Origin of the sequence: Halomonas elongata DSM 2581 (assembly GCF_000196875.2) — a bacterium.
Lineage (GTDB): Bacteria > Pseudomonadota > Gammaproteobacteria > Pseudomonadales > Halomonadaceae > Halomonas > Halomonas elongata.
Genome location: NC_014532.2, coordinates 286,804 through 341,329 on the forward strand (window position 1 = coordinate 286,804; position 54,526 = coordinate 341,329).

The 54,526-nt window shown below is 64.0% G+C and carries 58 protein-coding genes (2 of these 58 running past the window's edge); 35 read left to right on the plus strand and 23 right to left on the minus strand.

The window, feature by feature from the left end:
- The 24 genes from rplB to rplQ all read left to right on the plus strand — a co-directional run.
- Positions 1 to 336, plus strand: partial view of a 50S ribosomal protein L2 gene (gene rplB / locus HELO_RS01260; RefSeq protein ID WP_013330995.1) — the end only. It extends 495 nt beyond the left edge of the window; 336 of the gene's 831 nt are visible here — the last part of the coding sequence; its start codon lies off the left edge, out of view; the stop codon is at positions 334 to 336.
- Positions 337 to 369: 33 nt separating this feature from the next.
- The gene (gene rpsS / locus HELO_RS01265) at positions 370 to 645 is read left to right on the plus strand and encodes a 30S ribosomal protein S19 (protein WP_013330996.1); all 276 of its coding nucleotides are present in this window, start codon (positions 370 to 372) and stop codon (positions 643 to 645) included.
- Between the two features lie 18 nt (positions 646 to 663).
- Entirely contained in the window at positions 664 to 996 is a 333-nt protein-coding gene (rplV, locus tag HELO_RS01270) for a 50S ribosomal protein L22 (RefSeq protein ID WP_013330997.1), read from the plus strand.
- Between the two features lie 11 nt (positions 997 to 1,007).
- On the plus strand, positions 1,008 to 1,706 hold the full coding sequence (gene rpsC, locus HELO_RS01275) for a 30S ribosomal protein S3 (protein WP_013330998.1): 699 nt from the start codon (positions 1,008 to 1,010) through the stop codon (positions 1,704 to 1,706).
- A 15-nt stretch (positions 1,707 to 1,721) separates the two neighbouring features.
- The gene (gene rplP, locus HELO_RS01280; RefSeq protein WP_013330999.1) at positions 1,722 to 2,135 is read left to right on the plus strand and encodes a 50S ribosomal protein L16; all 414 of its coding nucleotides are present in this window, start codon (positions 1,722 to 1,724) and stop codon (positions 2,133 to 2,135) included.
- The gene (gene rpmC, locus HELO_RS01285; RefSeq protein WP_013331000.1) at positions 2,135 to 2,326 is read left to right on the plus strand and encodes a 50S ribosomal protein L29; all 192 of its coding nucleotides are present in this window, start codon (positions 2,135 to 2,137) and stop codon (positions 2,324 to 2,326) included. Before rplP ends, rpmC begins: the two co-directional genes overlap by 1 nt.
- 1 nt (position 2,327) lies before the next feature.
- Complete coding sequence (rpsQ, locus tag HELO_RS01290) at positions 2,328 to 2,588, plus strand: 30S ribosomal protein S17 (protein ID WP_013331001.1); 261 nt, start codon at positions 2,328 to 2,330, stop codon at positions 2,586 to 2,588.
- A gap of 52 nt (positions 2,589 to 2,640) precedes the next feature.
- Positions 2,641 to 3,012, plus strand: a complete 372-nt coding sequence (gene rplN, locus HELO_RS01295; protein ID WP_013331002.1) for a 50S ribosomal protein L14 — start codon at positions 2,641 to 2,643, stop codon at positions 3,010 to 3,012.
- 14 nt (positions 3,013 to 3,026) lie between these two features.
- A complete protein-coding gene (rplX, locus tag HELO_RS01300; protein ID WP_013331003.1) occupies positions 3,027 to 3,344 on the plus strand; it encodes a 50S ribosomal protein L24 in 318 nt (105 codons plus the stop codon).
- Between the two features lie 18 nt (positions 3,345 to 3,362).
- Complete coding sequence (gene rplE, locus HELO_RS01305) at positions 3,363 to 3,902, plus strand: 50S ribosomal protein L5 (protein ID WP_013331004.1); 540 nt, start codon at positions 3,363 to 3,365, stop codon at positions 3,900 to 3,902.
- Between the two features lie 10 nt (positions 3,903 to 3,912).
- The gene (rpsN, locus tag HELO_RS01310) at positions 3,913 to 4,218 is read left to right on the plus strand and encodes a 30S ribosomal protein S14 (protein WP_013331005.1); all 306 of its coding nucleotides are present in this window, start codon (positions 3,913 to 3,915) and stop codon (positions 4,216 to 4,218) included.
- A 32-nt stretch (positions 4,219 to 4,250) separates the two neighbouring features.
- Complete coding sequence (rpsH, locus tag HELO_RS01315) at positions 4,251 to 4,643, plus strand: 30S ribosomal protein S8 (protein WP_013331006.1); 393 nt, start codon at positions 4,251 to 4,253, stop codon at positions 4,641 to 4,643.
- Between the two features lie 9 nt (positions 4,644 to 4,652).
- A complete protein-coding gene (rplF, locus tag HELO_RS01320) occupies positions 4,653 to 5,183 on the plus strand; it encodes a 50S ribosomal protein L6 (RefSeq protein ID WP_013331007.1) in 531 nt (176 codons plus the stop codon).
- 9 nt (positions 5,184 to 5,192) lie between these two features.
- Positions 5,193 to 5,543 carry a 50S ribosomal protein L18 gene (gene rplR / locus HELO_RS01325; RefSeq protein WP_013331008.1) on the plus strand — a complete coding sequence of 117 codons (351 nt, stop codon included), beginning with the start codon at positions 5,193 to 5,195 and terminating at the stop codon, positions 5,541 to 5,543.
- Positions 5,544 to 5,554: 11 nt separating this feature from the next.
- The gene (rpsE, locus tag HELO_RS01330; protein WP_013331009.1) at positions 5,555 to 6,055 is read left to right on the plus strand and encodes a 30S ribosomal protein S5; all 501 of its coding nucleotides are present in this window, start codon (positions 5,555 to 5,557) and stop codon (positions 6,053 to 6,055) included.
- Positions 6,056 to 6,060: 5 nt separating this feature from the next.
- Positions 6,061 to 6,243 (plus strand): 50S ribosomal protein L30, encoded by a 183-nt coding sequence (gene rpmD, locus HELO_RS01335; protein WP_013331010.1) that lies wholly within the window; start codon positions 6,061 to 6,063, stop codon positions 6,241 to 6,243.
- A 3-nt stretch (positions 6,244 to 6,246) separates the two neighbouring features.
- Positions 6,247 to 6,681, plus strand: a complete 435-nt coding sequence (gene rplO, locus HELO_RS01340; RefSeq protein WP_013331011.1) for a 50S ribosomal protein L15 — start codon at positions 6,247 to 6,249, stop codon at positions 6,679 to 6,681.
- Complete coding sequence (gene secY / locus HELO_RS01345) at positions 6,682 to 8,013, plus strand: preprotein translocase subunit SecY (protein WP_013331012.1); 1,332 nt, start codon at positions 6,682 to 6,684, stop codon at positions 8,011 to 8,013.
- A 52-nt stretch (positions 8,014 to 8,065) separates the two neighbouring features.
- A complete protein-coding gene (gene rpmJ, locus HELO_RS01350; RefSeq protein WP_008959154.1) occupies positions 8,066 to 8,179 on the plus strand; it encodes a 50S ribosomal protein L36 in 114 nt (37 codons plus the stop codon).
- Positions 8,180 to 8,384: 205 nt separating this feature from the next.
- Positions 8,385 to 8,741 carry a 30S ribosomal protein S13 gene (gene rpsM / locus HELO_RS01355; RefSeq protein ID WP_013331013.1) on the plus strand — a complete coding sequence of 119 codons (357 nt, stop codon included), beginning with the start codon at positions 8,385 to 8,387 and terminating at the stop codon, positions 8,739 to 8,741.
- Positions 8,742 to 8,780: 39 nt separating this feature from the next.
- Entirely contained in the window at positions 8,781 to 9,167 is a 387-nt protein-coding gene (gene rpsK / locus HELO_RS01360; RefSeq protein ID WP_013331014.1) for a 30S ribosomal protein S11, read from the plus strand.
- A gap of 12 nt (positions 9,168 to 9,179) precedes the next feature.
- Entirely contained in the window at positions 9,180 to 9,800 is a 621-nt protein-coding gene (rpsD, locus tag HELO_RS01365) for a 30S ribosomal protein S4 (protein WP_013331015.1), read from the plus strand.
- 82 nt (positions 9,801 to 9,882) lie between these two features.
- Positions 9,883 to 10,881, plus strand: a complete 999-nt coding sequence (locus HELO_RS01370; protein WP_013331016.1) for a DNA-directed RNA polymerase subunit alpha — start codon at positions 9,883 to 9,885, stop codon at positions 10,879 to 10,881.
- A 39-nt stretch (positions 10,882 to 10,920) separates the two neighbouring features.
- Complete coding sequence (rplQ, locus tag HELO_RS01375; RefSeq protein ID WP_013331017.1) at positions 10,921 to 11,304, plus strand: 50S ribosomal protein L17; 384 nt, start codon at positions 10,921 to 10,923, stop codon at positions 11,302 to 11,304.
- Between the two features lie 147 nt (positions 11,305 to 11,451).
- On the opposite strand, the gene uvrA is transcribed toward rplQ, so the two are convergent.
- On the minus strand, positions 11,452 to 14,313 hold the full coding sequence (uvrA, locus tag HELO_RS01380; protein WP_013331018.1) for an excinuclease ABC subunit UvrA: 2,862 nt from the start codon (positions 14,311 to 14,313) through the stop codon (positions 11,452 to 11,454).
- Positions 14,314 to 14,470: 157 nt separating this feature from the next.
- Between uvrA and HELO_RS01385 the strand changes: the two genes are divergently transcribed.
- Entirely contained in the window at positions 14,471 to 15,865 is a 1,395-nt protein-coding gene (locus tag HELO_RS01385) for an MFS transporter (RefSeq protein ID WP_013331019.1), read from the plus strand.
- Between the two features lie 93 nt (positions 15,866 to 15,958).
- Entirely contained in the window at positions 15,959 to 16,576 is a 618-nt protein-coding gene (gene ssb / locus HELO_RS01390) for a single-stranded DNA-binding protein (protein ID WP_013331020.1), read from the plus strand.
- An 84-nt stretch (positions 16,577 to 16,660) separates the two neighbouring features.
- Here the strand turns inward: ssb and HELO_RS19310 are convergent, their stop codons facing one another.
- Positions 16,661 to 17,827 (minus strand): arylamine N-acetyltransferase family protein, encoded by a 1,167-nt coding sequence (locus HELO_RS19310; protein ID WP_013331021.1) that lies wholly within the window; start codon positions 17,825 to 17,827, stop codon positions 16,661 to 16,663.
- 243 nt (positions 17,828 to 18,070) lie between these two features.
- Between HELO_RS19310 and HELO_RS01400 the strand changes: the two genes are divergently transcribed.
- Positions 18,071 to 18,964, plus strand: coding sequence for a sugar nucleotide-binding protein (locus HELO_RS01400; RefSeq protein ID WP_041601836.1), 894 nt, complete (start codon positions 18,071 to 18,073; stop codon positions 18,962 to 18,964).
- Positions 18,961 to 19,725: a lysophospholipid acyltransferase family protein gene (locus HELO_RS01405; protein ID WP_013331023.1), complete on the plus strand. Its 765-nt coding sequence runs from the start codon at positions 18,961 to 18,963 to the stop codon at positions 19,723 to 19,725. Before HELO_RS01400 ends, HELO_RS01405 begins: the two co-directional genes overlap by 4 nt.
- Before the next feature lie 82 nt (positions 19,726 to 19,807).
- Here the strand turns inward: HELO_RS01405 and fabB are convergent, their stop codons facing one another.
- From fabB to HELO_RS01430, 5 genes are all read right to left on the minus strand, one after another.
- Positions 19,808 to 21,022 (minus strand): beta-ketoacyl-ACP synthase I, encoded by a 1,215-nt coding sequence (gene fabB / locus HELO_RS01410; RefSeq protein ID WP_013331024.1) that lies wholly within the window; start codon positions 21,020 to 21,022, stop codon positions 19,808 to 19,810.
- A gap of 13 nt (positions 21,023 to 21,035) precedes the next feature.
- A complete protein-coding gene (gene fabA, locus HELO_RS01415) occupies positions 21,036 to 21,551 on the minus strand; it encodes a 3-hydroxyacyl-[acyl-carrier-protein] dehydratase FabA (RefSeq protein ID WP_013331025.1) in 516 nt (171 codons plus the stop codon).
- Positions 21,552 to 21,618: 67 nt separating this feature from the next.
- Positions 21,619 to 23,127, minus strand: coding sequence for a deoxyribodipyrimidine photo-lyase (phrB, locus tag HELO_RS01420; RefSeq protein WP_013331026.1), 1,509 nt, complete (start codon positions 23,125 to 23,127; stop codon positions 21,619 to 21,621).
- 53 nt (positions 23,128 to 23,180) lie between these two features.
- Complete coding sequence (locus HELO_RS01425; RefSeq protein WP_013331027.1) at positions 23,181 to 24,110, minus strand: MerR family transcriptional regulator; 930 nt, start codon at positions 24,108 to 24,110, stop codon at positions 23,181 to 23,183.
- Between the two features lie 83 nt (positions 24,111 to 24,193).
- On the minus strand, positions 24,194 to 24,562 hold the full coding sequence (locus tag HELO_RS01430) for a sirohydrochlorin chelatase (RefSeq protein WP_013331028.1): 369 nt from the start codon (positions 24,560 to 24,562) through the stop codon (positions 24,194 to 24,196).
- Between the two features lie 138 nt (positions 24,563 to 24,700).
- Between HELO_RS01430 and HELO_RS01435 the strand changes: the two genes are divergently transcribed.
- The gene (locus HELO_RS01435; protein ID WP_013331029.1) at positions 24,701 to 25,609 is read left to right on the plus strand and encodes a TIGR01777 family oxidoreductase; all 909 of its coding nucleotides are present in this window, start codon (positions 24,701 to 24,703) and stop codon (positions 25,607 to 25,609) included.
- A 47-nt stretch (positions 25,610 to 25,656) separates the two neighbouring features.
- On the opposite strand, the gene HELO_RS01440 is transcribed toward HELO_RS01435, so the two are convergent.
- The gene (locus tag HELO_RS01440) at positions 25,657 to 26,130 is read right to left on the minus strand and encodes a nucleoside deaminase (RefSeq protein ID WP_013331030.1); all 474 of its coding nucleotides are present in this window, start codon (positions 26,128 to 26,130) and stop codon (positions 25,657 to 25,659) included.
- Positions 26,131 to 26,339: 209 nt separating this feature from the next.
- Here HELO_RS01440 and HELO_RS01445 point away from each other — a divergent pair, with 209 nt between their 5' ends.
- Positions 26,340 to 26,972 (plus strand): LysE family translocator, encoded by a 633-nt coding sequence (locus HELO_RS01445; RefSeq protein ID WP_013331031.1) that lies wholly within the window; start codon positions 26,340 to 26,342, stop codon positions 26,970 to 26,972.
- Positions 26,973 to 27,083: 111 nt separating this feature from the next.
- Here the strand turns inward: HELO_RS01445 and rapA are convergent, their stop codons facing one another.
- Complete coding sequence (rapA, locus tag HELO_RS01450; protein ID WP_013331032.1) at positions 27,084 to 30,017, minus strand: RNA polymerase-associated protein RapA; 2,934 nt, start codon at positions 30,015 to 30,017, stop codon at positions 27,084 to 27,086.
- 122 nt (positions 30,018 to 30,139) lie between these two features.
- On the minus strand, positions 30,140 to 30,940 hold the full coding sequence (locus HELO_RS01455) for a TlpA disulfide reductase family protein (RefSeq protein WP_013331033.1): 801 nt from the start codon (positions 30,938 to 30,940) through the stop codon (positions 30,140 to 30,142).
- 121 nt (positions 30,941 to 31,061) lie between these two features.
- Between HELO_RS01455 and HELO_RS01460 the strand changes: the two genes are divergently transcribed.
- Entirely contained in the window at positions 31,062 to 31,277 is a 216-nt protein-coding gene (locus HELO_RS01460; RefSeq protein ID WP_041601837.1) for a hypothetical protein, read from the plus strand.
- A gap of 15 nt (positions 31,278 to 31,292) precedes the next feature.
- Here HELO_RS01460 and HELO_RS01465 read toward each other — a convergent pair whose 3' ends face one another.
- The 9 genes from HELO_RS01465 to HELO_RS01505 form a co-directional block, all read right to left on the minus strand.
- Positions 31,293 to 31,895 carry a LysE family translocator gene (locus HELO_RS01465; protein ID WP_013331035.1) on the minus strand — a complete coding sequence of 201 codons (603 nt, stop codon included), beginning with the start codon at positions 31,893 to 31,895 and terminating at the stop codon, positions 31,293 to 31,295.
- A 13-nt stretch (positions 31,896 to 31,908) separates the two neighbouring features.
- Positions 31,909 to 32,739 carry an AraC family transcriptional regulator gene (locus tag HELO_RS01470; RefSeq protein WP_013331036.1) on the minus strand — a complete coding sequence of 277 codons (831 nt, stop codon included), beginning with the start codon at positions 32,737 to 32,739 and terminating at the stop codon, positions 31,909 to 31,911.
- Positions 32,740 to 32,872: 133 nt separating this feature from the next.
- Positions 32,873 to 33,478, minus strand: coding sequence for a nucleotidyltransferase family protein (locus HELO_RS01475; RefSeq protein WP_013331037.1), 606 nt, complete (start codon positions 33,476 to 33,478; stop codon positions 32,873 to 32,875).
- Positions 33,475 to 34,428 (minus strand): XdhC family protein, encoded by a 954-nt coding sequence (locus HELO_RS01480; RefSeq protein WP_013331038.1) that lies wholly within the window; start codon positions 34,426 to 34,428, stop codon positions 33,475 to 33,477. Before HELO_RS01480 ends, HELO_RS01475 begins: the two co-directional genes overlap by 4 nt.
- The gene (locus HELO_RS01485; RefSeq protein WP_013331039.1) at positions 34,415 to 35,635 is read right to left on the minus strand and encodes a cytochrome c; all 1,221 of its coding nucleotides are present in this window, start codon (positions 35,633 to 35,635) and stop codon (positions 34,415 to 34,417) included. The genes HELO_RS01480 and HELO_RS01485 overlap by 14 nt, the downstream gene beginning before the upstream one ends.
- Positions 35,636 to 36,184: a (2Fe-2S)-binding protein gene (locus HELO_RS01490; RefSeq protein ID WP_013331040.1), complete on the minus strand. Its 549-nt coding sequence runs from the start codon at positions 36,182 to 36,184 to the stop codon at positions 35,636 to 35,638.
- On the minus strand, positions 36,177 to 38,966 hold the full coding sequence (locus tag HELO_RS01495) for a xanthine dehydrogenase family protein molybdopterin-binding subunit (RefSeq protein ID WP_013331041.1): 2,790 nt from the start codon (positions 38,964 to 38,966) through the stop codon (positions 36,177 to 36,179). Before HELO_RS01495 ends, HELO_RS01490 begins: the two co-directional genes overlap by 8 nt.
- A 321-nt stretch (positions 38,967 to 39,287) precedes the next feature.
- Positions 39,288 to 40,103: a 2,5-didehydrogluconate reductase DkgB gene (gene dkgB, locus HELO_RS01500; protein WP_013331042.1), complete on the minus strand. Its 816-nt coding sequence runs from the start codon at positions 40,101 to 40,103 to the stop codon at positions 39,288 to 39,290.
- 85 nt (positions 40,104 to 40,188) lie between these two features.
- Positions 40,189 to 41,436 (minus strand): MFS transporter, encoded by a 1,248-nt coding sequence (locus HELO_RS01505; protein ID WP_013331043.1) that lies wholly within the window; start codon positions 41,434 to 41,436, stop codon positions 40,189 to 40,191.
- Positions 41,437 to 41,579: 143 nt separating this feature from the next.
- On the opposite strand from HELO_RS01505, the gene HELO_RS01510 reads away from it, so the two are divergent.
- Entirely contained in the window at positions 41,580 to 42,467 is an 888-nt protein-coding gene (locus tag HELO_RS01510) for a LysR family transcriptional regulator (protein WP_013331044.1), read from the plus strand.
- On the opposite strand, the gene HELO_RS01515 is transcribed toward HELO_RS01510, so the two are convergent.
- Positions 42,442 to 43,389, minus strand: a complete 948-nt coding sequence (locus HELO_RS01515; protein ID WP_013331045.1) for a LysR family transcriptional regulator — start codon at positions 43,387 to 43,389, stop codon at positions 42,442 to 42,444. The genes HELO_RS01510 and HELO_RS01515 overlap by 26 nt on opposite strands.
- 169 nt (positions 43,390 to 43,558) lie before the next feature.
- Here HELO_RS01515 and HELO_RS01520 point away from each other — a divergent pair, with 169 nt between their 5' ends.
- From HELO_RS01520 to HELO_RS01530, 3 genes are all read left to right on the plus strand, one after another.
- The gene (locus tag HELO_RS01520) at positions 43,559 to 44,902 is read left to right on the plus strand and encodes an aspartate aminotransferase family protein (RefSeq protein ID WP_013331046.1); all 1,344 of its coding nucleotides are present in this window, start codon (positions 43,559 to 43,561) and stop codon (positions 44,900 to 44,902) included.
- A 189-nt stretch (positions 44,903 to 45,091) separates the two neighbouring features.
- Positions 45,092 to 46,582, plus strand: a complete 1,491-nt coding sequence (locus HELO_RS01525) for a CoA-acylating methylmalonate-semialdehyde dehydrogenase (protein WP_013331047.1) — start codon at positions 45,092 to 45,094, stop codon at positions 46,580 to 46,582.
- Between the two features lie 344 nt (positions 46,583 to 46,926).
- Positions 46,927 to 50,154, plus strand: coding sequence for a DEAD/DEAH box helicase (locus HELO_RS01530; protein ID WP_013331048.1), 3,228 nt, complete (start codon positions 46,927 to 46,929; stop codon positions 50,152 to 50,154).
- 315 nt (positions 50,155 to 50,469) lie between these two features.
- On the opposite strand, the gene HELO_RS01535 is transcribed toward HELO_RS01530, so the two are convergent.
- The 3 genes from HELO_RS01535 to HELO_RS01545 all read right to left on the minus strand — a co-directional run.
- On the minus strand, positions 50,470 to 51,921 hold the full coding sequence (locus HELO_RS01535; protein WP_013331049.1) for an aldehyde dehydrogenase family protein: 1,452 nt from the start codon (positions 51,919 to 51,921) through the stop codon (positions 50,470 to 50,472).
- Between the two features lie 132 nt (positions 51,922 to 52,053).
- Positions 52,054 to 53,370, minus strand: a complete 1,317-nt coding sequence (locus HELO_RS01540; RefSeq protein ID WP_198410717.1) for a purine-cytosine permease family protein — start codon at positions 53,368 to 53,370, stop codon at positions 52,054 to 52,056.
- Positions 53,371 to 53,460: 90 nt separating this feature from the next.
- Positions 53,461 to 54,526, minus strand: the 3' portion of a protein-coding gene (locus HELO_RS01545) for a 5-guanidino-2-oxopentanoate decarboxylase (protein ID WP_013331051.1). It continues 566 nt past the right edge of the window; 1,066 of the gene's 1,632 nt are visible here — the last part of the coding sequence; the start codon falls outside the window, past its right edge; its stop codon occupies positions 53,461 to 53,463.

The following is a 54,526-nucleotide window of genomic DNA, read 5'->3' on the forward strand; positions in this document are numbered from 1 at the left end:
GCTCGCGAAGGCAATTACGCCACCCTGCGTCTGCGCTCCGGCGAGATGCGCAAGGTGCTGGCCGAATGCCGTGCGACCCTGGGTGAAGTCAGTAACACCGAGCACAGCCTGCGTCAGCTTGGCAAAGCCGGTGCGAAGCGCTGGAGAGGTGTGCGCCCGACGGTTCGCGGCGTGGCCATGAACCCGGTGGATCACCCGCATGGTGGTGGTGAAGGCCGCACCAGCGGTGGTCGTCATCCGGTGTCTCCGTGGGGTATTCCCACCAAGGGCCACAAGACCCGCAAGAACAAGCGCACCGATAAGCTGATCGTCCGTCGCCGCAAGGCCCGGAAGTAAGATCCAACGCCAAGACATCAAGAGGTAACGGCTGTGCCACGTTCACTGAAGAAAGGTCCCTTTATTGACCTTCACCTGTTGAAGAAGGTTGAGGTTGCAGTGGAAAAGAACGACCGCAAACCGATCAAGACCTGGTCGCGTCGTTCGATGATCCTGCCCAACATGGTCGGGCTCACCATTGCAGTCCATAACGGTCGCCAACACGTCCCGGTGCACGTCTCCGAGGAAATGGTTGGCCACAAGCTGGGCGAATTCGCTGCCACCCGCACCTATCGCGGTCATGCGGCGGACAAGAAAGCCAAACGGTAAGCCGAGAGAGGATTAGAGATGGAAGTCACAGCAAAGCTGCGTGGCGCTCGTTTATCCGCCCAGAAGGCCCGTTTGGTGGCTGACCAGGTGCGCGGTAAACCGGTCGCCGAGGCACTCGACCTGCTGACCTTCTCCCCGAAGAAGGCCTCCAAGCTGGTCAAGAAAGTGCTGCAGTCCGCCATCGCGAATGCGGAAGAAAACAACGGCATGGATATCGACGAGCTGCGTGTCTCGACCATCTGCGTCGATGAGGGCATGACGCTCAAGCGCATCCGGCCGCGGGCCAAGGGCCGTGCGGACCGTATCCTGAAGCGCACCTGCCACATCACCGTCAAGGTAGCCGAGAAGTAGGAGTCGACCAGATGGGTCAGAAAGTCAATCCGACAGGCATCCGCCTGGGTATCGTCAAGGACCATACCTCGGTCTGGTATGCCGAGCGCGGCGCCTATGCCGACAAGCTGAACAATGACCTCGAAGTGCGTAGCTTCCTCGAGGAACGGCTGAAGAACGCTTCGGTGAGCAACATCATCATCGAGCGTCCGGCCAACAACGCCCGTATCACCATCCATACCGCACGTCCGGGGATTGTGATCGGCAAGAAGGGCGAGGACGTCGACAAGCTTCGTCGTGACCTTTCCCAGATGATGGGCGTGCCGGTGCACGTCAACATCGAGGAAGTCCGCAAGCCGGAACTCGATGCCAAGCTCGTCGCGCAGAACATTGCCGGCCAGCTCGAGCGTCGCGTGATGTTCCGTCGTGCCATGAAGCGCTCCGTCCAGAACGCCATGCGCCTGGGCGCCGGCGGTATCAAGGTGCAGCTCTCCGGCCGTCTCGGCGGTGCGGAAATCGCCCGTACCGAGTGGTACCGCGAGGGTCGTGTGCCGCTGCATACCCTGCGTGCGGACATCGACTTCGCCACCTACGAAGCCAAGACCACCTACGGCATCATCGGTGTCAAGGTCTGGATCTTCAAAGGTGAAATCCTCGGGGGCATCGAGGAGGTCCGCGCCAAGGCCAAGCAGTCGCAAGGCGCGCCCTCTAAGAAGAAAGGTTCCAAGTAAGGGGAGAGCGAACCGATGTTACAACCCAAGCGTCTCAAGTTCCGCAAGGTGCAGAAGGGCCGTAACCGCGGCCTCGCGCATCGCGGTAACAAGGTAAGCTTCGGCGAGTATGGCCTCAAGGCCACTGGTCGTGGCCGCGTCACCGCCCGTCAGATCGAGGCCGGTCGTCGTGCCATCACGCGTCACGTCAAGCGTGGCGGCAAGATCTGGATCCGGGTCTTCCCCGACAAGCCGATTTCCAAGAAGCCGTTGGAAGTCCGCATGGGTAAGGGTAAGGGCTCCGTCGAGTACTGGGTCGCACAGATCCAGCCCGGCCGTGTCCTGTACGAGATCGAAGGCGTATCCGAGGAGCTGGCTCGCGAGGCATTCAGCCTGGCCGCACAGAAGTTCCCGGTCTCCACCACCTTTGTGAAACGGACGGTGATGTGATGAAAGCCCAGGAAATTCGCGAGAAGTCAGCAGAACAGCTCCAGGAGCAGCTCTTCGAACTCCTCCGTGAGCAGTTCAACCTGCGCATGCAGAAGGCCACCGGCCAGCTGAGCCAGACTCATCTGCTCAAGCAGGTTCGTCGGGATATTGCCCGTGTGAAGACTGTGCTCAACGAGAAGGCAGGTGTCTGAGATGGCCGAAGCAAAGAAAGCCCGTACGCTCACCGGTAAGGTGGTGAGCGACAAGATGGACAAGTCCATCGTCGTCATGATCGAGCGTCGTGAGCGCCACCCGATCTATGGCAAGTATGTCAAGCGCTCCACCAAGCTGCACGCCCACGACGCGACCAACCAGGCCAAGGCCGGTGACACGGTGTCCATCGAGGAGTGCCGTCCGCTGTCCAAGAACAAGTCTTGGACGCTGGTCGAAGTCGTCGAACAGGCCAAGGGTTGATCGGCTAACGCCAGTCAAGCCTGCGCAGTCAGATTAGGTTTGGAGAAAACCGATGATTCAGACTCAGACAATGCTGGATGTCGCCGACAACAGCGGGGCGCGCCGGGTGCAGTGCATCAAGGTGCTCGGTGGTTCACACCGCCGTTACGCCCGTGTCGGCGATATCATCAAGGTCACGGTGAAAGAAGCTATCCCGCGTGGCAGGGTCAAGAAAGGCCAGGTCCTCAAGGCGGTGGTGGTTCGCACCCGTAGTGGCGTCCGTCGTAACGACGGTTCGCTGATTCGCTTCGATGGAAATGCGGCGGTTTTGTTGAACAACATCAACGAACAGCCGGTTGGTACCCGGATCTTTGGGCCGGTGACCCGTGAACTTCGTACCGAGAAGTTCATGAAGATCATTTCCTTGGCGCCTGAAGTGCTGTAAGGAGCGAGGCGGATATGCAAAAGATCAAACGTGACGACCAAGTGATCGTCATCGCCGGCAAGGACAAGGGCAAGCGTGGCACGGTCAAGCGCGTCCTCAAGGACGACCGCTATGTCGTGTCCGGTGTGAACATGATCAAGCGTCACACCAAGCCCAATCCCATGGCGGGAAATCAGGGCGGTATCGTCGAGCGCGAGGCTCCGATTCACGCGTCCAACGTGGCCATCTTCAACCAGGAGACCGGTAAAGCGGATCGCGTCGGCTTCCAGGTTCAGGAAGACGGTACCAAGGTACGTATCTACAAGTCGACGCAAGCGCAGATCGACGCTTAACGCGAGTCGGGTAGCAAAATGGCGAACTTGAAAGAACGTTATCAAAACGAGGTGGCGGCTCAGCTGCAAGAGCAGTTCAGCTACGCCAACGTGATGCAGGTGCCCCGGATCACCAAGGTGACTCTGAACATGGGCATCGGCGACGCGATCAGCGACAAAAAGCTGATCGACAACGCCATCGGCGACCTGGAGAAGCTGTCCGGTCAGAAGCCGCTGGTAACCAAGGCACGCAAGTCCATCGCGGGCTTCAAGGTGCGTGAAGGCTGGCCGATCGGGATCAAGGTGACCCTGCGCCGTGAGCGCATGTGGGACTTTCTCGATCGCCTGGTGAATATCGCGATCCCCCGCGTTCGTGACTTCCGTGGTCTCAACCCGAAGTCCTTCGACGGTCGTGGCAATTACTCCATGGGGGTGCGTGAGCAGATCATCTTCCCGGAGATCGAATATGATAAGATCGATCGGATCCGTGGTCTGGATGTCACCATCACCACCACTGCCAACACCGATGAAGAAGGTCGTGCGCTGCTTGGCGCGCTGAACTTCCCGTTCAAGAAATAAGGGTGGGATCATGGCAAAGAAAAGCATGGTAGAGCGTGAAGCGAAGCGCGCAAAGCTGGTGGAGAAGTTCTCCGCCAAGCGCGCTGAGCTCAAGGCGATTATCCAGGACGTGAACGCTTCCGACGAAGAGCGCTTCGACGCACAGCTCAAGTTGCAGCAGCTGCCGCGTGACTCCAGCCCGGTTCGCCAGCGCAATCGCTGCCGCGTCACCGGTCGTCCGCACGGCTACTACAACAAGTTCGGTCTTGGCCGTAACAAGCTGCGTGAAGCCGCCATGCGTGGCGACGTGCCCGGACTCAAGAAGTCCAGCTGGTAACGCCACGTAGAATCATCAGGAGCGCAACGTAAATGAGCATGCAAGACACTCTGGCGGATATGTGCACTCGTATCCGCAATGCGCAGATGGCCACCAAGGAGACGGTTTCCATGCCGTCCTCCAAGCTCAAGGTCGAGGTGGCCCGCGTGCTGAAGGAAGAAGGTTACGTCACTGACTATAGCGTCAGCGACTCGGTCAAGCCCGAGCTGAGCGTGACCCTCAAGTACTTCGAAGGCAAGCCGGTCATCGAGCATCTGCAGCGGGTCTCCAAGCCGTCTCTGCGCAACTACAAGGGCAAGGACTCCCTGCCCAAGGTTGCCGATGGCCTGGGTATCGCGATCGTCACCACCTCTCAAGGGGTGATGACCGACCGCGCGGCTCGTCAGGCTGGTGTCGGTGGTGAAGTCATCTGCACCGTATTCTAGGAGTTTGGAATGTCCCGCGTAGCCAAATATCCGGTTAAACTGCCCAGCGGCGTCGAGATCAAGCTCGATGGCGACCAGCTGTCCGTCAAGGGAGGCCAGGGCTCGCTGTCCATGGCCGTGCATCCCGACGTGGCGATCGGCCAGGAAGACGGTCAGCTGACTTTCCAGCCGAGCGAATCCGCCAAGAGCTGGGCGATGGTCGGCACTACCCGTGCTCTGGTTCAGAACCTGGTCACTGGTGTGTCAGAGGGCTTTACCCGGACCCTCGAAATTAACGGCGTCGGTTATCGTGCCCAAGCTAAGGGCCAGACGCTCAACCTGACACTGGGCTTCTCACACCCGGTCGATTATGAACTGCCTGAGGGTGTCACGGCCGAAACGCCGAAGAACACCACGATCGTGCTGAAGAGCGCGGACAAGCAGAAACTCGGCCAGGTTGCCGCGGAAATCCGCGCCTTCCGTCCGCCCGAGCCCTACAAGGGCAAGGGTATCCGGTACGGCGACGAGCAGGTCCGCCGCAAAGAAGCCAAGAAGAAGTAAGGCAGGGTTATGAACGCGAAGAAAGAATCTCGTCTCCGTCGTGCCCGCCGCGCTCGTGCCAAGATCCGCGAGCTGGGCGTGCATCGCCTGTGCGTCAATCGTACCCCGCGCCACATCTATGCGCAGATCATCTCGCCGGATGGTGGCAAGGTCCTGGCCAGCGCGTCCACGCTGGACAAGACCCTGCGCGAGGGAGCGACCGGCAATGTCGACGCCGCCACCAAGGTCGGCGCCATGATTGCCGAGCGCGCCAAGCAGGCTGGCATCACCCAAGTGGCTTTCGATCGCGCCGGTTTCAAGTACCACGGCCGCGTCAAGGCCCTGGCCGACGCCGCTCGTGAAGGCGGCCTGGAATTCTAAAGGGTTTTACGATGGCGAAGAACGAACAGCAAAACGGCGATCTGCAGGAAAAGCTCGTGCAGGTCAACCGTGTCGCCAAGGTGGTCAAGGGTGGCCGAATCTTCGGTTTCACCGCCCTGACCGTCGTGGGCGACGGTAACGGTCGTGTCGGCTTCGGTCGCGGCAAGGCTCGTGAGGTTCCGGTGGCGATCCAGAAGGCCATGGACCAAGCTCGTCGCAACATGGTCAAGGTCAACCTGGCCGGCAACACTCTGCAGTACTCCGTCAAGGCCCGTCACGGTGCCTCCAAGGTGTACATGCAGCCGGCTTCCGAAGGTACCGGGATCATCGCCGGTGGCGCCATGCGCTCTGTGCTCGAGCTGGCCGGTGTTCACGACGTCCTGGCCAAGTGCTACGGCTCCACCAACCCGGTGAACGTGGTGCGGGCGACCGTCAACGGTCTGACCGCCCAGCGATCGCCGGAAGACGTGGCCGCCAAGCGCGGTCTGTCAGTCGAAGCGATCACGGGGTAAGGACCATGTCAGCAACGATCAAGGTTACCCAGACCCGCAGTACCATCGGCGTGTTGGCCAAGCACAAGGCCACCATGAAAGGCCTCGGCCTGCGTCGCATCGGTCATACGGTCGAACTGGAAGACACCCCTGCCGTCCGCGGCATGATCCACAAGGTCAACTACCTTGTGCGTGTTGAGGGAGAGTAATCCATGAAACTCAATAGCCTGAGCCCGGCACCGGGCTCCAAGCACGCCGAAAAGCGCGTCGGTCGTGGCATGGGTTCCGGTCTGGGCAAGACCGGTGGCCGTGGCCACAAGGGCCTCAAGTCGCGCAGCGGCGGTAGCGTGAAGCCCGGTTTCGAGGGCGGCCAGATGCCGCTGCAGCGTCGTCTGCCGAAGTTCGGTTTCACCTCCGCCAAGGCGCTGGCTTCCCAGGAAGTCCGTCTGGCCGAGCTGGCCCGGGTCGAAGGTGGCGAAGTCACCCTCGAGACCCTCAAGCAGGCCAACGTGCTCAAGGATGCCACGCGCTATGCCAAGGTTATCCTTTCCGGCGAACTGAACAAGGCGGTTACCGTCCGCGGCCTCAAGGTCACCAAGGGTGCCCGTGCCGCGATCGAAGCCGCCGGCGGCAAGGTAGAGGACTAAATGGCCAAGTCAGGAAACATGCCGGCGATGGGCAGCGGTCTGAGTGAACTGTGGGCGCGTCTGCGCTTCGTGCTCCTCGCCATCGTGGTCTACCGTATCGGTGCCCACATCCCCGTTCCCGGTATCAATCCTGACCAGCTTGCTGCCTTGTTCAGGGAGCAGCAGGGCACCATCCTGGGCATGTTCAACATGTTCTCGGGCGGTGCCCTGGAACGCATGAGTATCCTCGCCCTGGGCATCATGCCCTACATCTCGGCGTCGATCATCATGCAGCTGCTGACCGCCGTCTCGCCTCAGCTCGAGCAGTTGAAGAAGGAGGGCGAGGCCGGCCGTCGCAAGATCAGCCAGTACACGCGCTACGGCACCGTGCTCCTGGCACTCGTTCAGGCCACCGGCATGTCGGTGGGTCTGGCGAGTCAAGGGATCGCCTATACGGCCGATTTCAGCTTCTATTTCACCGCCATCGTGACGTTCGTCTGCGGGGCGGTGTTCCTGATGTGGCTGGGTGAGCAGATTACCGAGAAGGGCATCGGCAACGGCATTTCGCTGCTGATCTTTTCCGGGATCGTCGCCGGGTTGCCGGGTGCCGTGGGTCAGGCTTTCGAGCTTGCCCGCAACGATGGTGCCTGGAACGTGCTGCCGCTGTTGGCCCTGTCCGCGCTGGGCATCGCCACCGTGGCCTTCGTGGTGTTCATCGAGCGCGGCCAGCGCCGCCTCACAGTGAATTATCCGCGTCGTCAGGTCGGCAACAAGATGTATGCCGGCCAGAGCAGCTATCTGCCGCTGAAGGTGAACATGGCAGGCGTGATTCCGGCGATCTTCGCCTCGAGCATCCTGCTGTTCCCGGCCTCGCTGGGGCAGTGGATCGGTGCCGGGGATGGCATGGAGTGGCTGCAACGGGCATCCCAGGCTCTGGGTCCCGGCCAGCCGCTTTACATCTTGCTTTTCGCGGCGGCGGTGGTATTCTTCTGCTTCTTTTACACAGCGCTGGTCTTCAACCCCAAGGATGTCGCCGACAATCTCAAGAAGTCGGGGGCCTTCCTGCCGGGGATCCGTCCCGGTGAGCAGACCGCTCGCTACGTCGACAAGGTCATGACTCGTCTGACCTTGTTCGGTGCTCTCTACATCACTGCGGTTTCCCTGATGCCCCAGTTCCTGATCGTGGCCTGGAACGTGCCGTTCTTCTTCGGCGGTACCTCGCTGTTGATCGTGGTCGTGGTCATCATGGACTTCATGGCCCAGGTGCAGTCGCACCTCATGTCGCATCAGTATGAATCGGTGATGAAGAAGTCGAACCTGAAAGGCTACGGCAGCGGCGGCATGATGCGCTGAAGGCGCCGCCGCTCGATTTGGCGCGCCGCGAGCCGAATTTGGAGAAAGAACGATGAAAGTTCGAGCTTCCGTGAAGAAAATGTGCCGTAACTGCAAGATCATTCGTCGCAATGGCGCCGTGCGCGTCATCTGCAGCGAGCCGCGGCACAAGCAGCGTCAGGGCTGAAGCCCTGGGCTGTAATGAACCGGGTGCCGGCATGCCCCTTGCCCTTCAAGAGGGAAAGGGGTATGCTGTTGCGCCTTTTATAGATGATTAACGAGCAAGCCGCTCAAGAAAACGCCGAGTGAATCGGCGAGCGGCGCGGAACGCAACCAAGCGATTCGCCCGTGTCGCCATTCAAGCGGCTTTTCGCAAACTTCGGAGTAAGCTGATGGCCCGTATAGCAGGCGTCAATATCCCGGACAACAAGCATGCGGCGATCTCGCTGACCTATATCTTCGGGATTGGCCGTACGCGCGCTCAGGAAATCTGTGTCGCGGCCGGCATCGCACCGACCACCAAGGTTCAGGAGCTGTCCTCGGAAGAAGTGGACACTCTGCGGACCGAGGTCGGCAAGTATACCGTTGAAGGCGATCTTCGTCGTGATGTGACGCTGAACATCAAGCGTCTCATGGACCTGGGTTGCTATCGTGGTCTGCGTCATCGTCGTGGTCTTCCGCTGAACGGTCAGCGTACCAAGACCAATGCGCGTACCCGTAAGGGCCCGCGCAAGCCGATCCGCAAATAACACGCACGTTCTGGCGTAACGACAGGAATAGACATCAACATGGCTAACCCGCGTAGCAACCGTAAAAAGGTTAAAAAGCAGGTAGTGGATGCGGTTGCGCATATCCACGCCTCTTTTAACAACACGATCATTACGATCACAGACCGCCAGGGCAATGCGCTCTCCTGGGCGACTGCCGGTGGTTCGGGTTTTCGTGGTTCTCGCAAGAGCACCCCGTTCGCTGCTCAAGTGGCAAGCGAACGTGCAGCGACCGCTGCAGCCGAGTATGGTGTGAAAAACGTCGACGTGCTGGTCAAAGGCCCCGGTCCGGGTCGTGAATCCGCCGTGCGTGCACTCAATGCCGCCGGCTTCCGCGTGCAAAGCATCACCGACGCGACGCCCATTCCCCACAATGGCTGCCGTCCGCCGAAGAAACGCCGCGTTTAAGGAGACAGATTCATGGCTCGTTACATTGGACCGAAGTGCAAGCTGTCTCGTCGTGAAGGCACCGACCTCTTTCTGAAGAGTGGCGTGACTCCCTTCGAGAAGAAGTGCAAATCCGAGCAGATCCCGGGTGTGCACGGCCAGCGTCGTCAGCGTATTTCCGAATACGGCTTGCAGCTTCGCGAGAAGCAGAAAGTACGTCGTATGTACGGCGTACTCGAAAAGCAGTTCCGCAACTACTACAAGGAAGCGGCCCGTCTGAAGGGCGCGACCGGCGAGTTGTTGCTGCAGCTGCTCGAATCCCGACTGGACAACGTCGTCTACCGCATGGGCTTTGGCTCCACGCGTTCCGAGGCACGTCAGCTGGTCAGCCACAAGGCGATCGCCGTCAACGGCAGGACCGTCAACGTGGCCTCTTACCAGGTCAAGCCGGGGGATGTGGTCTCCGTCCGTGAGAAGGCCAAGAACCAGGCCCGCATCCAGAATGCCCTCGGTATCGCCGCCAACCGTGGCGACGTGGCCTGGGTCGAGACCGATGCCAAGAAGATGGAAGGCACTTTCAAGGCTCTGCCTGAACGCGGTGACCTGTCTGCCGACATCAACGAAAACCTGATCGTCGAGCTGTACTCGAAGTAAGCGGCCTGGCCGCGCCGCTTCCCGATGACGGGGAGCGGCTCCCAGAACCGAGTATCCGTTTGGCAGCCTGAAAGGTGTTCATATGCAGCGTTCAGTGACAGAGTTTCTCCGTCCTCGCGATATCAAGGTCGAAGAGATCAGCGCACACCACGCGAAGATCGTGCTCGAACCCTTCGAGCGTGGTTTCGGCCACACGCTGGGGAATGCACTGCGTCGTATCCTGCTCTCGTCCATGCCCGGCTGTGCCGTGGTGGAAGCCGAGATCGCCGGGGTCGACCATGAGTACAGCGCGATCGAGGGTATCCAGGAAGATGTCATCGAAATCCTCCTGAACCTCAAGGACGTGGCGATCAAGATGCATAGCCGCGACGAGGCGGTGCTCTCGCTGAACAAGCAGGGCCCGGCCGTCGTGACCGCGGGTGACATCGCTCTCGACCATGATGTCGAGGTCGTCAATCCCGAGCATGTCATCGCCCACGTCAACGAGGGTGCAGAGCTGAAGATGCAGCTCAAGATTGCGCGCGGCCGTGGCTACGAGCCGGCCGACGTGCGTGGCGATGCCGACGACGAGTCTCGCGCCATCGGCCGCCTGCAGCTGGATGCGACCTTCAGCCCCGTGCGTCGTGTTTCCTATTCCGTCGAGGCTGCGCGTGTCGAACAGCGCACCGACCTCGACAAGCTGATCATCGATCTGGAAACCGACGGTACCCTGGATCCGGAAGAGGCGATCCGTCGCAGCGCCACCATCCTGCAAGAGCAGCTGGCCGCGTTCGTCGACCTGGAAGCCGACAAGGAACAGGAAGTCGAGGAGGAAGAGGATCACATCGATCCGATCCTGCTGCGCCCCGTAGACGATCTCGAGTTGACCGTTCGCAGTGCCAACTGTCTGAAGGCCGAGAATATCTACTACATCGGGGACCTGATCCAGCGCACCGAAGTGGAGCTGCTCAAGACCCCGAACCTCGGCAAGAAGTCGTTGAACGAGATCAAGGACGTGTTGGCCGCCCGCGGCCTGTCCCTCGGCATGCGGCTGGAAAACTGGCCGCCCGCTAGCCTGAAGGACGACAAGGCCTCCGCGTGAGCGTCGACTCGAGTCCCAGTTTGGTAAGGAATCACAACCATGCGTCATCGTAAGAGTGGTCGTCATCTGAATCGCACCAGCTCACATCGTCAGGCCATGTTCAAGAACATGTGCGTGTCGCTGGTCGAGCACGAGGTGATCAAGACAACCCTGCCCAAGGCCAAGGAACTGCGTCGTCATATCGAGCCGCTGATTACCCTGGCCAAGCAGGACAGCGTCGCCAACCGGCGCCTGGCCTTCAGCCGCACCCGCTCCAAGGAAACGGTCGGCAAGCTCTTCAACGAGCTGGGTCCGCGTTACGCCGAGCGCCCGGGCGGTTACGTCCGTGTGCTGAAGTGCGGCTACCGCACCGGCGACAACGCCCCCATGGCCTACGTCGAATTGGTCGACCGTCCGGTCGTCGAGGAAGCCGCCGAGGACTGATCCTCGCCGCGCGACCGAGACCGATACGAAAACCGGCTCCCCCAGGGGAGCCGGTTTTTTTTAGCCGTAAGCTTTGATCCGTAAGCCATAAGAAAACCCCGCCAAGCCTGTGCCTGCGGGGTTTCATGCGGTGCTTACAGCTGGTTGTTAGGCCGTTGCTTCCGGCTCGCTTTTGGTTGCCTTGGCGCGTTCCAGCATCGGCTTGAGGAAGCGGCCGGTGTGCGAGGCTTCCTGCTGGGCGACCTGCTCGGGGGTGCCTTCGGCGATGATGCGCCCGCCCCCGGAGCCACCTTCGGGGCCCAGGTCGATGAGCCAGTCGGCGGTCTTGATTACGTCCAGGTTGTGCTCGATGACCACGATGGTGTTGCCGTGATCGCGCAGGCGGTGCAGCACCGTGAGCAACTGGCGGATATCCTCGAAGTGCAGGCCGGTGGTCGGCTCGTCGAGAATGTAGAGCGTCTTGCCGGTATCGCGCTTGGCCAGCTCGCGGGCGAGCTTGACGCGTTGTGCCTCGCCGCCGGACAGGGTCGTCGCGCTCTGGCCGAGACGGATGTAGGACAGGCCAACATCCATCAGCGTCTGCAGGCGCCGGGCGATGGCCGGCACCGGGGAGAAGAACTCCAGGGCCTCCTCGACGGTCATCTCGAGCACTTCGTGGATGCTCTTGCCCTTGTAGGCGATCTCGAGGGTCTCGCGGTTGTAACGCTTGCCCTTGCAGACATCGCAGGGCACGTAGATGTCCGGCAGGAAGTGCATCTCCACCTTGATCATGCCCTCGCCCTGACAGGCCTCGCAGCGCCCGCCCTTGACGTTGAAGGAGAAACGCCCCGGCTTGTAGCCGCGTGCCCGGGCTTCCTGGGTGCCGGCGAACAATTCGCGGATCGGCGTGAAGATGCCGGTGTAGGTGGCCGGGTTGGAGCGCGGTGTGCGACCGATGGGGCTCTGGTCGATGTCGATGACCTTGTCCAGTTCCTCGAGCCCTTCGATGCTCTCGTAGGCGGCGGGGCTCAGCGCGGTCGCGCGGTTGAGCTCGCGGGCGGCAATGGGCATCAGCGTCGAGTTGATCAGCGTCGACTTGCCGGATCCCGAGACGCCGGTCACGCAGACGAAGAGCCCCAGCGGCAGCGTCAGGGTGACATCCTGCAGGTTGTTGCCGGAGGCGCCGGACAGCACGAGCTGTTTCTCGGGGTTGCCGGGGATGCGCCAGGGCGGTATCTCGATGCGTCGTTGCCTGGCCAGATACTGGCCGGTCAGCGAGTCCGGCGTCGCCATGATGTCGTCGGGCGTGCCCTGGGCGACGATGCGACCGCCATGCACGCCGGCTCCCGGACCGATGTCGAGCACGTGATCGGCGGCCCGAATGGCGTCCTCGTCGTGCTCGACCACGATGACGGTATTGCCCAGGTCGCGCAGGCGCTCCAGGGTCTGGAGCAGGCGGTCGTTATCGCGCTGGTGCAGGCCGATGGAGGGCTCGTCGAGGATGTACATGACGCCCACCAGGCCGGCGCCGATCTGGCTGGCCAGGCGGATGCGCTGGGCTTCGCCGCCGGAAAGCGTCTCGGCGCTGCGCTCCAGGTTGAGATAGTCGAGCCCCACGTTGACGAGGAATTCCAGCCGTGCGCGAATCTCGTTGAGGATTTTCTCGGCGATCTCGCCGCGGCGGCCGGGCAGCGAGAGTCCCTGGAAATAGTCCAGTGCCTCGCCGATAGGCAGGCACACCACATCCGGCAGGGTGCGCTCATCGATGTAGACGTGGCGGGCTTCCTTGCGTAGCCGGCTGCCATGACAGGCCGGGCAGGCCTGGGTCGAGATGTAGCGGGCGAGCTCCTCGCGCACCGCGCTGGACTCGGTTTCCCGGTAGCGGCGCTGCATGTTGGGCAGCACGCCTTCGAAGGGGTGCTCCCGAGTCACCTTGCGGCCACGGTCGTTGACGTAGCTGAAGGCAATGTCGTCGCTGCCGCTGCCGTGGAGGATGAGCTCGCGTTCGTGGCGAGCCAGGTCCTGCCAGGGCGTTTCCAGGGTGAAGCGATAGTGATTGGCCACCGCCTGGAGCTGGTTGAAGTAGTAGACGCTGCGCCGGTCCCAGCCCTTGATCACGCCCTCGGCCAGCGACAGTTCCGGGTGGCTGATCAGCTTGTCCGGCGCGAAGAACTGCTGGACGCCCAGGCCATCGCAGGTGGAGCAGGCGCCGGCCGGGTTGTTGAAGGAGAACATCCGCGGCTCGAGCTCGGCGATGGAGTATCCGCACACCGGGCAGGCGAAGCGTGACGAGAAGGCGATATCCTCGGCCTCGCCGTCCATGAAATGCACCACGGCGGTGCCATCGGCCAGCCCCAGCGCCGTCTCGAAGGACTCGGCCAGGCGCTGCGACAGGCCTTCGCGAACCTTGATGCGGTCGACCACCACACTGATGTCATGCTTCTTGTTCTTGTCCAGCGGAGCGATGTCGTCGAGCTCGAGCACCTGGCCATCGACCATGGCGCGCACGAAGCCCTGGGCGCGCAGCTCGGCGAGCAGTTGCAGGTGCTCGCCCTTGCGACCACTGACCACGGGCGCCAGCAGCATCAGCTTGCTGCCCTCGGGCAGGGCCGTGACCTGATCGACCATCTGCGAGATGGTCTGGGCCTCGAGATCCTCGCCATGCTCCGGGCAGCGCGGCGTACCGGCGCGGGCATACAGCAGGCGCAGGTAGTCGTAGATCTCGGTGATGGTGCCGACCGTGGAGCGAGGGTTGTGGGACGTGGACTTCTGCTCGATGGAGATCGCCGGCGACAACCCCTCGATGTGATCGACGTCCGGCTTTTCCATCATCGACAGGAACTGGCGGGCATAGGTGGAGAGCGATTCCACATAGCGGCGCTGACCCTCCGCATAGAGGGTGTCGAAGGCCAGTGACGACTTGCCCGAACCGGACAGGCCGGTGACCACGATCAGCTTGTCCCGCGGCAACTCGACGTCGATCTGCTGGAGGTTGTGGGTGCGCGCACCCCTGACCAGAATCTTGTCCATTCCCACCTCGCGAGACGCGGCAAAAGTTCGATTATACGTGGCTGCTCGTGGCCCCGGCAAAGCCTTGCCTCGCTTCGGCTTTCCCCGGGTGGTGGCGAACCGCTAGAATATGCGGTCCATTCAAGGGCGCCAGCCCGTTCACGGAAACGCGATTCCTATGCGAAAGGTCTCTGGACTGCTGTTGGCTTCCGAGCGACGTGCCATTGCCGGCCTGGCCGGGCTATACGCCTCGAGGATGCTGGGGTTGTTCATGGTGCTGCCGGTGCTGGCATTGCATGCCGACAACCTGAGCGGTGCGACGCCGCTGCTGGTCGGCCTGGCACTCGGCATCTACGGCCTGACCCAGGCCATTCTGCAGATCCCGTTCGGTCTGGTCTCCGACCGTATCGGGCGCAAGCCGGTCATCGCCTTCGGGCTTTGCCTGTTCATGATCGGCAGCATGGTGGCGGCCCAGGCCGACAGCATCGCCGGCATCATCATCGGCCGCTGCCTGCAAGGCAGTGGCGCGGTGGCGGCGGCGATCATGGCATTGCTTGCCGACCAGACCCGCGAGCAGGTGCGCACCGCCGCCATGGCCACCATCGGCCTGTCGATCGGTGTAGCCTTCGCCGTGGCGATGGTCCTGGGGCCGCTGGTCTCGACCCATTTCGGCCTGACCGGCGTGTTCTGGTTCACCGCCGGCCTCTCCGCCGTGGGGCTGGCCGTGTTGTGGAAGCTGGTGCCTCCGGCGCCCCGGCGCAGCCGCCATCGCGATGTGGGGCTGGACCGCGGCCAGCTCGCCAGCATCCTCGGACGGGTCGACCTGTGGCGTATGGATGTCTCGATCTTTTCCCTGCATCTTATCCTGATGGCGATCTTCGTCGCCGTGCCGTTCCGTCTGGTCGATGCCGGGATCGAGAGCGCGCAGCATGGCTGGGTGTATCTCGGCGTCATGGCGGTGGCCTTCGTCGCCATGGTGCCCCTGGTGATCGTGGCCGAGAAACAGCGCCGGATGAAGACCGTGTGCCTGGGGGCCATCGTGGCGATCACCCTGAGTCTGATCGGCCTGGCCGGTTTTGCCGAGGGACTGCGTGGCCTGCTGGTGTGGTTGCTGGTGTTCTTCACGGCCTTCAACCTGCTCGAAGCGACCCTGCCGTCGATGCTCAGCAAGCTGGCACCGGCCGGCGCCAAGGGGACGGCCATGGGGCTCTACTCCACCAGCCAGTTCCTGGGGGCCTTCCTGGGCGGAGTGCTGGGGGGCTGGTTGTCCCAGCAGTGGGGACTCTCCGCAGTGTTCGCGGGATGTGCCATGCTGGGAGGCGTCTGGCTGGTGTTGATGGTCGGCATGGCGCCGCCACGGCATCTTTCCAGCGAAGTGGTCGCACTGGACGAGCGATATCGCGACGATGCCCTGGACACCCTGATGGCGAAGTTCGCCGATGTGGCCGGGGTCGAGGACGTGCTGGTGGTACCCGAGGAACGGCTGGCCTACCTCAAGGTCGACCGTCAGCATCTCGATGAGCAGGCCCTGGCGGAACTGGTCGCCCGGGGCGAGAAGCAGGACGGTGTTTGAACCCACCGGGTCGTGAGACCCTGACATGATGGTGGTGCCGGTGTACCGGCGCCAAGGAATCCGCAGCACTACGTATTCGATAAGGAGTCAACCATGGCCCGTGGCGTCAACAAGGTCATACTCATCGGCAACCTCGGGCAGGACCCGGAAGTGCGCTTCACGCCCTCCGGTACCGCGGTGGCCAACCTCAACCTGGCAACCACCGATACCTGGACCGACCGTCAGAGCGGTCAGCGTCAGGAACGTACCGAATGGCACCGGGTGGTGATGTTCAACAAGCTGGCCGAGATTTCCCAGCAGTACCTGCGCAAGGGCTCCAAGGTGTATATCGAGGGGCGCCTGCAGACTCGCAAGTGGCAGGACCAGAACGGTCAGGACCGATACAGCACCGAGATCGTCGCCAACGACATGCAGATGCTCGACTCGCGCGGCGGCGAGATGGGCGGCGCCCCGCAGGGTGGCTTCGGTGGCGGCCAGCCGCAGCAGCAACAGCAGGGCGGCTTTGGTGGCCAGCCCCAGCAGCAGCCGCAAGGTGGTTTCGGCGGCCAGCCGCAGCAACCGCCGCAGCAGCAAGGTGGCAACTACGGCGGTGGTCAGCCGCAGCGTCCGCCGCAGCAGCCGGCCCCCAACCAGGGTGGCCAGCAGGGCGGCAACTATGGTGCCCCCGACCCGGGCAGCTTCGACGACTTCGACGACGAGATCCCGTTCTAAGGCATTCCCTTCGCGGGGGATTCGCCATGACCCAGAAAACGCCCCGCTTCGACGGGGCGTTTCGCTGTCCGGTGCCAGCGCTCTTCAGCTCTCGGCAATGCGCTCGAGCAGTGGTCGCCAGTCGGGACCGACGTCCAGGCCGAAGGTCTCGTGGAGGGTGCGCTCCAGGCCGTCGGCGTCCAGCAGGGTACGAGTCTGCTGTCCGTCGGTCGTGCGTACCGTGAGGCGCTGATCCGCCAGGCTGTAGCGTGCCTCCGGGGTGCTGAGTGCCACCGTCAGGCGATGTCGGAAGTGCGAGTCGGGATGCGTGGCGGTGTACCAGTTGGGCAGTTCGTAGTCGATGTCGAGCTGCGGGGTCGGTGCCAGCTCATAGAGAGAACGCCAGCGATCCTCGATCCATACCTGTAGCCGCCAGCCATCGCCGAAGGGGAGCACTCGGTAGAGTCCGTGAGGCGTCGGTTGTGGCGCGCTGGTGGTCATGTCGAGCGGCGTCGTGGGCATGTTGCCGCCGAAGCCGACGTCGACCAGCCAGGGCGTATCGTCCAGCCAGACGCGCAGTGCCATGTGGGTCGGCAGGTTGGGTGCGCTGCCCGCCGGGGCCTGCCAGAGTACGCGCGCGATCAAGCCGTCCACCTGGAAGCCCATGGCCGTGAGGGCGCGCTTGAAGAGCGCGTTGTGCTCGAAACAGTAGCCGCCGCGCCGAGCGTCGATCAGCTTGGCATCGATGCGCTCGGGCGCCAGGTCGATGCCCTTGTCCATCAGGACATCGAGGTTCTCGAAGGCGATGGCGGCGGGGTGCTGTTCCTGCAAGGTCGCCAGGGTGTGGAAGGTTGCTTCCCGGGGCCCCCGATAGCCGATTCGTGCGCAGTAGGCGTCCAGGTCGATGGCGGGCGGTGCTTCGCCTTCGAGGGCCGAGGCGGCCCGGGAAACGGCGAGTGCTGCCGGGGCCTCGATGAGCGACGCGTGTGATCCGAGGAGTTCGCGGGCCTGGCGGCGTTCGGCCGAGGAGGTGCCGGGGGCATGAATGGCGACGTCGAACTCGGGACTCTCGAGATGGACGAGCGATGCCGTACCGCCCGTTGCGACGCCGAGCTCGGTCAGCTCATCGCGCAGCGCCTCCAGCGTCTGGGGCGCGTAACCCAGCAGCAAGGCCCGTTTCGTCGTGTTGGCCTCGCTCGGGTTGGCATGCGGGTTCGGGGCCGGTGCATGGTGTGATCGGTTGCCGTCAATGGAATCGATGGGCTGTGACATCTGGCGTGTCTCCTGGGGATGGGGCGAGTGATACGCCAGTTTATAGAGCCTCAAGCCTGGTTGAGGTCAAGGCTCTCTTCAGGGGCGAACATCCTCTCTGCGGCGGATGGAGGACGAGCGTCGATGAAGTGGCCGCGTGTCTCCGGGAGATCGTGTAAAATGCGGGGCCTTGGACCGCCAATGCGCCATTCGCCAGGGCGCGTGATGTGACGCGGTCATCCCATGATCGAGCAAGGAGCCGCCGTGAAGTTACTGATACTGGACGCCGGTCACTGTCTTAGCCTGGCGCTGGCCCGCGAGAGTAACCGGCGCAGCGATGTCGAGCTGGTCATCGAGCCCGGGCTGGACCTGGCGCCCGAACGTCTTGATGAAGTCGCCCCCGACGCTCTGATCATCCCTCCACTATCGCATCCGATCAGTGCCGATCCGTCCGCGGTGACGGCGCATGCCGAAGCCGTGGAAGCCTGCATGCGGGCCTGTCGTGAACGCGATGTGCCCTTGGTCTGGTGCGTTTCCGATCAGCTCTACGAGGAGGGCTTCGAAGGGGTCATCGATGAGCATGTGGTGCCCCAGCCCCGGGACGAAGGCCTGCGACGCCTGGTGAGTACGGGAGAGCGTATTCGTGCCGAGCTGCCTCGTCACCTGATCGTGCGAGTCGGGCCGCTTTTCGCCCTGGAGGGCAGCCATGCTTGGCTCGGCGAATTGCTCGACAGCCTGGCGAATGGTGAGGAAGTGCGTGCCGCCTCGGACGTCATCTTCTGCCCCACGTCGTCCGATGCCGTGGCCATGGCGCTGATCGGCATGCTGCAGCAGCAACATTGCGGCGCCGATGCCTGGGGCAGCTATCACCTGGCCGGCACGGAGCCGGTCAGCGCCTATACCTTCGTCTCCATGGTTCGCACTCAACTGGCCACGCGTCTCGAAGGGCGCGGCGAGTCGGTCGAACTGGGCAGCGTCAAGGCGCTGAGTCACCACCATGATCAGCCGTTGCGCCGGGTGCTCAACTGCCGTCGCGTGCTGGAGGTTTTCGGCGTCCACCAGAAACCCTGGCGACTCGAGGTGGGCCGCATGCTGGACCTGTGGTGTCTGGCGAGGGATGAAGATGCTGGCACGGAAGAGGAGCCCGGGAAGGCATGAATGTGATTCGCAGCACGGTTTTCTATATCGGCTATTTTCTGGCCATGCTCATCTGCGGCGTGCTGTTCCTGCCGCCCGCTCCCTTCCTGCCGCTGGCGAGCCGCTATCGCCTGCTCAACCTCTACAACCACTTCATCATCGCCTGGTTCCGGCTGGTCTGTGGCGTACGCTACGACGTGCGTGGCCGCGAGCGCCTGCCCGACGGCCCCTGTGTCCTGCTGGCCAATCATCAGTGCGAGTGGGAGACGGTCTACCTGCAGTTGCTCAAGCCGCCGGTATGCACGGTGCTCAAGAAGGAGCTGCTCAATATCCCGATCTTTGGGTGGGGGCTGCGCCTGCTGCATCCCATCGCGCTGGATCGCTCCAAGCCCGCTCGCGCCATGAAACAGGTACTGACCCAGGGCAAGCAGCGTCTCGAGGAAGGGCTTTCGGTGTTGATCTTCCCGGAGGGCACCCGGGTCGAGCCGGGCCAGCGGCGACGTTACAACAAGAGCGGGGCGGTGATCGCCTGCCGGGCCGGCATGCCGGTGGTGCCGGTGGCCCACAATGCCGGCGAGCGCTGGCCGGGGCGTCACTGGGTCAAGCGCCCGGGGCGCTTGACGCTGGTGGTCGGCGAGCCCATCGAGACCGTCGGGCGTAGTGCGGAAGAGGTGCTGGCCGAGACCGAGGCCTGGATCGAGGCGCAGCTCGCCGAGATCTCCGAGGTGCCGCGCCCGCGCGACGAACGCCCGGCCCCCGACGGCGAAACCCTGCCGGGCTGAGGTCAGGCGAGAGCTGGAAAACGAAGAGGACGCCCTGGGGCGTCCTCTTCGTCGTGTCACGCGGCTTTCGGCGTCGTGAGCGTCAGTCGCGATATCGCTGCAGCACCAGACAGGCGTTGGTGCCACCGAAACCGAAGCTGTTGGAGAGCACGCGCTCCAGCGAGGCGTCGCGCCGCTCGGTGACGATGTCGAAACCGGCGGCCTGCTCGTCGAGGTTCTCCACGTTGGCCGAGGCGGCGATGAAGTCGTGCTCCATCATCAGCAGCGAGTAGATGGTCTCCTGAACCCCGGTGGCGCCCAGCGAGTGGCCGGTCAACGACTTGGTTGAACTCATCGCCGGCGTGGTGTCGCCGAAGACTTCGCGAACCGCCTTGAGTTCGGCCACATCGCCCACCGGCGTGGAGGTGCCATGGGTGTTGATGTAGTCGATATCGCCATCCACGGTGGCCAATGCCTGGCGCATGCAGCGCACCGCGCCCTCCCCGGAGGGAGCGACCATGTCGTGACCGTCGGAGGTCGCGCCGTAACCGACCAGCTCGGCATAGATCTTGGCGCCGCGGGCCTTGGCGTGCTCCAGCTCCTCGAGTACCAGCATGCCGCCGCCACCGGCGATGACGAAGCCGTCGCGGCTCTGGTCATAGGGGCGGGACGCCTGCTCGGGGGACTCGTTGTAATGGGTCGACAACGCGCCCATGGCGTCGAACAGGCAGGACAGGGTCCAGTGCTCTTCCTCGCCGCCACCGGCGAAGACCACATCCTGCTTGCCGAGCTGGATCTGCTCCATGGCGTTGCCGATGCAGTGGGCCGAGGTGGCGCAGGCCGAAGAAATCGAGTAGTTGACGCCCTTGATCTCGAAAGGCGTGGCCAGGCAGGCCGAGACGGTACTGCCCATGGTGCGGGTGACGCGATAGGGCCCGACGCGGCGCAGGCCCTTCTCGCGCATGACATCGGCGGCCTCCACTTGGTTGGCGCTGGAGGCGCCGCCGGAACCGGCGATCAGGCCGGTACGCTCGTTGGAGACTTGATCCGGTGCCAGGCCCGAATCCTCGATGGCCTGGGCCATGGAGACATAGGCATAGGCGGCTGCGTCGCCCATGAAGCGGCGCAGCTTGCGGTCGACCAATGCTTCCAGGTCAATATCGACGACGCCGGCGATCTGACTGCGGAAGCCACGCTCGGCGTAGTCGTCCTTGAAGCGAATGCCTGACCGTCCCAGGCGTAGCGCCTCGAGAACCTGTTGTGCGTCGTTGCCCAGGCAGGACACGATGCCCAGGCCGGTGACTACCACTCGTCGCATGGGAGCCTCCTGATCAGAAATTCGCGGTGGAGGTGAACAGGCCGACCCGCAGGTCGTTGGCCTGATAGATGTCGCGGCCGTCGACAGCCAGAGTGCCGTCGGCCATACCCAGAATCAGGCGCCGGGTGATGATGCGCTTGATGTTGATACGATAGGTCACCCTCTCGGCATCGGGGTGTATCTGACCACTGAACTTGACCTCGCCACAGCCCAGCGCGCGGCCACGTCCCGGATGCCCCAGCCAGCCCAGGTAGAAGCCGACCAGCTGCCACATGGCGTCGAGGCCCAGGCAGCCCGGCATCACCGGGTCGCCGGGAAAGTGGCAGTCGAAGAACCATAGATCCGGGTGGATATCCAGCTCGGCGATCACTTCGCCCTTGCCGTATTCGCCACCCTCTTCATGGATGTGTGCGATGCGATCGAGCATCAGCATGTTGGGTGCCGGCAGTTGGGCGTTGCCGGGGCCAAACAGCTCGCCACGGCTGCATGCCAGCAGTGCTTCGCGATCAAAGGAATGTTGCTTGGTCACTGAATCGTTCCGAGAGTCGAGATTACTGTATGCCGTTTCACGGCATGCGACCGCCAGGCGGCATCGCCTAGTCTACTGTTCGCGTTCGTCGAATGCACGCCGCGCGGGCCGGTTGCCTCGTTTCAGGGTGTGCGGGTGGCGACTCATGCCCCTGACGGGCCTCTTCCGGGCCCAGCCCCTTGAAGGCTTCGAGCGCTCTGGCGCGTGCGGCACGGTGCTCGACGATCGGCATGGGATAGCGTCTGGCCGCGCGTTGTTCGGGGGATGGATCATGGCGCTCCTTGGCGGGCAGGTCGGCCAGTTCGGGTAGCCACTCGGCGATGAAGCGCCCGTCGGGGTCGAAGCGACGCGACTGGGTGATGGGATTGAAGATGCGAAAATAGGGCACGGCATCGGTGCCGGTGGAGGCGGCCCACTGCCAGCCGCCGTTGTTGGCGGCGAATTCGCCATCCACCAGATGGTGCAGAAAGAAGCGTTCGCCGTGGCGCCAGTCGATGAGCAGGTGCTTGGCGAGAAACATGGCCGTGACCATGCGCAGCCGATTGTGCATCCAGCCGGTGGCGCGTAGCTGGCGCATGGCAGCATCGACCAGTGGATAACCCGTACGCCCCTCGGTCCATGCTCGCCATGCCGAGGTGTCGTCGCGCCACGGCAGTGCCTCGGTGTGTGCCTGGAAGGCGCGATGACGGCATACCTCGGGAAAGCCGACCACGACGTGCTGATAGAACTCCCGCCAGATCAGCTCGTTGACCCAGGCGGTCAGGCCGGCGTCGCCTTCGGCGAGTCCCCCGTCGTTCTCGGCGAGCGCCGCCTGCAGGCACTGGCGATGGGAGATCATGCCCAGTGCCAGGTAAGGCGAAAGGCTGCTGGTGCCGCTCTCGGCGGGGAAGTCCCGCCGCTCGGCATAGTGACGAGCGCGCCAGCGCAGGAAGCGTTCCAGGCGATCGGCGGCGGCGTTCTCGCCGGCGGGCCAGTTTTCCGGAGCGGCGGGTGCTGTGTCGAGCGCCGGGAGTTCGGGCTCCGGGTCGCTGGCGACGGGCAAGGACGCCTGGATGGCGGGTAGATCGCGCAGAGCGAGGCGCTCGGGTGTCACCTGCCGATGCCAGGCCTTGGCGAAGGGCGTGAAGATGCCATAGAAATCGCCCTTGCCGGTGCGCAGCTCCCCCGGCGCAAAGGCGACCCCATCATGGTGGCCGACGGCGCTGAGCCCGGCGGCCTCGAAGGCGTCGACGACGCTGGCATCGCGCCGCCTCTCGTTGAGCGGATACTCGTGATTGAAATGCAGTCGGCGGGCGCCGGTCTCGCGGGCCAGGGCCAGCAAGGCATCCGGCGCGGCGGCGAAGTCGTCGATATCGCGGTGCAGCAGAGGTATCCCCAGCCCGTGGAGGGCAGCCCGCAGGGCGAGGACACCGCGATGCCAGAAGTCCAGCTTGTTGGCGCCGTGGCCATGTTCTAGCCACTGGGCTGTGCTGCGCAGGAAAACGGCCACCACAGGGCCTTCCGAAGCGGCGGCGGCCAGGGCAGTGTTGTCGTGCACGCGCAGATCGCTGCGAAACCAGATCAGACTGGGGGGCATTGCAAGCTCCTGATGCCAGATCGGAGTGGCCGGAGCGCCGTTCGGCGCATCGTTCAGTCCTCGTCGCGTGCGGTATCGGTCAGCAGGGCATCCAGCCGTGATGCGGCGACGGGGAGATCGTCGCCGAGGGTGGCGACTCGACTATCCGCGAGATCCGAAGCCCGGATGCGTGCCACCGGGCCGCACAGCGCCAGGGGAACCCCCAGCTGGTCGGCGAGCCGGGGCAGTTGGCGTCTCATCAGGTCGGGCTTCTCGGCCTTGCCGCTGGCCAGCAGCAGGGCATCGACATCCAGGCGCTCCACCGCCAGGTTCAGTTCCTGGAGCGGCAGCGGCGCGTCCAGCCACTGGACGCGATGGCCCTGTTCGCTGATCAGCAGGGCCGCCAGCAGGCCCGTCAAGGGGCTGTCGGCCTCGGGCAGCGGGGCGACGAGGACGTGCGCCTTGTCGGCCCGGGAATTGGCATGGTAGAGGCGGGTGCCGATGCGTGTACGCAGGAAAGTTTCCAGGGTTCGACGTTGCAGCGAGGCGCCCAGCCGGTCGTCCCAGCGTTCCTCCAGGCTGTGAATGATCGGCTGCCACAGCTTCTCGACGCAGACGTCGGCCGGGTAGAGCGCCAGGCTCTGGTTGAACAGCTCATCCAGGCGGACGGTGTCCAGGGCCTCGACGGCGGCGATCAGTTGCTGGCGCTGGCTTGCCCAGTCGTCGACGCCGGGACGGTAACGCGCCGGGGTATCGGGTTGCTCGAGCAGTTCCCGCACCTGGCTGACCGGGACGCCGCGATGCAGCCACTGCAGGATGCGTTCGACGCGCTCGATGTCCTCGCGGGCATAGAGCCGGTGCCCCTTGGGCGTGCGATGAGGACGCAGCAGGCCATAGCGGCGCTCCCAGGCTCGCAGGGTGACCGAGTTGACGCCAGTCAGTCGCGAGACCTCGCGAATCGGATAGCGGGGTGTGTCGCCCGGGAGATTCGCCTTGTCGTTCATGCGAGCCTCATGCTGTGGTGGTGGATGACATGCAGTCTCCACAATTGTTGTACAGTATGTTCGTTATGTACAAGCCGATGGCTTCATTCCCCGGCGCGTTCGGCGATCACCGCGGCCAGCGCCTCGATGAAATCGGGATGTTCGCCCACGGGGGGAAGCAGTGTCAGGGCGATGTCGGGATGTCGAGTGCCGAGCGCTTCCACCTGAGCCGGCACGTCCTTGCGCAGGTGGCGACCGGCAGCGAAGAACAGCGGCAGGATCTCGGCGCGCTCGGTGCCGGCATCGGCCAGCTCGGCGACGGTCGTCTCCAACGAGGGTTCGCTGAGCTCCATGTAAGCCAGCCGCAACGGTGTGGCAAGCCGCTCGCCGAGGGCCTGATAGACGCGCTCGAAGGGTTCCCGCCAGCGCGGGTCGCTCGAGCCGTGGGCCATCAGAATCAGGGCCTTGTTCATGACGGGACCTCCAGCGGGTAATGTCGGGGGAAAGGCGGCGCGTGGCGTGCCGGATACGATGCAAGCATTGCCGCGCCTCGGCTAGACTAACAAAGGTGTACAAAAGTTGTATAACACACCGCCATCAAGGAGGGAGCCATGCGCGTATTGATCACTGGCGGTAGCGGCTTCGTGGGGCAGGCGCTCTGCCCGCTGCTGAAGGAGAGCGGGCACCGGCCGATGGTCGTGTCGCGAACCCCCGAACGCGTGCGCGATCGCCTGCCGAGCGGCACCGACATCCGCCGCTCGGCGCTGGATTTCGTCGACACGCCACCGGATGCCATCGTCAATCTGGCAGGCGAGCCGATTGCCGCCCGGCGTTGGAGCGAGGCGCAGAAGGAGCGTCTGATCGATTCCCGGGTCAACATCACCCATGAGCTGGTCACCCTGTGCGAGCAGTTGTCGCATACGGGCACGGCGCCCCGGGTGATGGTGTCTGGCTCGGCCATGGGCTTCTATGGCGACCAGGGCGAGCGGGAGGTCGACGAGGAGACGCCGCCCCACGACGAATTCGCCCATCGCCTGTGCCGGCGCTGGGAAGAGGCTGCCCAGGACGTGACGGAATACGGAACCCGGCTGGCCATCCTGCGTATCGGGCTGGTGCTCGATCAAGGCGGCGGTACCCTGCAGCGCATGTTGCCGCCATTCCGTCTCGGTCTGGGTGGCCGCTTCGGACATGGACGACAATTCATGCCCTGGGTCCACCGTCAGGACCTGGTACGGATGATCGTCTTTCTGCTCGAACATGAAGCGCACGAGGGCGCCTTCAATGGCAGCGCACCGCAGCCGGTGACCAATGCCGAGTTCACCCGGCAGTTGGCGCAACGCCTGAATCGGCCCGCGCTGTTGCCCGTACCCGCCTGGGTACTGGAAAGCGTGTTCGGCGAGATGTCCCGGTTGCTGCTCACCGGTGCCGACATGCGCCCCCGGCGCTTCGAACAGGCAGGCTTCACCTTCCGTTTTCCGACTCTCGCCGAGGCACTGGACGACATCATCGGACGAGGCTGAGCGCGGAGGCGGTCATGGCTGATGCACCGGCCGGGAATGGGGCGAAGTCAGGCGTGGCAGCGTCGCTGCAGGGCCTTGATCTCGTCGTCCAGGCCGGGAGCCGGGCCGTCGACCTCGATGCCCGGCGCGATGTCCTGAATGGGCAGTGGCCGAACCGGCGGCGGGGCGATGCCCCATTCGTTCAGCCAGGCGGTGAGCTGTGCCGTGGAACTGGCGTAGACGATGCGCCCAAGACCCACCCAGGCATGGGCGGCAGCGCACATCGGGCAGTGTTCGCCTGAGGTATAGACGGTGGCGGCGGCACGGGACTCGGCGGGTAGATTCTCCGCGGCCCAGCGAGCCAGGGCGAACTCAGGATGACGTGTCGAATCGCCACCGGCGATGCGGTTGCGGTCCTCGGCCAGCACCTTGCCATCGGCACCGACCAGCACGCTGCCGAAGGGCTCGTCGCCGTGCTCCAGCGCCTCGGCCGCGAGCGCCACACAGCGCCGAAGATGTGCCATGTCGGTATCGTCGAGCATGCTGTTACTCCAGATTGCCGGGAAGATATCTTGTCTGCGCAAGGCAACCGCTGGTTACGCTTCCTTGTGACCGGGCGTCTTGCGCTTCCATGGTCGGGGTGCCATCGTCGTTTGACACCAATATCCAATATCCGCGATGCGAAAGCACTTGTCGATGCCGGTGCCGGCCCTGGATGCCGATAGCGTAGCGAAGGAAGGGAGGTGCGACGATGGAGATATCCGAGTGGCTATTGTTCGTGGTGGTGGCGTCGGTTGCCATCATGAGCCCGGGGCCGGCCGTCCTGGTGGCCATGCGTAATAGCCTGAATGGTGGCGCGCGGCGCGTGATGGTGTCTTCGCTCGGCAATATCGTGGGGTTGGTCTGTGTCGCGGGCCTGGCGACCCTGGGGCTGGGTGCCGTGCTGCATACCGCGGAGTGGCTGTTCTCGTTGATCAAGGTGCTGGGGGCGGCCTATCTCGTGTACCTCGGCATTCGCCAGTGCCGTGCCGAGACTCCCTTGCTGTCGGCAGCTTCCGTTACTGCGCAGAGAGGCTGGTCGCGGTGGCGGACCTTCCTCGAAGGGTATCTCGTGGCGATCAGCAATCCCAAGGCCATTCTGTTCTTTTCGGCGTTGTTTCCGCAGTTCATTGTGCCGGAGAGCGCTCTGGTGCCGCAGTTCGCCCTGTTGATTGCGACATTCATGATGATGTCGTTCATGACGCTGGTGGGCTATGGCCTGCTGGCGCGCCGGTTAGTGTCGCAACTGCGTTCGCCGCGCTGGACGCGATACATCCAGCGTCTCATGGGCAGCTTGTTCATCGGTCTGGGGATTTCGTTGTTTCGGGCACGATTGCCGGCCTGAGCAGTACCTGATGACTCCAGGGAGGGCAGATCATACCGGGCCGCTGGCAGTATTGCCTGCCTTCAGCCCGGTATGTGGCGCATGACTCATGCCGGCTTTCGCAACGCCGCTCTAGCGAGAGTCCTCGTCCACGGTGACGATGACGCGCACGGCGTCGAGGCGTAGCCGGGTACCTTCGATGGCGGCATCCAGGGTCGCGCGCTCGTCGCGCAGGGCGGTCAGTTCGTCCTCGCGCACCGAGGGATTGCGCCGTGCCAGGGCCTCCAGGCGTGCCAGTTCGGCGTCGAGGGCGGTGCGCATGCGGTCCTGGGCGGCTTCGACGATGCTCGGCAGTTCGCGCTCGGCCTCCGTCTCGGCGCGGTCGAGCAGCTCGCGGAGCTGGTCGTGGCGGCTCTTGATCAGGTCGCGAGCCACCGCCTTCTTGACCTTGTTCAGGTTCTTCGACAGGCCGCTGAAGGAGATCTTGTCGGTGAGGTTGGCGCCGGATTCGTCGAGCAGCACGCGAACCGCAGTGGGTGGCAGGAAGCGGTTGAGGTGCAGCCGCTTGGGCGCCGGACAATGGGTGCGGAAGACCAGTTCGGCCATCAGGCGTCCGCCGGGAATCGACGGATGCTTGAGCAGTGCCAGGGCGGTGTTGCCCATGGAGCCTTCGAGGATGCGGGCCATCATCTCGCGGGTCAGCGGGTGCTCCCAACTGAGGTGCTGGACGTCGTCACGGGCCAGGGCGCGCTCCCGGGAGAAGGTCGCCGAGAAGCCTTCCTCGCCTTTTACCAGGCCGGGCAGGCCATCGAGCATCTGCGGGCTGGGTTGCAGAAGCTGGATGTCGCCGCCCAGGTCCTGGCTGTCGACGCCGAAGATGTCCAGAGCCTGGTCGATGTAGCGGCGCAGGGCACGGTCGGTGTCCAGTTCGTGGATCGACGAGATGACGGCCTCGGCGCGCTCGTGGCGGCAGGCGTTGAGCTCCAGCAACCGGTTGCGGCCGGCATCGCGCTCGGCCAGTCGGGACTCGAAGAAGCTGCGGGTCTCGTCGATGACTTCTTCCAGCGCTTCTTCGTCGAGCAGGGCATCGGCCAGGGCGTCGCCGAAGGCGGCATAGATATCGCTGCCTAGGCCATGCGGCGCGCTGAAGGCGTCCATGCCGTCGCGGTACCAGCGCAGCAGCCGCTCGCCGGGGCTGTCCGTGAATACCGGGACATGCATTTCGATGGGGTGGCGCTGGCCGATCCGGTCGAGGCGGCCGATGCGCTGTTCCAGCTGATCGGGATGCAGCGGCAGGTCGAACATCACCAGGTGATGGCAGAACTGGAAGTTGCGGCCCTCGGAACCGATCTCCGAGCACACCAGAACCTGGCAGCCTTCCTCTTCGTCGGCGAAGGCGGCCGCCGCCCGGTCGCGTTCCACCAGCGAGAGCCCTTCGTGGAATACCGGAGCATGCATGCCGCCCAGCACACGGAGTCCTTCGGACAGGCCGATGGCGGTCTCGCGGTCATGGGCGATCACCAGCACCTTGTCGTCGCCCAGCTCGGTCAGGCGCTCGAGCAGCCAGGTCACCCGCGGGTCGATCTGCCACCAGGGTTCGGCATTCAGGGGATCGTTGGCCAGTGCCCGGTACATGGTGTCCAGATAGACCAGCACCTCGGGGTGGTCGAGGCCGCTCTCGATGAGCAGTTCGTCCAGGTAATCCTCGTCGCGACTCAGGCGACGCAGCACGCGCCGGTAGGCGGCGGGCGGCTCGAGGTGATCGACATGCAGGCGGCGTTCGGGGAAGCCGCCGACGTGGCGCCGACTGTTGCGGAACATCACCCGGCCGGTGCCATGGCGATCCAGCAACTGATCGCGCAGTTGGTCGCGGGCGGCGTCGCGCTGTGCCGCGTCGCTTTCCGACGAGGCCAGGGTGTCCAGCAGGGCCTGGCTGTCGGCCTCGTGAATCACCGCCGCGACGCGTTGACGATCTTCCTCCTGGCCGGGCAGGCGCTCCAGGGCATCGATGGCCTCGGCGACCTCGATGTAGTGGCGCTCCTCTTCCTGGAAGTCAGCCAGGCTGTGGTAGCGGTCCGGGTCGAGCAGCCGCAGCCGCGTGAAGTGGCTCTCCTGGCCCATCTGCTCTGGCGTGGCGGTGAGCAGCAGAATGCCGGGTACGCTGCCGGCGAGGCGTTCCACACAGGCGTAACCGGGGCCGACACGTTCTTCGGACCATTCCAGGTGGTGGGCTTCGTCGACGATTAGCAGGTCCCAGTCGCAGGCTTCGGCCTGGGCCTGGCGGTGCGGATCGGCGAACAACCAGTCCTGGCTGGCCAGGATAAGCTGGCCGGCCTCGAAGGGGTTGGCATCGCCGTGGGCCAGGCTCTGCTGTTCGTCCAGCAGGGTGACTTCCAGCGAGAAGCGGCGCAGCAATTCCACCAGCCACTGGTGGGTCAGGCTGGCCGGTACCAGGATCAAGGCGCGCTCGGCGCGGCCGGTGAGCAGCAGCCGGTGCAGGATCAGGCCGGCCTCGATGGTCTTGCCCAGGCCCACTTCGTCGGCCAGCAGCACGCGCGGTGACGGCCGGCGGGCGACCTCATCGGCGATGTAGAGCTGATGGGGAATCAGGTCGACGCGTGGGCCGGCCAGGCCCAGGGCGGGGTTCTGCTCGACGCGGTGATGATGGTGCAGGGTCCTGAAACGCAGGTCGAACCAGTCGTTGCGATCGACCTGGCCGGTCAGCAGGCGATCCCTGGCCTGGTCGAATTGCATGGTGTCGGCGAGCTTGGCCTCGGGCAGTTCGCAGAGTTCGCCCTGCTCGTTTTCGCCGATGTAGGTGATCAGGCCATTGGCTTCCTTGCTGTCGTCGACGATCAGGTGCCAGCCGTCGGTGGACTGGATGCGATCGCCGCTGCCAAAGACCACTCGGGTCAGGGGGGCCTGCCGGCTGCTGTAGGTGCGGGTTTCCTGGCTGGCGCCGAAGAGGACGGTGACGCTGCGGTTGTCGCAGTTGAGAATGGTGCCAAGGCCAAGTTCGGCCTCGCCGTCGCTGATCCAGCGTTGGCCGGGAGAGAAGTCGCTCATGGTGCCTCGGGATGCTAGGGATCATGTCTCGCGTCGCGGTCGCGATGAGGAGAGGACCGCGAGATACAGGGCGCGGTATCTTACAGCAAAGCCGGCCGTGGCTTAAGCCTCCCGAGCATCGTTCAGCGCGCTCCCAGCCAGTCGTCCAGGGTGGCGCGGGTGAGCTCGCCGACGTGCTGGGTCACGCCGCGACCTTCGGCGTCGAACAACAGCGTGGTGGGCAGGCCCGGTGAGGCGCTCTCGACCATCAGCTGCTGGCGAGGATCGAGCAGGGCATGGCTGAATTCGAGGCCCTGTTCGTCGAGATATCGCACCACCGGCAGCAGGTCTTCGCCCTGGTTGACCACTACCACGGTGACGTCCTCGCGGTCGTCGACCTCATCGAGCAACGGCATCTCCCGTCGACAGGGCGGACACCAGGTGGCCCAGAGGTTGATCAGCACATGCTCGCCGCTCAGGGAGGAAAGCTCGACACTTTCTCCCTCGAGATTCTCCAGGGTGATGTCGGGCAACTGGCGCAGGGCCATGCCGCCGCCCAGCGGTGCCAGCGCCATCAGGGCCAGCCACAGCAGCGAAGCGCCGATGGTCAGTCCCGTGGCACCGAGCAGGGCTCCGAGACGGTCGCGCAGTGACCACAGCGTCCAGGCCAGTGCCGCCAGCAGTCCCACCACGCCCTGGAAGCCGGGCTGCCAGAGCTTGAGGATATCCAGTGGCGCCTCGGCATAGGCCGCCGGATGCAGGGCGACATGACCGAGCCTGGCCGCCACCAGCCAGACGATGAGCAGGCCATTGAACCATCGCACGTGTCGCTGCCGGGGCAGGCCGAGAAGGAAGGCGCTGAGGGCCAGCAGCAACAGGGTGACGGCAAGAGCGTAGAGGCGTGGCAGGGGGAGCAGCACGGGCCCCAGGGCGATGGCATCCATGGCGTGGTTCGGGCTTCCGGGTCAAGGGTCGGCGCGCCGCGCCAGACCGGGTTACACTTGGCGGATTCGTTTTGCCAAGCCTACTGCCGGTGGGCAGGGCTGTCATCCAGCGGGAGCACTCATGGCACAACCGGCCTTCGACACCCTTCGCGCCCTGGCCATTGCCAGCCAGGCCCTGGGCTTCATCCTCATCATCACCCTGGAGACCGTGATGGGTGACGCGGCCCGCCCCTGGCAGGGCTGGACGCTGGCGGCCATGGTGGTGGCCGCCCTGTGGATCGCCCTGGTGCGGCTGTATCGGCGCAACAAGGCTCGCAAGCGGCGTGATATGTCGTGATCAGGCGTTGAGCCCTCACGCATGCAGTGGCAGGTAGACGTGCTCGTAGCCGATCGAGCCTGCCACGCCGATCAACAGGAGCGCCATGACCCGGTTGAGGGCCTTGAAGACGCGCGGATCCCCGAGGCGCCGGCCGGCCAGGAAGCCTGCCAGGGCATAGCTGCCGGGGGCGCCGGAAGCGAGTACCGCAAGGCCCAGGGAGGCGAACAGCAGTGCAGGCCCTTCGATGCCGGCGTGGGGAAACTGGAGGGTCGCGATGGGCAGGGTCGCCAGCAGCCCCTTGGGATTCATCAACTGCATGGCCAGGCCATCGCGAAAGCGCAGTCGGGTGCCCTGTGTCGCTCCGTCGATGTTGACCTCGGCTCGCATGACCTTGAGGGCCAGGTAGGCGATGTAGAGGCAGCCCAGGGCGCTGATCACCATCAGGCCGTCGCCGCGCACCCAGCGCGCGCCCACCCAGCCGAACAGCAATAACAGCAGCAGCATGGCCGTGCCGACGCCGGCGAAGAAGCCCAGCGACGAGGCAAAGCGGCCATTCAGGCCGGAATTCAGGGCAAACAGGTTCACTGGCCCAGGCGTGTACATCACGCCAATGGCATAGGCGAGGATCTCGATCATGATGGGGTCCCGGTCAGACGATGACGTTGCGCTGGTATTGTCTCGGCGTCATGCCGTAGATGCGCTTGAAGCGACGGTTGAAATGACTCAGGTCGGCGAAGCCGTAGCGGCCGACCACGTCGTTGAGCTCGTGGCCTGCATCGAGGGCCGAGCGGGCGGCGTTGACGCGACAGTTGAGCACGTACTGGTGCGGGGTGATGCCGAACTGGCGACGGAATAGCCGCAGGAAGTGATACTTGGAGAGGTGGGCCGCCTGGCTGATCTCCTCGAGGGAAAGATCGTGCTCGGCATGGGCATGGATGAATGCCTTCGCCCGCTCCAGCAGCTTGTCGGTGCGCCCCGTCGACACTTCCTCATCCAGGTTGCCGGTCCGCTGGATAAGCCGGGCGGCGATCCGGTAGAGCGCGTACTCCTGATCGATGCGGCTGCCCGTGTCGGTATCGATTCGCCGCGCGAGGTCGAGGATCTCGCCACGCAGGGTGTCGTCGTGGAGCAATGTCTCGGTGGCGCGAAACTGGCTGGCGCTCTCGCGGCCTGCTGCGCTGGCGAACAGCGGCGCGAGCTGGGCCGGATCTGCATAGAGCATCACATAGTCGAGGGTCGCGTCGCTCCCTGCCTGGCCGTCGTGGACCTCGTCCGGATTGAGTTCGATGACGGTGCCGGGACGACTGCGATGATATTCGCCGCTGCTGAAGAAGTCCTGGCGTCCGGCCAGGGTCACGCCGAAGGCATATTCCTCGTGGGCGTGGCGATCGTAGCTGAAGTCGCTCATTGCGGCGCGCAGCATGGTGAGCCCCGGCACATGCCGGCTTCTGGTGAAGCGGAATTGGCTCCGTTGCGTCAAGGTCGCACCTCCTCGGGCGGCGTCTGTGCCCTTTACGCCACCACTCTAGCGTCACTCGTCCGCCAGGGCTTGGACAGAATTGCGCAACTCACGACGATTGTTCCGCGAACCGGAAGCCGCCGGGGCAGTGGCGTCAGGGACGAAGCGACGACCGGTCGAGATCCTGTGGCCTGTCGACATCGCGCAGTACGCCGGGGTCGTCGACGGGCAGGTGATGGCAACGTTCGCGATGGCGTACGAGCAGCTCGTGTGCGCCTTGGTCGCCGGTGAGATTCGACAGTTCGGGCCAGAAGGTGCGGCCGAACAGCACCGGATGGCCCGGTTGACCATCATGGGTGGGGCGAAGGATGGTGTCATCGCGGGCCTGGGTGAGCAGCGCCTCGCTGGTGGCCGGTGCGATCCAGGGCATGTCGCCGAGCCAGATCGCCAGGGCGCGGCAATGCGCCAGTTCCGGATCGAGGCAGGCGGTGCGAACGGCATGACCAAGGCTGGTGCCGAGGCCCTCCCGGATGCTGGAAGGTACGCGCCAGTACGGCACCGATGGCGACAGCCCCAGGGAGGCCGGGCCTTCGCCTTCACGCAGGATCAGGCGTTGGAGAGGGTAGGTGCGCGAGACCGACTCCCGGGTGGCCGCCAGCAAGGGGCGGCCATCGGCGAGGCGGGCGGTGCGCTTGTCACGGCCGAAACGGCGGGAGCGACCGGCGGCCAGCACCAGGACCACCACATCATCGGCCGTCATGGCTGGCGCCCCCGCTGCACGCGGAGGATATCGGCCATGACGGCCAGGGCAATCTCGGCGGGCGTCTTGCTGCCGAGGTCGAGCCCGATGGGCATGTGCAGGCGATCGATCTGCGCCTCGTCGAGGCCGCCGGAGCGGCGCAGGCGCTCGGCCCGGGCCTCGGAGGTGCGGTGCGAGCCCATCACGCCGATGTAGAAGGCCGGTGTTCTGACTGCCTCGATCATCGCCAGGTCGTCGATGCGCGGGTCATGGGTCAAGGCCACCACTGCCGTACCGTCATGGCTGGCCTCGGGAATCAGGCTGGATGGCAGCCGCTGGACGACCTGAACGCCCTCGATGTCGAAGGTCCGGCAGGCTTCTTCCCGTGGGTCGCAGACGATGACCTCGAAGTCCAGTGCTCGAGCGAACTCGGCGCAGAAACGCGCCACCGGCGAGATGCCGGCGATGATCAGTCGATGCGTCGGAGCCAGGCGTAGCCGTACGTGGTCGTGGGTGCGTTCGACACGCGGCCCCAGGCCGTCGTCATCGAGCAGGCGGGTAGCTCCGTCGTCCAAGGCCACCTCGCGAAGGCGTGGCGGAGCGCCGCGCAGGATATCGCGCATGGCGGCGAGCAAGGTCGTGCTGGCCTCGCCGGCCGGAAAGCGCTCGACCAATACCTCCAGCACACCGCCACAGGGCAGTTGCAGGCCTTGCTCGCCATTAGCGCCGTAGCTCACCAGGCGCGGCGCGGCATCGAATTCGCCGCTGGCCAGGCGGGTCAGGAAGTCGTCCTCGACGCAGCCACCGGACAGCGACCCGACGTGTTGGCCATCGCGGGTGGCGGCAAGCAGTGCGCCGGGCGGACGGGGCGACGAGCCGAAGGTTGCCAGCACGGTGCACAGCCAGACGTCGTGACCCTGGCGTGCCCATGACAGGGCGCTTTCCAGGGTGGCGAGATCAAGGGGCGGCATGGGCGCTGTCCTCGCGCAGGTCTGCGACGTCCTCGGGGGCGATATCGCCTGGTCGGCCACCCCAGGTTTCACGCAGGTAATTACCCAGGTCGGCGAGTTCGGCGTCGCTCAGATGAGCGGCGAAACCGGGCATTTCCTGCATGCGGGCGAAGCCGGGAAAGTCGCGGGCTTCAATACCGTCGAGCATCACCCTGAGTAGATTGGTGGGATTCTCGAGGCGCAGGGTGGTGTTGCCGTTCATGGCCACCGCGACCTGCGGCTTGCCCTGGCCATCGCCGCCGTGACAGCCGGCGCAGGTGTCGAGATAGGACTGGCGCCCGCGACGAGCGGAGTCGCTCAGGGCCTCCAGGGGACGGGGCTCGATGCGCCTGGCCTCGGGCGGTGTGTCGCCGAGCAGGTAGGTCGCCATGGCCGAGAGATCTTCGTCGGTCAGGTACTGGGTGCTGTGATGCATCACCGGAAACATCTCGTTGAACACCGAGCCCTGCGGGCTCATGCCGTTCTTGAGGAAGTGTGCGAGATCGTCGCGGTTCCAGCCGCGCTCGGCCAGTGCCTCGGCCTCGAGGCTGGGCGCGCGGTAGCCGGCCAGGCTACCGCCCTCCAGGTGGCGGTCGAGATCCATGGCGCCCGTCCAGCTGCGGGGCGTATGGCATTCCCCGCAATGCCCCATCGCCTCGACCAGGTATTGCCCGCGTTGCCAGGCGGAGCTCTGTGACGACGATGCGTCCGGCTCAAGGGCATCGGCGTAGATCAGGTTCCAGAATGCCACCCCCCAGCGCTGGTTGTAGGGAAAGGAGAGGTCGGTCTCGGGCGCCGCACGGGCAATCGGCTCGCGGCTCATCAGGAAGGCATAGATGGCGTCGGCATCCTCGCGACGCATCAGGTGATAGGACGTGTAGGGCATCGCCGGATAGAGCTGTCGCCCACTCGGTGTCTCGCCCTCGGTCAAGGCATGATAGAAGTCATCGGCACTGTATTCGCCGATGCCATAATCCGGGTCGGGCGTGATGTTGGTGCCGTAGATGGTGCCGAAGGGCGAGGCGATGGGCACGCCGCCGGCGAAGGGGGCGCCTCCCTCGGCGGTGTGACAGGCCGCGCAGTCGGCGGTGCGCGCCAGATAGCGGCCGCGCTCGATGAGCGATTCATCGTCGGCCGCCTGGGCTGTCAGACCGGGCACCAGCAGTATTCCGATCAGTAAGCGTCGCATTCAGCCCTCCTTGACCAGTCCGAGTTCCTCGATGGCCGCCTTGGCGGCCTGGTAATAACGCACATAGCCGGTGCAGCGGCAGATATGATGGCCCAGCGCCTGGTCGATGGTGGCCTCGAGATCGGCGCGCGCCACCGGCTCGCGCTCCAGGCGTTCCACCAGCACCGTGGCGGCATTGACGAACCCGGGCGCGCAGTAGCTGCACTGAAAGGCGAAATGATCGACGAACTTCCGCTGGATCGGGTTCAGGGCGACGACGTCGCCATCATCGCCGTGTTCTGCGTGTCCCTCGATGGTGCGGATGCGCTTGCCGTGAAAGAAGTGGGCGCCGGTGATGCAGATGCGCATCTCCTCGCTGGTGCCGTCGTCGTGATCGAGGATCACCACGCAAGCACGGCAGATGCCCTGACCGCAGCCGAGCCGCGAACCGGTGAGGCCCTGATATTCGTGAAGAAAGTCGATCATCATCAGATCGTCCGGCACCTCCACGGGGCCGACGGCCTGGCCGTTGATCGTCAGACGCAGGGGGCGGGTGGAAAGCTCAGCCATGGAGGGCCTCCTTGATGCGTTCGGGCGTCACGGGCAGGTCACGGAATCGTTGGCCGGTGGCGTGGGCCAGGGCATTCACGATGGCGCCGACGATGGGGATCATCACCACCTCTCCCATGCCCTTGGCGGGGTCGGTATCGGAGAGTGGCGGCAGGATTTCGCTGCCCTGCTTCCAGACCGCGCAATGGCGAGCCAGGGGAAGCTGGTAGCGATTGAAGTTCCAGGTGCCGTTGCCGGGCCCGTCTTCGTAGAGCGGCATCTCTTCGAGCAGGGCGTGGCCGATGCCCATGGCGATGCCGCCTTCGAGCTGGCCCTTGACCAGTTCGGGGACGATCGGCTTGCCGCACTCCACCCAGGAGTAGTGTTCGAGGATCTCGACCTCGCCGCTGCCCTTGTTGACACGGAGGTCGACCAAGGTGGCGACCGGGCTGTAATAGGTGACGTGGGCGTTGTTGAGCTGTACGTCGGGATAGCGCACGTCGCGCCGGTCGAGCAGGTGATAGTCGTCGTCGCCGTACTTCACTGCCACGGCGTCGAGGGGCAGGCGTGGAGTCTCGTCGCCCAGCGGAAACTCGGCACTGGCCCAGCTCCAGCGGTTGAAGGCATGCACGCTGGCGGCGGTGACCAGGCCCATTTCGTGCGCCTTGGCGGCCAGTTTCGCCAGGGGAATCGGCGTCATGCCGCTGGCGGTGAGGTGCCCTTCGACCCAGCGGGCGTCCTCGAGGCGTACCACATAGGGATTGGCCTGGCCTCCGTAGATGCCCTGCCCCCAGATCGACAGCGCCGCGGGCCATAGCCCATGTCGGAATACCAGGCGTGCCGCCTCACGCGTGGCGTGACTGGAGTAATAGGCCGAGTTGGACGCCGAGGAGGGCGAAGCGAGCCGAGGTGTCCAGCGCGGATTGCGGCTCAGGCGATCCTGTTCGGCCTGCTGCATGGTATAGGGATTGCCGCTGGTCTCGAGCGCCAGCTCCGGCCAGTCGGTTTCGCCGGTCTTGATGTCGTCGGCCGGCCGACCGAGGAAGTCGACCACATTCATGGCCTGGGATGTGGCGGTGCCGGTTCCCATGTCGATGGCGATCTGGCGCAGCCGGATGCGCCCCTCGGCATCGATCTCGACGCTGGCCATGGGCGCCTCGGCGCCGGTGCCGAAATCCTTGTGGCTGATCGCGAAACCGGTGCCGTAGAGGTGGTCGGGATCCTCGGCCTGGCGTTTGTCGCGGCGCTCGGTGCGTTCCTTCCAGAGGGGATGGAGCTTGGCCTTGTCGAGCATCTCACCGACCCGGATGGCGCCACCGGGGATCGCCCCCTGGGTGTTCTTCATGCCGGCCTCGAGCACATTGGCGCGGCGTAGCTCGATGGGGTCGACGTCGAGGCGCTCGGCAAGTTCATCGACCATCATCTCGGTGGCGGCCATGGTCTGCAGGGTGCCGTAGCCTCGCATCGAGCCGGCTTCCACGGCCCGGGAGGGGTAAGCGGTGGTGGCCAGATCGCTGCGTGGCAGGTAGTAGACCGACTGGGCGGCAGTGGCGCCGACCGCTGCCACCGAGGCGCTGTAGTTGGCTCGACCGCCGCCGTTGACGTCCATGTGGGCGCGGAAGATCTGGAACTTCAGGGAGTCCCGGTCCACCGCCAGGCGATAATCCATATCGAAGGGGTGACGCTTGATGCCGCTCTGGAACTGCTCGAAGCGATCATTGGCCAGGCGCACCGGGTGACCGTCGCCATACAGGGCGGCGATCACCGCATAGTAGACGAAGATATTGTGGTCCTTGGAACCGTAGCCCACGGTGTAGCCCGGGTGGACATTGAGGTGGCGGACGTCGAAGCGCGAGCCCTCGAGCATGCGTGCTGTCTCGTGGGCCGACTCGAAGGGGCACTGGGTGGCGACCACGAAATTCAGGGTGCCGGTGTCGGGGTCGAGCCAGCCGTTGCCATTGTCCGGCTCCAGTGCGGCCGGCTCGATGTAGGGCGTGGTGTAGCGCGCCTGGAAGACTTCCCAGTTGTCGGGCGGATCGTCCAGCGTGTCCTGCATGCGTCGGGCGTGATAGACCCCCTGTTCGCCGATGTCGCCATTGAGGCTGGGATCGTCGGGCCACACCGGGCGGCGATTCTTGATGGTGGGAAAGAGGTCGCTGTCCTTGAGGCTGGAGAAGACGTCCGGGTCGTAGGGCGTTTCTCCGCCGACACGCACGTAGCGGAAACTCCCGTAGGGCGGGCGCTCGACCTCGCCGGTCTTGGCGCCGTAATGGATCAGGTCGTCACGGAACTGCAGGGCGTTCTTGGCCGCACGGTAGCGTGCAAAATCATGCCAGATCAGTATGGCTACCGGATGGCCGAGAAAAAGCGGCGTCTTGCCCTCGGGCAGGAGCGGATCCGGGCCATGGCTTTCCGGGAATCCGACCCCGTCCTGCTCGAGGTCGGCGGAAGTGACGATGCGATCCGGTTGCAGGCCGTCGTCCAGCAGGGAGAGGTCGAAGCCCTGGTAAGTGCGGTCGGCACGGGTCGCCTTGAGCAGCATGGCGTGGCTCTGCTGCTGTGGCCAGCCTGGCATGTCCCGGGCACGAATGTCGCGGGCGAAGACCTTGGCACCGCTGACCTTGCTGATGGCGTCGATGCGAAAGTGTGCCCCCGAGGGGGAGGCCCACTGGTCGCGAGCGGCAGTGACACGGGGCTCGAAGAGCGCCGCGAAGGCGCGACTGCCCAAGGGCGCGACGGTAATGCCGATACCGGTGGCGCTGCCTTTCAGGAAGGCGCGACGCGAGAGGCGAGGGTACTTCATGGTCGTCCCCATTGCGGTGGCTGGACACGGTGCTTGACGGTGTTATGTCGTTATCTTGGCCATAGTACTTGGTAGCAGACTAATTGACCAGTTGGACAGTTTTTGGGCGAGCCCGCAATGCCCTTGCCGGGTGGCCGGTGATGCTGTCCATGAAATGAGCGTAGGGAAGGACATGACTCGCCCGCAAATCGGCGACGAGACAAAGTAGGGGATCTCTGGTCGAGGTGAGCGAGGACGGCGTCGGCAAGACTGGCCTGACGCCTTGGAGCTGGATGCCTGGATGATGGCTGCGCGCCGCTGCGGGTAGCGGCGCGCGGGAGCTTACTGGTCCCAGTCGGGGGCGATCTCGGGGTTGGCGATGCGTTCACCACGATCGAGGGTGGCGATTTCGGCCATTTCCTCGTCGCTCAGGGTGATGTCCAGGGCCTCGATATTGCGCCTGAGGTTGGTCTCCTTGGTGGAGGACGGGAAGGTGACGATATCCAGTTGATTCAGCCAGGCGATGGCCACCTGCGCCGGTGTGGCGTCATGGGCCTCGGCGATGCGCTGCAGGGTCGGATCCTCCATCACCTTGCCCACGGCCAATGGCATGAAGGCCGTCACGGCGATGTCATGACGCTTGCAGTGCGCCACCAGGTCGCGGTTCTGCAGGAAGGGATGCACCTCGATCTGGTTGGTCAGCAAGGCACCGGCGCCGAGGATGTCCACGGCCTGGTCGATCTGCGCCCGGGTGAAGTTGGAAACGCCGATATGGCGGGTCTTGCCGGCCTGCTGGACTTCGCTCAGGGCCGTCAGATAGTCGGCCATCGGCACCTCGTCGCCGGGCGAGGGCCAGTGGATCAGCAGCAGATCGACATACTCGGTACCGAGCTTCTCCAGGCTCTCGTCGACGCTGGCCTTGAGATCCGCCGGCTGCAGGCGGTCGAACCAGACCTTGGTGGTCAGAAAGATTTCCTCGCGGGGCACCTCGCTGGCGGCGATGGCGGCGCCGACATCGGCCTCGTTGTCGTAGAACTGCGCCGTGTCGATATGGCGATAACCCAGCTTCAGGGCAGTGTCGATGACGCGCCTCACGGTGTCGCCTTCCAGGCGATAGGTGCCGAGGCCGGGATTGGGCAGGGTCTGTTGGGTACTCATGTGCTCTCCGTGCTGTGGGATGTCGCCTTGAGTGTTTCGGTGTATCTGGCAAGCGCCGGCGCATGAGGCAGCGCCGGCGCAATGCTTAATCGCTTAAAAGATTAGATGATTCATGATGTGTTTGCGCACTGTTACCCATATGGGGCGGGTGCTCCGGGCCATCAAGGGGGGAAGACCTGCGTGCATCCAGCGCGCCCGACCAGCGTGTTGCGATCAAGGCCAGCACGACGATCAGCGCGCCGATCCAGGCGGTATCGGTCAGTGACATGGCATCCACGACCCGGCCGCCGATGACCGAGCCCAGTGCGATGCCGATGTTGAAGGCGGCGATGTTGAGCCCCGAGGCTACATCGACGCTCTCCGGCACATGGCGTTCGGCCAGTTGCACCACGTAGACCTGCAGGCCGGGCACGTTGCCGAAGGCGAAGGCACCCCATACCAGGATCGTCAAGACGGCCGCGATGGGGTGGCCGGCGGTCACGCTGAAGATCAGCAGCAGGCTGGCGAGGCCACCGAAGATCCAGGTCAGTGCACGAATCGCGCCCAGTCGGTCGGCGAGCATGCCTCCATAGAGGTTGCCGACGGCCACCGAGGCGCCGTAGACCAGCATGATGAGGCTGACGGCACCGCTGCCGAAGCCGCTGATGTTCTCCAGAATCGGGGCCAGGAAGGTGAAGGCGGTGAAGGTACCGCCATACCCCAGGATGGTGATGGCATAGACGAGCAGCAGGCGCGGCTGGGCGAGGACCCGGAACTGTCGAGTGATGCCGGCCGGCGCGGCACGCTCAAGGTTGCCGGGTACCAGCAGGGCGCTGCCCAGCAAGGCCAGCAGGCCGAGCCCGGATACCGCCAGGAAGGTGGCACGCCAGCCGAGGTGCTGGCCGATCCAGGTACCCAGCGGCACGCCGGTGACCAGGGCCACGGTCAGGCCGGTGAACATGATGGCGATGGCGCGGGCCTCCTTGTCCTTGCCGACGAGCCCAGTCGCGATGGTCGAGCCGATCGAGAAGAAAACGCCATGGGCCAGGCCGGTCAGCACGCGGGCGACGATCAGGGATTCGTAGCCCGGCGCGCGCCAGGCCAGCAGGTTGCCGGCGATGAACAGCGCCATCAAGCCAAGCAGTACCCACTTGCGATTGAAGCGTCCAGTCAGGGCGGTGAGCACCGGCGCACCGATGGCGACGCCTACGGCGTACAGGCTGACCAGCAAGCCCGCCGAGGGCAGCGAGACGCCCAGGTCCTGGGCGATGGTGGGCACCAGGCCGACGATCACGAACTCGGTGGTGCCGATGGCGAAGGCGCTCAGCGTGAGCGCGAAAAGCGCGATTGGCATGGAGTCTCTCCCTTGGAGTGGTGGCGATGATTGCCATTGACGTCGCGCAGTCTGTGGGGAAAGACTTTTTCGATAAATGTGCTTATTTGTGAAAGACTTTTATCGTTATCGATATAATTTGGTGTCGTTCAGGGAGTCGCAGCGTGCGTACACGATCCGAGGATCTCGAGCTCTTGCTGGCGGTGGTCGACAGCGGAGGCTTCAGCGCCGCGGCCGGCCGGCTCGGTGTTCCGGTGGCGCGTGTCTCGCGGGCCATCCAGCGGCTGGAGCGTGAGCTGGCGGCACCGTTGCTGAACCGCACCACGCGCAGCGTGGCCTTGACCGAGGAAGGGAGCGAGTTCGTCGCGCGGGTACGCGAGGGACTGGAGGCGTTGAATGCCGCCGAAGAGGGGCTGGTGACGCGTCGCGAACAACCGTCCGGGCGCCTGAGAGTCGATGCTGCCAGTCCCTTCGTTCTGCACCAGTTGGTGCCGCTGGTGGCCGAATTCCGGGAGCGTTATCCGTCGATCCAGCTGGAACTGAGCGCCAGCGATGACATCATCAATCTGCTGGAGCAACGCACCGATGTGGCGATTCGCATCGGTGCGCTGGAGGATTCGACCCTGCATGCGCGTCCCCTGGGGCGATCACCGCTGTATCTGGTGGCCAGTCCGGCCTATCTGGACACGCATGGGCGGCCGACGGCCCCTGCCGAGCTGGGCCGGCACGAGCGGCTGGGCTTCATCGGCCCCGCCACACTCAACCGTTGGCCGATCGAGGGGCTGGCCTCCTGGGACATCACGCCGACCCTGGCCGCCTCGAGCGGGGAGGTGGTGCGGCACCTCTGTCTGGCGGGACACGGCATCGCCTATCTGTCGAACTTCATGATCCGTGCGGATATCGATGCCGGCCGGCTGGAAACGGTGCTGGACGACTACACCCTGCATGGCGGGCCCCGTGAGCGGGTACAGGCGGTCTATTACCGCAATACCGCCATGTCATCGCGTATTCAGGCATTTCTCGATGTCATGGCCCCTCGTTTGACTCTGTAGACTCGAGACGTGACAGGCGCTCCAACTCCTCGAGATAGCTCTCCAGCACCAGATTGGGCGGCGCCCCCTTGCGGGTGATGGCGCTGTAGTGGGTGAGGTAGTGACATTCTCGGGGATTCAAGGCGCGCATCCGGTCGTCGCGTACCCAGCGCTCGGCATAGTGGGTCGGCAGGTAGCCGAGGTAGCGACCGGAGAGGATCAGAAAGGCGATGCCTTCTCGGTCGGTGGCCGAGGCGGCAGCCTTGAGCGGTTCGTGCAGTGCCTTGATCTCCGGTGTCTGCGCATAGGCGGGCACGACGGCATCGCACTGTGCCAACTGTTCCTCGGTCACGTGCTCGGCATCGAAGAGTGGGTGCCCCGAGGCGCAGTAGAGCTGCGACGCTTCCGCGTAGAGCGCGCGATACTGCAGTCCGGGCAGGGGCTTGAGCGTCGGAATCACGCCGGTATGCAGTTGCCCGTCCAGCACGGCCAGTTCTATGTCGTTGGGCGGTATCATGCGGATATTGATGCGCACGTCAGGGCCGCGCTCCTTGAGTGCGCTCAGGGCGTCGGTGATCAGCATCTCGGGCATGGTCACCAGGTTGTCGGTGATGCCGATGTTCAGTTCTCCCTTGAGCCGGGCATGCAGGCCATTGACCCGGGTGCGGAAGCCTTCCACCGAGGCCAGCAGTTGCAGGCTGGCATCGAACACCTCGGTGCCCTCGTCGGTCAGGGCGAAGCCGCTGCGTCCGCGTTGGCAAAGGCGCAGGCCGAGGCGTGTTTCCAGGTCGTTCATGGCCATGCTGATGGCGGCCCGGCTGATGTTCAGCTCCACCTCCGCCGCGGAAAATCCCCCACATTCCACGACCTTGCGGTAGATCCTCAGCAGGCGAAGGTCGGCATCGCTGACCTGGCCGCCCAGGGCCTCTTTGCGGCGTGACATCGTCCCGTGCTCCTCGAAAGGTGTCGCACGAAGAGGCTAGCACCAGGAGTGCTGAAAGTTAAATGAAAGCTTACATGAGATTCAATATATCTAGATTTAATTGATCATGGGGCGGGACTAGCCTTCTTGTCAGAACCTCCATCAAGGTGACTCACGAGAGGGTGTCGTCATGTCGGATCAGAACCGTGCCCGGGCCGCCGGGCTGAGCCCGGAGCAGTTGGATGCCTACTGGATGCCCTACACGGGCAATCGCCAGTTCAAGCGCGACCCACGCATCATCGTCGGCGCCGAAGGCAGCTATCTGAAGGATGCCGAGGGACGACGCATCTACGATGGCCTTTCCGGCCTGTGGACCTGCGGTGCCGGCCATTGTCGTCCGGAAATCACCGAGGCGGTCAGCCGTCAGCTCGGCGAGCTGGACTATTCTCCGGCGTTCCAGTTCGGTCATCCCAAGGCCTTCGAGCTGGCTCACCGCCTGAGTGAACTGACCCCGGCCGGGTTGAATCATGTCTTCTTCACCGGCTCCGGCTCCGAGAGTGCCGATACCTCCCTGAAGATCGCGCGTGCCTACTGGCGCAAGAAGGGCAAGCCGGCCAAGACCAAGCTGATCGGGCGTTCCAAGGGCTATCATGGCGTCAATTTCGGCGGCATCAGCCTGGGTGGCATCGGGGCCAATCGCGTGCTCTTCGGTCAAGGGGTCGATGCTGACCATCTGCCGCATACGCTGCTGAAGGAGAATGCCTTCACGCGGGGCATGCCCGAACGTGGCGCCGACCAGGCCGATGAGTTGCTGGAGCTGATCGCCCTGCACGATGCCTCCAATATCGCGGCGGTGATCGTCGAGCCCCTGGCCGGTTCCGCCGGGGTGATTCCGCCGCCCAAGGGCTATCTGCAGCGTCTGCGCGAGATCTGCGATCAGCACGACATCCTGCTGATCTTCGATGAGGTCATCACCGGATTCGGGCGCATGGGATCGATGACCGGCGCCGAAGAGTTCGGCGTGGTGCCGGACATCATCAATGTCGCCAAGCAGTTGACCAACGGTGCCGTGCCCATGGGCGGGGTCATCGTGCGCGACGAGATCTATCAGACCTTCATGGAGCAGGGCGGTCCCGACTACATGCTCGAGCTGCCCCACGGCTACACCTACTCGGGCCACCCGGTGGCATGCGCCGCAGCCCTGGCCGCGCTGGATGTGCTCGAGAACGATCGCCTGATCGAGCGCGTTCGCGAGATGAGCCCGGTCTTCGAGGAAGCCCTGCACGGTCTCAAGGGTTCGCGTTATGTCAGCGACATTCGCAACTACGGTCTTGCCGGAGCCCTGCAGATCGAACCCTATCCCGGCGAACCGGCACGACGTCCCTTCGAGATCGCCATGAAGTGCTGGGAGAAAGGCTTCTACGTGCGCTATGGCGGCGACACCATCCAGCTCGGTCTGCCGTTCATCGTCGAGCGCGAAGAGATCGATCGGCTCATCAATGCATTGGGCGACGCGCTCGGTGAATTGGATTGAAACATTGGGAAATTATCTCAAACGCGACTCGGAGCCTTTTGGGCGATGAGCTTTTCCGTCGACAAGTCTCCGCGAGGGCGCTGTGAACCCTTCCATGGGCGCTACTTTTGCCATCCATGGCAAAAGACCCTCGCTTCGCCTTGTCCCCGGCGCTCATCTGGCTTCCCCCTTTTTACAACGAGGTAATACATGACCACACTCGGCCATCTGATCAACGGCTCACGCGTCGCCGGTGAAGGGCGCACCCAGGACATCTTCAACCCTTCCACCGGCGAGGTCGGCGGCCAGGTGAGTCTGGCCAGCAAGGCTACCGTCGAAGAAGCCATTGCCGCCGCCGAGGCCGCTTATCCGGCCTGGAGCAGTACGCCGCCCGCCAAGCGCGCTCGGGTGATGTTCAACTTCAAGCAACTGCTGGAGCAGAACGCCGACGAGATCGCCCGGCTGATCGGCCAGGAGCATGGCAAGATCGTCCACGATGCCAAGGGCGAATTGCAGCGCGGCATCGAGAACGTGGAGTACGCCTGCGGCGCACCGGAGCTGCTCAAGGGCGAGCACAGCAAGAACACCGGTCCGGGCATCGATTCCTGGAGCGAGTTCCAGCCGCTGGGGGTGGTCGCCGGCATTACGCCGTTCAACTTCCCGGCCATGGTGCCGCTGTGGATGTATCCGATGGCCATCGCCTGCGGCAACACCTTCGTGCTCAAGCCCTCCGAGCGCGACCCGACCTCGGCACTCTACATCGCCGAGCTGGCGCTGGAGGCGGGACTGCCCGCCGGTGTGCTCAACGTCGTCAACGGTGACAAGGAAGCCGTCGACACTCTGCTCGACGATGCCCGCGTGCAGGCTGTCAGCTTCGTCGGTTCCACGCCGATCGCCAAAACCATCTATCAGCGTGCCAGTGCCAACGGCAAACGCTGCCAGGCGCTGGGCGGTGCCAAGAACCATGCCATCGTGATGCCCGATGCCGACATGGACAATGTGGTCGACTCCCTGACCGGGGCCGCCTTCGGTTCCTCCGGCGAGCGTTGCATGGCGCTTTCCGTGGCGGTAGCGGTGGGCGACGAGGCGGCCGATGCCATGATCGACAAGATGCAGGGGCGGATGAAGACCCTCAAGGTCGGCCCCTTCCATGATGCCGAGAACGACTTCGGTCCGGTGATCACCAAGGCCCATCAGGAGAAGGTCTGCGGCTATATCGACAGCGCCGAGCAGCAGGGGGCCAGGGTCGTGGTCGACGGCCGCGGCGTGCAGGTTCCCGGCCATGAGAATGGCTTCTATGTCGGCGGTACCCTGATCGACCGCGTGACGCCCGATATGACCTGCTATCTCGAGGAGATATTCGGCCCGGTGCTGCTGGTGGTGCGTGCCAACTCCATGGAAGAGGCCATGCAGCTGATCGACGATCACGAGTACGGCAACGGTACCTGCATCTACACCCGCGACGGCGAGGCGGCGCGTTACTTCAGCGACCGCATCCAGGTCGGCATGGTCGGCGTCAACGTGCCCTTGCCGGTACCGGTCGCCTACCACAGCTTCGGCGGCTGGAAGCGCTCGCTGTTCGGCGACCTGGCTGCCTACGGCCCGGACGCGGTGCGGTTCTACACCAAGCGCAAGACCGTCACTCAGCGTTGGCCCTCCGCCGGCGTGCGTGAAGGCGCTCAGTTCTCCTTCCCGTCTTGATCGCGTCCTGAAGCGGACTGTTTGACCAAACAATGCGGTCGAATCCATCTACTGGGTTCGGTCGCATTTTTCGTTGTCAGGCCGACCCACAAGCACGAAATACGCGCTCGACTCTCTCTAACAGTGTCAATCGTCCGAAAACGCATCGTCTCGCTTGCCAGTTACACAGGTACTCGAACAACGCTACCCTGTGGCCATATCACTGAATTCGCTTATCCATGTGGCTAACTAAGCATCGCAGGCCGAGAGAAATCAGTGGAGTCGATAACGCAGCAATTGGAGCGCACTTAGGTCGAGCGGTCGGCCTTAGAGGGCAGCAAACGTACAAGGAAGAAGGTCACGACATGACGTCACCCACCTCGTCCCCCCTCGTTCAAGCCGAGCGCATTCTATCGTTCTGGCACAAGGTCGAGTTTTTCGAGTCTACTGAGCTCAAAGATATCGATCATGGCAAGGGGGCTATTCACTACCGTGGCGATGAGCTGGTGGAATTCCCGAATTGCCTGCCGTGGCTCAATCCGCAGCGGGTCCGCCGTGCCGGTGGGGGGTATCGCCCCGACAAGCCTTACCGCTTCAAACTCTATTTGGGGCTGTTTCAGCGCGCAGAGATTTTCCACGTCGCCCGCGACGCTTACCCCGAAAAAACTGAAGCCTGGGTCGAGCGAAGCCGCGATGAGGGGCTGACCTGCTCGATGACGATGGACGTCGATGAGAACGGGCTTGTGGACCGCGAGAGTTTTGCCATCTCCACGGCTCCGTGGATGCTGGGTGCGCTGCAGCGGGGCTCGCTGGATGACGTGACGCTGGAGGCCTTTGATGAGGCGACCAGCAGGTTCCGCGAGCAGCTGAACACGATTCTGACTGTAGCCGACAATCTCAAGGGCGAGCATGGTCTGCCTCTCAAGCTCACAACCTTTGAGTTGATCGAGATGCTCAAGTCGATGGAGAGTTGGACGGCTTTCGCCCCGCAGAGCGATGTGCCGGTGTTGGTCGCTCAGGTCCTGCCTCCGAGAAAAAATGCCAGTGTTGAGCGAACCGATGATCTGGCGCTGGAATGGTCCGTGATGGCCGACCTCGCGCCGCGACTGGAGTCTCTGGATCAGGAAGACTTAGTGGTTCAGGGGTCACACCCTGAGTTGGATGAAGCGCCTGCCGCGATCAACGAGGTCGCTATTCTCAACAGCTTTTTCATTCGCGATCTGGAAAAGGTGATGGAGCAGGTGAGGGAGAGAGGGTTGGCGCCCGGCTCACCATTGGCGCATTACCTGCAAGGTGACTGTGAACGTCATCCTGATCTGTTGCTGCCAGAGGCACGATCGCTTTTGATGCGTCATCTCGCACCGCAGCGTATGCCAGATGGTCGCTGGCCGGGAGAAGACGCGCATGCGATGAGCCTGATGCAGCAGTTTGCCATCAACACTATCGACGAAGAGCTATCAGAGACCGGCCTCTACTCCGTCAATGGCCCGCCTGGGACTGGCAAGACAACGATGCTGCGCGATCTGGTGGCACGTAACGTAGTCAAGCGCGCTGAAGTGTTGTCGTCACTTGGGGGGGCCGAGGCTGCATTCGGGGAAGACATTCACGCCAATATTGATGGTGACACGGTCATCAAAACGCTGATTCCCGAACTGACGGGATTTGAGATGGTAGTTGCTTCGAGCAATAACGCGGCGGTGGAGAACGTTACTCAGGAACTACCGCAATCCAAGGCGCTTGGTAAGACGTACGGAGAATTGGCTTTTCTCAAGCCAGTTGGTCAGAAGCTAGCTGCCAATCACGAGCGACAGAATAACAAGGGGCTGTATGTTGAGCCTCTGCCAGCGGAGAAAGATTGCTGGGGGCTGATCGCCACCTCGCTGGGTAATAGCCGCAATCGCAGAATCTTCCTCGAGCGTGTTTTTTTCACCCCAATCGAGCAATGCTCGACTAACAATGACGCGGCGAATTATTCAACATTGGTACCGGCGCTTAAAGCTCTGGCAGAGGGGCGGGATACCCGGCAGGATTTCCGTGCAGCGCAGCGCGCTTTCCAGAAGGCTCAGCAACAGGTGCAGGCTGCACAGGCCGACCTCCAGCGCTTGTTGGATCTCCAACGGTTGGAGTCCCAGACTGAGGCGGCGCGCCGCCAGGCTGAATTCCACCGGAGATTCGCCGCGCGCGTGGCGCTCTGGTTGAGCAACCGCCAGACGCAACCTTTGCCTCTTTGGCCATTGGGCGGCCATATCCGTAACTGGCTGACAATCCAGCAGATCAAGCGCCGATCCGAGCGTGCCGAGCAGCAGGCAAAGATCAGCGAGCAGCGGTTTGACTCCCTGGCGCGGCAGTTGGAAACCTCGCAGCGCGAGTGTGCACCGCTGCAGGAAAAATATGGTGATGCACTGCTGCTTGATGAGGCTCTGGATCTCGAAGCGGCCGAGGTGCAACGGACCTCTTTCGGCCATTGTGAGGCGTTGAATCAAGTGCGAGCGCAACTGACAGCACGGGCATTTGAGCTGCACGAAGCTTGGCTTGTGGCTGCCTACGCTGGCAAAAACCGGCTGTGGCCCACTATCCAGTCGTTAAAGGGTGTACTTAATGGCGAAATCCAGGATCGTGATGCGGCGAAAGCAGTCTGGCAGATGCTTTTCATGATTGTGCCGGTGATCTCTTCGACCTTTGCTTCAGTCGCCAACCAGTTTCGGGCGCTCAATGAAGGTGAAATTGGCTGGTTGTTCGTGGATGAAGCCGGTCAAGCAACGCCACAGCAGGCGGTTGGTGCGCTATGGCGAGCCAAACGAGCGGTCGTGGTAGGTGATCCGCTGCAGATTGAGCCGGTCTTCACGGTGCCCGCCGGGCTGGTAGAGGCAATGGCGAAAGGAGAATTTGATCGCGACTGGTACAAGTGGTCGCCGACAGTGTCATCGGTCCAGGTTGTGGCAGATCGAGCCAATCCCTATGGCACCCATGAAATCTCTGAATCACTCTGGGTGGGGAGTCCGCTGCGCGTTCACCGACGCTGCGATGAACCGATGTTCAGCATTGCCAATCGTATCGCCTATAACGACAAAATGTTTCATGGTGACGACAACCTACCCCCAGGCCCAGGAGACAGTCGCTGGTTCAATGTGGCAGGCGAGACCAGCGACAAGCATTTCGTGCCGGCTCATGCACAGTGGATTGCTCATATGCTCAATCGGCACATTGAAAAGAGTGGTGAGAAGCCGAGCGTCTACGTGATTTCGCCGTTCAAGGCTGTCGCCCGGGGCGTCAGGAATCACCTGTCGATGGAACTGAAGACCGATGCTTTCGGTGGCCAGGAAGCTCTTGATCGTTGGCTCCGTGAGCGCGTGGGCACTGTACATACCTTTCAGGGCAAGGAAGAAGACAGCGTTATCCTCGTGCTGGGACTGTCGACAGACTCGCCGGGTGCCGCCGAGTGGGCATCCAGCAAGCCGAACCTGCTCAACGTCGCACTGACGCGAGCGAAAAAGCGCGTTTATGTGGTTGGGAGTACGGCCATCTGGGGAGGAAAAAAGTATTTCTCGGAAGCTCAAAGGGCATTGCCCATTGATCAGCGGGGCTCTGCCTGACCCTCCGAGAGCGTAAGGCACGTGCCCTTGCGCTCTCGGAGGGGGACTAGTGGCTGCGTTTCATCCCGCTGAAAGCCCCGTGGATCGAGCGCGGATAGGGTTTACTGCGTCCGGGGAATTGAAGTCTGTCGCTAGCGGCCGAGGCCATGGAAACCTTTGTCATCGAAGTCCTTGGGGCGGCCGACCTCCGAGACTGGCCGCTGAGCGTGGCAGCTCCTAGATCGGCAGTTATCGTATCAGGCTCGAAGGGGGCCGACGTCATAGCGCTAGCGTTCAGGATTGTTCCCAAGGGCAGTCGTTCTGCTTGGTCGGTGGTTATTGGCTTACAGGCCCGATCAGGTGCTTGACCTCCAGGTAGGCGGCAAGCCCCCAGGGGCCGAGTTCGCGGCCGATGCCGCTGTGCTTGAAACCGCCCCAGCCGGCTTCCGGCATCACCAACTGCTCGCTGTTGAACCAGATGCTGCCGGCGCGCAACGCTCGGCCGACGCGCTGGGCACGTTCGCTATCACCCGAGATCACGGTGGCGGCGAGGCCGAAGTCGGAGTCGTTGGCGAGTTCGATGGCTTCCGCTTCGCTTTCGACGCTGCGTGCGCAGAGCACCGGGCCGAAGATTTCCTCGCGCCACAGTCGGCTGTCGGTGGGTACGTCCCGGAACAGCGTCGGTGCGATGAACTCGCCCTGCTCCGGTAGAGTGCGATGTCGGGCGTCGCGTACCGCGACCAGCCCCTCTTCGGCGGCGATGGCCAGATAGTCTTCGACGCTCTGGCGCTGGCGCGCGCTGGTCATGGGGCCCATGTCGGTGTCGTCGCCCAAGGGATCGCCCAGACGAATGGCGTCGATGCGCCGACCCAGAGCATCGTAAAGGGCATCAGCCAGCGAGTGATGGACGAGCAGGCGCGAGGTGGCCGAGCAGATCTGGCCGCTGTTGAAGTAGATTCCGGCCATCACCCAATCGGCGGCCTGTTCCACCTCGGCGTCGTCGAGCACCAGGATCGGCGACTTGCCGCCGAGTTCCAGGGAAACGCCGCGTACCCCCTCGGCGGCGGCTCGCATGACGCTTTCACCGACGCGGTTGCTGCCGGTGAACGAGAGCTTGTCGACACCGGGATGTGCGGTGAGCGGAGCACCGATACCCTCGCCATCGCCGTGCACCAGGTTGAGCACGCCGGCAGGCAGGTCGATGGCCTCGGCGATGTCGGCCAGGGTCTGTTCCGGCAGCGGGGTGACTTCTGAAGGCTTGAAGACCACCGTGCAGCCGGCGGCCAGTGCCGGGGCGATCTTCCAGGCGCTGGTCACCAGCGGGAAATTCCAGGGCGTGATCAGCCCGACCACGCCTGCCGGGTCTTCGTAGGTACGTGCCGCGACACCGTCCATACCATGTTCCACCAGCCGCCCCTGACGAGCTTCCAGGGCTCGGGCCTGGCCGGCATAGTAGCGATAGCAGGCGATGGCGTCGTCCAGGTCGATCGCGGTCTCGGCCAGCGCCTTGCCGTTGTTGGTGGACGAGAGCCGCATCAGCGACTCGCGGCGTTGCTCAAGAAGCGTGGCAAAGGCCTCGAGATAGGGCGCGCGGCCATCGCCACCGAGTGCCTGCCAGGCCGGCTGGGCTCGCCGAGCGGCCGCCACCGCGGCATCCACATCAGCCGGGTCACCGGCGGTGACCTCGGCGATCTGGCACTGGTGATAAGGGTCGGTGACGGCCAGGCGTCGCAGGCCGTGGCTTTCGACCCACTGATTGTCGATGAACTGCCGGGTTAAGTGTTGCATCTCAGGCTCCAGGCAAGAGGAGGATTTGGGCTGCGCCGGTGTCGGCCCAGCCCGTCGTCGAGCAGAGTGATGCCAGCGGCCAGGCAGCGGATGCCGTACCAGAGAACCGAGGCGATGCGTTCGGGGCCTGGATCATGTCCGGACCTTGCGCTGGTGCCTGACCAACTGATGGGTGACGTAGTAGAGCGTGCCGGTCAGCACGAAGACTGGAAGCGATGCGCCGAAACTCAAGGGAGCGACCCAGTTCCAGTAATAGGCCAGTAGCGCGCCTACGAGATAGCAGCCGAGAGCTTGCAGGTTGACCGCTGGCAGCTGCCCGGCGTGTTCGATAAGCCGTTGGGTCGTGTAGCGTTCGCGCCCGATCAGGAAGTAATCGACGATCATCAGCGAAAAGGCCGGAATGAAGATGCTGCCGATGATCAACAAGAAGTTCTGGAAACTGTCGAGAATGCCCGGAATCAGGGAGCCAAGCACGGAGGCCACCCCAATGATCAGGGCGGGTTTCCAGAAGGTCGTGTGTGGACGAATGCTCATGTAGGAGAGGGTGGCGCTGTAGACGCACATCACGTTGGTGGTCAGCACGGAGAAGAAGATCACCAGAGAAGCGGGTAACCCGAAGCCGAACCCGCTGAGCAGTTCGGTGGGGTCGTAGGTCTGCGGGAAGCCGATCGACACCGAAAGCGCCGAGACGGTGGCGCCGAGTCCCATGGCGATCAGGGTGGCGGTGACATAGCCGCCCCAGGTGCCGAGCGCGGCGGCCCGCGGTGAGCGGCAGTGGCGGTTGTAGTCGGCGGCTAGCGGAATCCACGAGAAGGCAGTGGCGATGACGATGTCGAAGGCCACGCCGGCGCCGAGGGCGCCGGTAGCGTCCAACTCGGTGATACTGGGAAGGTCGTAGTTCTTGGCCAGGGCAAATACCACCACACTGGAAAGAATCAGCATCAAGACGGCGGCGAGTTTTTCCGCCTTTTCGATCCCCAGGTGGCCGCGCAGGGTGATCAGCACGACCAGGCCTTCGCAGAGGACCGTGAAAAGGGCGACGTTGGAGTAGCCGGTCAGAGAGGATACGGCATGATCGAGACTCATGCCGGCCAGCAGGGCCTGGATCCAGCTCCAGGCAATCAGTGCCAGCAGGTTGACCCAGGCAGGGAACATCGCCCCCCGGCGTCCGAAGGTGCCGCGAGCCAGGACCATGGTGGTCATGCCGGTCTGCTGGCCCATCAGGCCGATGAGGACCAGCGGGATGATGCCGACGGCCGAACCGACCAGTACCAGTAGCATGGCATGACCAAAGGTCAGGTTAGGCACCAGCAGCATCCCCGTCAGGATGGTGGTGACGACCACGTTGGCGCCCAGCCAAAGGGCGAAAGTGCCCGGTAGGCCCAGGCTATGTTCGACGTGTTCTGCGGCCAGGGTATCCTGGCCCAGGAAGGAGGATGTGTCGTTCATCATCGAGTCCTTGTTTGTTTTACGTTAGAGGTGGACTGGCGTGTGCGGCATCTCGTGGTTATGTGATCTGGGGGAGTGATCGAGTCTTGCTCAGTCGTGACCGATGGCATCGGCCCAGGCGGCGGCGTCGATCTCGATCAACATCGGCCCGTCGGTGGGGCGGTGCGTCAGTGCGCGTATCAGCCCGTCGCAGTCGTTGACCCGGGTGGCGGCGCAGCCGAAGCCTGCTGCCAGCGTCTGGAAGTCCGGGGCTCGAATATCCACGCCCAGTCGCTCGACGCCGGCATCGTCCATGAAACGGCGAATCTCCTCGTAGCCCTGGTTGTGCCAGAGCAGGATCACCAGCGGCAGTCGCTCCTCGACGGCGCAGGCCAGCTCGGGAAGGGTGAACATGATGCCGCCGTCGCCGACCAGCGCGACGACCGGCAGGTCGGGACGGGCGAGCTGCGCTCCCATTGCCGCCGGCAGGCCGTAGCCGAGGGTGCCGTAGCCGGTGGAGGCGTTGAAGAAGCGCCGGGGCGCGGGCTGGGCGACCAGGTGATTGGCGGCATAGGTGGTGGCGCAGGAGTCGCCGACCAGGATTGCCTCGGGCAGCACCTCGGCCAGCGTCGCGAACAGCGGCACATAATCGGCGAAGGCGGGATCCTTCGTCAGGCCGAGGGCATCCAGCGCGGCGTGGGTTCGCTCGGCACCCCGGCGGGCGAGGCGCTCGGGGAAGTGACGCGCCAGGGCTTCCAGGGCCAGGCCGGCGTCGGCACAGATGGCCATGGCGGCGTGCTGGTTGCGGGCCAGTTGCTCGGGGTCGATGTCGATGCGGATCAACCGGCCGGACAACGCGAAACCGCCGTCGAACACCACGTCGTAGTCGGTTTCGCCGAGTTCGGTGCCGACGGCGAGTATCACGTCGGCCTCGTAGGCCAGGTGGCGCACCGCCGGCAGCGAGGCATTGGCGCCGAGGTCCAGAGGATGATCGCGGCCCAGCAGCCCCTTGGCATTGATGGTGGTGACGGCGGGTGCATCGAGACCCTCGACCAGGCGGCGGGCCGCATCGGGGGCGTCCACGCAACCGCCGCCCAGCAGCACCAGGGGGCGCTCGGCCGTGCGCAGCCAGGCGGCAGCTTCCTCGATGGCGGCAGCGTCGGGCGCCGGAGGCGTC

What these genes read in the sequence shown, in the direction of transcription:
- HELO_RS01455 (WP_013331033.1), bottom strand. Translation starts at nt 30,940, where the DNA reads ATGGATGCCATCGCCCTGGGGCCCGTGCTGCTCCCCCTGCCACGCCTC.
- rplO (WP_013331011.1), top strand. Translation starts at nt 6,247, where the DNA reads ATGAAACTCAATAGCCTGAGCCCGGCACCGGGCTCCAAGCACGCCGAA.
- HELO_RS01435 (WP_013331029.1), top strand. Translation starts at nt 24,701, where the DNA reads ATGCGCGTATTGATCACTGGCGGTAGCGGCTTCGTGGGGCAGGCGCTC.
- HELO_RS01530 (WP_013331048.1), top strand. Translation starts at nt 46,927, where the DNA reads ATGACGTCACCCACCTCGTCCCCCCTCGTTCAAGCCGAGCGCATTCTA.
- dkgB (WP_013331042.1), bottom strand. Translation starts at nt 40,103, where the DNA reads ATGAGTACCCAACAGACCCTGCCCAATCCCGGCCTCGGCACCTATCGC.
- HELO_RS01505 (WP_013331043.1), bottom strand. Translation starts at nt 41,436, where the DNA reads ATGCCAATCGCGCTTTTCGCGCTCACGCTGAGCGCCTTCGCCATCGGC.
- rpmC (WP_013331000.1), top strand. Translation starts at nt 2,135, where the DNA reads ATGAAAGCCCAGGAAATTCGCGAGAAGTCAGCAGAACAGCTCCAGGAG.
- HELO_RS01490 (WP_013331040.1), bottom strand. Translation starts at nt 36,184, where the DNA reads ATGGCTGAGCTTTCCACCCGCCCCCTGCGTCTGACGATCAACGGCCAG.
- HELO_RS01445 (WP_013331031.1), top strand. Translation starts at nt 26,340, where the DNA reads ATGGAGATATCCGAGTGGCTATTGTTCGTGGTGGTGGCGTCGGTTGCC.
- rapA (WP_013331032.1), bottom strand. Translation starts at nt 30,017, where the DNA reads ATGAGCGACTTCTCTCCCGGCCAACGCTGGATCAGCGACGGCGAGGCC.
- rpsM (WP_013331013.1), top strand. Translation starts at nt 8,385, where the DNA reads ATGGCCCGTATAGCAGGCGTCAATATCCCGGACAACAAGCATGCGGCG.
- rpmJ (WP_008959154.1), top strand. Translation starts at nt 8,066, where the DNA reads ATGAAAGTTCGAGCTTCCGTGAAGAAAATGTGCCGTAACTGCAAGATC.
- rplE (WP_013331004.1), top strand. Translation starts at nt 3,363, where the DNA reads ATGGCGAACTTGAAAGAACGTTATCAAAACGAGGTGGCGGCTCAGCTG.
- HELO_RS01535 (WP_013331049.1), bottom strand. Translation starts at nt 51,921, where the DNA reads ATGCAACACTTAACCCGGCAGTTCATCGACAATCAGTGGGTCGAAAGC.
- rpsC (WP_013330998.1), top strand. Translation starts at nt 1,008, where the DNA reads ATGGGTCAGAAAGTCAATCCGACAGGCATCCGCCTGGGTATCGTCAAG.
- rpsQ (WP_013331001.1), top strand. Translation starts at nt 2,328, where the DNA reads ATGGCCGAAGCAAAGAAAGCCCGTACGCTCACCGGTAAGGTGGTGAGC.
- rplQ (WP_013331017.1), top strand. Translation starts at nt 10,921, where the DNA reads ATGCGTCATCGTAAGAGTGGTCGTCATCTGAATCGCACCAGCTCACAT.
- rplN (WP_013331002.1), top strand. Translation starts at nt 2,641, where the DNA reads ATGATTCAGACTCAGACAATGCTGGATGTCGCCGACAACAGCGGGGCG.
- HELO_RS01485 (WP_013331039.1), bottom strand. Translation starts at nt 35,635, where the DNA reads ATGCGACGCTTACTGATCGGAATACTGCTGGTGCCCGGTCTGACAGCC.
- HELO_RS01465 (WP_013331035.1), bottom strand. Translation starts at nt 31,895, where the DNA reads ATGATCGAGATCCTCGCCTATGCCATTGGCGTGATGTACACGCCTGGG.
- HELO_RS01540 (WP_198410717.1), bottom strand. Translation starts at nt 53,370, where the DNA reads ATGAACGACACATCCTCCTTCCTGGGCCAGGATACCCTGGCCGCAGAA.
- HELO_RS01405 (WP_013331023.1), top strand. Translation starts at nt 18,961, where the DNA reads ATGAATGTGATTCGCAGCACGGTTTTCTATATCGGCTATTTTCTGGCC.
- phrB (WP_013331026.1), bottom strand. Translation starts at nt 23,127, where the DNA reads ATGCCCCCCAGTCTGATCTGGTTTCGCAGCGATCTGCGCGTGCACGAC.
- rpsK (WP_013331014.1), top strand. Translation starts at nt 8,781, where the DNA reads ATGGCTAACCCGCGTAGCAACCGTAAAAAGGTTAAAAAGCAGGTAGTG.
- rplV (WP_013330997.1), top strand. Translation starts at nt 664, where the DNA reads ATGGAAGTCACAGCAAAGCTGCGTGGCGCTCGTTTATCCGCCCAGAAG.
- secY (WP_013331012.1), top strand. Translation starts at nt 6,682, where the DNA reads ATGGCCAAGTCAGGAAACATGCCGGCGATGGGCAGCGGTCTGAGTGAA.
- HELO_RS01440 (WP_013331030.1), bottom strand. Translation starts at nt 26,130, where the DNA reads ATGCTCGACGATACCGACATGGCACATCTTCGGCGCTGTGTGGCGCTC.
- HELO_RS19310 (WP_013331021.1), bottom strand. Translation starts at nt 17,827, where the DNA reads ATGTCACAGCCCATCGATTCCATTGACGGCAACCGATCACACCATGCA.
- uvrA (WP_013331018.1), bottom strand. Translation starts at nt 14,313, where the DNA reads ATGGACAAGATTCTGGTCAGGGGTGCGCGCACCCACAACCTCCAGCAG.
- rplF (WP_013331007.1), top strand. Translation starts at nt 4,653, where the DNA reads ATGTCCCGCGTAGCCAAATATCCGGTTAAACTGCCCAGCGGCGTCGAG.
- HELO_RS01515 (WP_013331045.1), bottom strand. Translation starts at nt 43,389, where the DNA reads ATGTCACGCCGCAAAGAGGCCCTGGGCGGCCAGGTCAGCGATGCCGAC.
- fabB (WP_013331024.1), bottom strand. Translation starts at nt 21,022, where the DNA reads ATGCGACGAGTGGTAGTCACCGGCCTGGGCATCGTGTCCTGCCTGGGC.
- HELO_RS01525 (WP_013331047.1), top strand. Translation starts at nt 45,092, where the DNA reads ATGACCACACTCGGCCATCTGATCAACGGCTCACGCGTCGCCGGTGAA.
- rpsN (WP_013331005.1), top strand. Translation starts at nt 3,913, where the DNA reads ATGGCAAAGAAAAGCATGGTAGAGCGTGAAGCGAAGCGCGCAAAGCTG.
- ssb (WP_013331020.1), top strand. Translation starts at nt 15,959, where the DNA reads ATGGCCCGTGGCGTCAACAAGGTCATACTCATCGGCAACCTCGGGCAG.
- HELO_RS01425 (WP_013331027.1), bottom strand. Translation starts at nt 24,110, where the DNA reads ATGAACGACAAGGCGAATCTCCCGGGCGACACACCCCGCTATCCGATT.
- HELO_RS01495 (WP_013331041.1), bottom strand. Translation starts at nt 38,966, where the DNA reads ATGAAGTACCCTCGCCTCTCGCGTCGCGCCTTCCTGAAAGGCAGCGCC.
- HELO_RS01385 (WP_013331019.1), top strand. Translation starts at nt 14,471, where the DNA reads ATGCGAAAGGTCTCTGGACTGCTGTTGGCTTCCGAGCGACGTGCCATT.
- rpmD (WP_013331010.1), top strand. Translation starts at nt 6,061, where the DNA reads ATGTCAGCAACGATCAAGGTTACCCAGACCCGCAGTACCATCGGCGTG.
- HELO_RS01430 (WP_013331028.1), bottom strand. Translation starts at nt 24,562, where the DNA reads ATGAACAAGGCCCTGATTCTGATGGCCCACGGCTCGAGCGACCCGCGC.
- rpsD (WP_013331015.1), top strand. Translation starts at nt 9,180, where the DNA reads ATGGCTCGTTACATTGGACCGAAGTGCAAGCTGTCTCGTCGTGAAGGC.
- rplR (WP_013331008.1), top strand. Translation starts at nt 5,193, where the DNA reads ATGAACGCGAAGAAAGAATCTCGTCTCCGTCGTGCCCGCCGCGCTCGT.
- HELO_RS01370 (WP_013331016.1), top strand. Translation starts at nt 9,883, where the DNA reads ATGCAGCGTTCAGTGACAGAGTTTCTCCGTCCTCGCGATATCAAGGTC.
- rpsH (WP_013331006.1), top strand. Translation starts at nt 4,251, where the DNA reads ATGAGCATGCAAGACACTCTGGCGGATATGTGCACTCGTATCCGCAAT.
- rplX (WP_013331003.1), top strand. Translation starts at nt 3,027, where the DNA reads ATGCAAAAGATCAAACGTGACGACCAAGTGATCGTCATCGCCGGCAAG.
- HELO_RS01460 (WP_041601837.1), top strand. Translation starts at nt 31,062, where the DNA reads ATGGCACAACCGGCCTTCGACACCCTTCGCGCCCTGGCCATTGCCAGC.
- rplP (WP_013330999.1), top strand. Translation starts at nt 1,722, where the DNA reads ATGTTACAACCCAAGCGTCTCAAGTTCCGCAAGGTGCAGAAGGGCCGT.
- HELO_RS01480 (WP_013331038.1), bottom strand. Translation starts at nt 34,428, where the DNA reads ATGCCGCCCCTTGATCTCGCCACCCTGGAAAGCGCCCTGTCATGGGCA.
- HELO_RS01475 (WP_013331037.1), bottom strand. Translation starts at nt 33,478, where the DNA reads ATGACGGCCGATGATGTGGTGGTCCTGGTGCTGGCCGCCGGTCGCTCC.
- rpsE (WP_013331009.1), top strand. Translation starts at nt 5,555, where the DNA reads ATGGCGAAGAACGAACAGCAAAACGGCGATCTGCAGGAAAAGCTCGTG.
- HELO_RS01520 (WP_013331046.1), top strand. Translation starts at nt 43,559, where the DNA reads ATGTCGGATCAGAACCGTGCCCGGGCCGCCGGGCTGAGCCCGGAGCAG.